63 protein-coding genes and 1 other annotated feature (1 of these 64 running past the window's edge) are annotated in these 57,671 nt (G+C 29.6%); of the genes, 56 read left to right on the top strand and 7 right to left on the bottom strand.

Going from position 1 to position 57,671, the window contains the following annotated elements; all coding sequences use genetic code 11:
* The 6 genes from NSA23_RS09010 to NSA23_RS08985 form a co-directional block, all read left to right on the top strand.
* On the top strand, positions 1–1,001 hold the end of the coding sequence (locus NSA23_RS09010; RefSeq protein ID WP_257490442.1) for a sigma-54-dependent transcriptional regulator. Its footprint begins 1,834 nt before the window's first position; only the last 1,001 of its 2,835 coding nucleotides appear in the window; the start codon falls outside the window, past its left edge; the stop codon is at positions 999–1,001.
* A gap of 282 nt (positions 1,002–1,283) precedes the next feature.
* Positions 1,284–2,339, top strand: coding sequence for a galactitol-1-phosphate 5-dehydrogenase (locus tag NSA23_RS09005; RefSeq protein WP_257490441.1), 1,056 nt, complete (start codon positions 1,284–1,286; stop codon positions 2,337–2,339).
* A gap of 30 nt (positions 2,340–2,369) precedes the next feature.
* Entirely contained in the window at positions 2,370–2,777 is a 408-nt protein-coding gene (locus NSA23_RS09000; RefSeq protein WP_042679014.1) for a PTS sugar transporter subunit IIA, read from the top strand.
* Between the two features lie 117 nt (positions 2,778–2,894).
* Positions 2,895–3,368, top strand: coding sequence for a PTS sugar transporter subunit IIB (locus NSA23_RS08995; protein WP_257490440.1), 474 nt, complete (start codon positions 2,895–2,897; stop codon positions 3,366–3,368).
* A 47-nt stretch (positions 3,369–3,415) separates the two neighbouring features.
* A complete protein-coding gene (locus NSA23_RS08990; protein WP_257490439.1) occupies positions 3,416–4,183 on the top strand; it encodes a PTS mannose/fructose/sorbose/N-acetylgalactosamine transporter subunit IIC in 768 nt (255 codons plus the stop codon).
* 32 nt (positions 4,184–4,215) lie between these two features.
* On the top strand, positions 4,216–5,055 hold the full coding sequence (locus tag NSA23_RS08985; RefSeq protein WP_257490438.1) for a PTS system mannose/fructose/sorbose family transporter subunit IID: 840 nt from the start codon (positions 4,216–4,218) through the stop codon (positions 5,053–5,055).
* A 249-nt stretch (positions 5,056–5,304) separates the two neighbouring features.
* Here NSA23_RS08985 and NSA23_RS08980 read toward each other — a convergent pair whose 3' ends face one another.
* Positions 5,305–6,540, bottom strand: coding sequence for a YjiH family protein (locus NSA23_RS08980; protein ID WP_257490437.1), 1,236 nt, complete (start codon positions 6,538–6,540; stop codon positions 5,305–5,307).
* A gap of 168 nt (positions 6,541–6,708) precedes the next feature.
* Here NSA23_RS08980 and NSA23_RS08975 point away from each other — a divergent pair, with 168 nt between their 5' ends.
* From NSA23_RS08975 to rsmI, 13 genes are all read left to right on the top strand, one after another.
* On the top strand, positions 6,709–7,203 hold the full coding sequence (locus NSA23_RS08975; protein WP_257490436.1) for a hypothetical protein: 495 nt from the start codon (positions 6,709–6,711) through the stop codon (positions 7,201–7,203).
* Positions 7,200–8,609, top strand: coding sequence for an AmmeMemoRadiSam system protein A (amrA, locus tag NSA23_RS08970; RefSeq protein ID WP_257490435.1), 1,410 nt, complete (start codon positions 7,200–7,202; stop codon positions 8,607–8,609). The genes NSA23_RS08975 and amrA overlap by 4 nt, the downstream gene beginning before the upstream one ends.
* 13 nt (positions 8,610–8,622) lie before the next feature.
* The gene (gene amrS, locus NSA23_RS08965; RefSeq protein WP_257490434.1) at positions 8,623–9,609 is read left to right on the top strand and encodes an AmmeMemoRadiSam system radical SAM enzyme; all 987 of its coding nucleotides are present in this window, start codon (positions 8,623–8,625) and stop codon (positions 9,607–9,609) included.
* A gap of 92 nt (positions 9,610–9,701) precedes the next feature.
* Positions 9,702–9,872: a sigma factor G inhibitor Gin gene (locus tag NSA23_RS08960; RefSeq protein ID WP_257490433.1), complete on the top strand. Its 171-nt coding sequence runs from the start codon at positions 9,702–9,704 to the stop codon at positions 9,870–9,872.
* Positions 9,873–9,939: 67 nt separating this feature from the next.
* Positions 9,940–11,352 (top strand): aminotransferase class I/II-fold pyridoxal phosphate-dependent enzyme, encoded by a 1,413-nt coding sequence (locus NSA23_RS08955; RefSeq protein WP_257490432.1) that lies wholly within the window; start codon positions 9,940–9,942, stop codon positions 11,350–11,352.
* Positions 11,353–11,370: 18 nt separating this feature from the next.
* Entirely contained in the window at positions 11,371–11,988 is a 618-nt protein-coding gene (gene tmk / locus NSA23_RS08950; RefSeq protein ID WP_042679006.1) for a dTMP kinase, read from the top strand.
* A gap of 16 nt (positions 11,989–12,004) precedes the next feature.
* The gene (locus NSA23_RS08945; RefSeq protein ID WP_042679005.1) at positions 12,005–12,331 is read left to right on the top strand and encodes a cyclic-di-AMP receptor; all 327 of its coding nucleotides are present in this window, start codon (positions 12,005–12,007) and stop codon (positions 12,329–12,331) included.
* A 16-nt stretch (positions 12,332–12,347) separates the two neighbouring features.
* The gene (locus NSA23_RS08940) at positions 12,348–12,632 is read left to right on the top strand and encodes a cyclic-di-AMP receptor (protein WP_042679004.1); all 285 of its coding nucleotides are present in this window, start codon (positions 12,348–12,350) and stop codon (positions 12,630–12,632) included.
* Positions 12,633–12,647: 15 nt separating this feature from the next.
* Positions 12,648–13,625: a DNA polymerase III subunit delta' gene (holB, locus tag NSA23_RS08935; RefSeq protein ID WP_257490431.1), complete on the top strand. Its 978-nt coding sequence runs from the start codon at positions 12,648–12,650 to the stop codon at positions 13,623–13,625.
* A 3-nt stretch (positions 13,626–13,628) separates the two neighbouring features.
* Positions 13,629–14,558 carry a PSP1 domain-containing protein gene (locus NSA23_RS08930; protein ID WP_257490430.1) on the top strand — a complete coding sequence of 310 codons (930 nt, stop codon included), beginning with the start codon at positions 13,629–13,631 and terminating at the stop codon, positions 14,556–14,558.
* Positions 14,559–14,710: 152 nt separating this feature from the next.
* A complete protein-coding gene (locus tag NSA23_RS08925; RefSeq protein ID WP_042679001.1) occupies positions 14,711–14,881 on the top strand; it encodes a DUF362 domain-containing protein in 171 nt (56 codons plus the stop codon).
* 126 nt (positions 14,882–15,007) lie between these two features.
* Positions 15,008–15,760 (top strand): tRNA1(Val) (adenine(37)-N6)-methyltransferase, encoded by a 753-nt coding sequence (locus NSA23_RS08920; RefSeq protein ID WP_257490429.1) that lies wholly within the window; start codon positions 15,008–15,010, stop codon positions 15,758–15,760.
* Positions 15,753–16,580: a 16S rRNA (cytidine(1402)-2'-O)-methyltransferase gene (gene rsmI / locus NSA23_RS08915; RefSeq protein WP_257490428.1), complete on the top strand. Its 828-nt coding sequence runs from the start codon at positions 15,753–15,755 to the stop codon at positions 16,578–16,580. Before NSA23_RS08920 ends, rsmI begins: the two co-directional genes overlap by 8 nt.
* 37 nt (positions 16,581–16,617) lie before the next feature.
* Here the strand turns inward: rsmI and NSA23_RS08910 are convergent, their stop codons facing one another.
* On the bottom strand, positions 16,618–16,857 hold the full coding sequence (locus NSA23_RS08910; protein WP_042678998.1) for an AbrB/MazE/SpoVT family DNA-binding domain-containing protein: 240 nt from the start codon (positions 16,855–16,857) through the stop codon (positions 16,618–16,620).
* A gap of 182 nt (positions 16,858–17,039) precedes the next feature.
* Between NSA23_RS08910 and NSA23_RS08905 the strand changes: the two genes are divergently transcribed.
* The 4 genes from NSA23_RS08905 to NSA23_RS08890 are packed head-to-tail and all read left to right on the top strand — an operon-like array spanning position 17,040 to position 21,038.
* Entirely contained in the window at positions 17,040–18,041 is a 1,002-nt protein-coding gene (locus tag NSA23_RS08905) for a DNA double-strand break repair nuclease NurA (protein WP_042678997.1), read from the top strand.
* A gap of 11 nt (positions 18,042–18,052) precedes the next feature.
* On the top strand, positions 18,053–19,888 hold the full coding sequence (locus NSA23_RS08900; protein WP_042678996.1) for an ATP-binding protein: 1,836 nt from the start codon (positions 18,053–18,055) through the stop codon (positions 19,886–19,888).
* Between the two features lie 54 nt (positions 19,889–19,942).
* Complete coding sequence (locus NSA23_RS08895) at positions 19,943–20,518, top strand: nucleoside recognition domain-containing protein (protein WP_042678995.1); 576 nt, start codon at positions 19,943–19,945, stop codon at positions 20,516–20,518.
* Between the two features lies 1 nt (position 20,519).
* A complete protein-coding gene (locus NSA23_RS08890) occupies positions 20,520–21,038 on the top strand; it encodes a spore maturation protein (RefSeq protein ID WP_042678994.1) in 519 nt (172 codons plus the stop codon).
* A gap of 45 nt (positions 21,039–21,083) precedes the next feature.
* On the opposite strand, the gene NSA23_RS08885 is transcribed toward NSA23_RS08890, so the two are convergent.
* Positions 21,084–22,184: a 3D domain-containing protein gene (locus tag NSA23_RS08885; RefSeq protein ID WP_042678992.1), complete on the bottom strand. Its 1,101-nt coding sequence runs from the start codon at positions 22,182–22,184 to the stop codon at positions 21,084–21,086.
* A gap of 281 nt (positions 22,185–22,465) precedes the next feature.
* Positions 22,466–22,762, bottom strand: a complete 297-nt coding sequence (locus tag NSA23_RS08880) for a hypothetical protein (protein ID WP_042678991.1) — start codon at positions 22,760–22,762, stop codon at positions 22,466–22,468.
* A gap of 178 nt (positions 22,763–22,940) precedes the next feature.
* Positions 22,941–23,183: a binding site (T-box leader), on the top strand.
* Between the two features lie 47 nt (positions 23,184–23,230).
* Between NSA23_RS08880 and metG the strand changes: the two genes are divergently transcribed.
* Genes metG through NSA23_RS08850 form a run of 6 tightly spaced genes read left to right on the top strand, consistent with a single transcriptional unit; the run spans position 23,231 to position 29,452 of the window.
* Positions 23,231–25,180, top strand: a complete 1,950-nt coding sequence (gene metG / locus NSA23_RS08875; protein WP_276505450.1) for a methionine--tRNA ligase — start codon at positions 23,231–23,233, stop codon at positions 25,178–25,180.
* 12 nt (positions 25,181–25,192) lie between these two features.
* Positions 25,193–25,963 (top strand): TatD family hydrolase, encoded by a 771-nt coding sequence (locus NSA23_RS08870; RefSeq protein WP_042678989.1) that lies wholly within the window; start codon positions 25,193–25,195, stop codon positions 25,961–25,963.
* 20 nt (positions 25,964–25,983) lie between these two features.
* Entirely contained in the window at positions 25,984–26,529 is a 546-nt protein-coding gene (rnmV, locus tag NSA23_RS08865) for a ribonuclease M5 (protein ID WP_042678988.1), read from the top strand.
* 37 nt (positions 26,530–26,566) lie between these two features.
* The gene (gene rsmA / locus NSA23_RS08860; protein ID WP_276537052.1) at positions 26,567–27,391 is read left to right on the top strand and encodes a 16S rRNA (adenine(1518)-N(6)/adenine(1519)-N(6))-dimethyltransferase RsmA; all 825 of its coding nucleotides are present in this window, start codon (positions 26,567–26,569) and stop codon (positions 27,389–27,391) included.
* A 28-nt stretch (positions 27,392–27,419) separates the two neighbouring features.
* Positions 27,420–29,009 (top strand): hypothetical protein, encoded by a 1,590-nt coding sequence (locus NSA23_RS08855; RefSeq protein WP_257490427.1) that lies wholly within the window; start codon positions 27,420–27,422, stop codon positions 29,007–29,009.
* Positions 29,010–29,068: 59 nt separating this feature from the next.
* On the top strand, positions 29,069–29,452 hold the full coding sequence (locus NSA23_RS08850; protein ID WP_306419564.1) for an ArsR/SmtB family transcription factor: 384 nt from the start codon (positions 29,069–29,071) through the stop codon (positions 29,450–29,452).
* A 16-nt stretch (positions 29,453–29,468) separates the two neighbouring features.
* On the opposite strand, the gene NSA23_RS08845 is transcribed toward NSA23_RS08850, so the two are convergent.
* Positions 29,469–29,756, bottom strand: coding sequence for a late competence development ComFB family protein (locus tag NSA23_RS08845; RefSeq protein WP_042678984.1), 288 nt, complete (start codon positions 29,754–29,756; stop codon positions 29,469–29,471).
* A 180-nt stretch (positions 29,757–29,936) separates the two neighbouring features.
* Here NSA23_RS08845 and NSA23_RS08840 point away from each other — a divergent pair, with 180 nt between their 5' ends.
* The 5 genes from NSA23_RS08840 to dhaM all read left to right on the top strand — a co-directional run bounded on the left by NSA23_RS08840 (position 29,937) and on the right by dhaM (position 32,663).
* Complete coding sequence (locus NSA23_RS08840) at positions 29,937–30,164, top strand: glutaredoxin family protein (RefSeq protein ID WP_042678983.1); 228 nt, start codon at positions 29,937–29,939, stop codon at positions 30,162–30,164.
* Positions 30,165–30,231: 67 nt separating this feature from the next.
* Positions 30,232–30,462: a glutaredoxin family protein gene (locus tag NSA23_RS08835; protein ID WP_042678982.1), complete on the top strand. Its 231-nt coding sequence runs from the start codon at positions 30,232–30,234 to the stop codon at positions 30,460–30,462.
* Positions 30,463–30,590: 128 nt separating this feature from the next.
* The gene (gene dhaK / locus NSA23_RS08830) at positions 30,591–31,589 is read left to right on the top strand and encodes a dihydroxyacetone kinase subunit DhaK (RefSeq protein WP_042678981.1); all 999 of its coding nucleotides are present in this window, start codon (positions 30,591–30,593) and stop codon (positions 31,587–31,589) included.
* Positions 31,590–31,618: 29 nt separating this feature from the next.
* A complete protein-coding gene (gene dhaL / locus NSA23_RS08825) occupies positions 31,619–32,251 on the top strand; it encodes a dihydroxyacetone kinase subunit DhaL (protein WP_246119163.1) in 633 nt (210 codons plus the stop codon).
* 22 nt (positions 32,252–32,273) lie between these two features.
* A complete protein-coding gene (gene dhaM / locus NSA23_RS08820) occupies positions 32,274–32,663 on the top strand; it encodes a dihydroxyacetone kinase phosphoryl donor subunit DhaM (protein WP_042678979.1) in 390 nt (129 codons plus the stop codon).
* A gap of 53 nt (positions 32,664–32,716) precedes the next feature.
* Here the strand turns inward: dhaM and NSA23_RS08815 are convergent, their stop codons facing one another.
* The gene (locus NSA23_RS08815; RefSeq protein ID WP_042678978.1) at positions 32,717–32,902 is read right to left on the bottom strand and encodes a DUF1858 domain-containing protein; all 186 of its coding nucleotides are present in this window, start codon (positions 32,900–32,902) and stop codon (positions 32,717–32,719) included.
* 154 nt (positions 32,903–33,056) lie between these two features.
* Between NSA23_RS08815 and NSA23_RS08810 the strand changes: the two genes are divergently transcribed.
* The 7 genes from NSA23_RS08810 (at position 33,057) to NSA23_RS08785 (ending at position 39,252) form a co-directional block, all read left to right on the top strand.
* Positions 33,057–33,452 (top strand): phage holin family protein, encoded by a 396-nt coding sequence (locus NSA23_RS08810; RefSeq protein WP_042678976.1) that lies wholly within the window; start codon positions 33,057–33,059, stop codon positions 33,450–33,452.
* 144 nt (positions 33,453–33,596) lie between these two features.
* Positions 33,597–33,896, top strand: coding sequence for a HesB-like protein (locus tag NSA23_RS16645; protein WP_338080904.1), 300 nt, complete (start codon positions 33,597–33,599; stop codon positions 33,894–33,896).
* 128 nt (positions 33,897–34,024) lie between these two features.
* A complete protein-coding gene (locus NSA23_RS08805) occupies positions 34,025–35,062 on the top strand; it encodes an Mrp/NBP35 family ATP-binding protein (protein WP_042678975.1) in 1,038 nt (345 codons plus the stop codon).
* 212 nt (positions 35,063–35,274) lie between these two features.
* Positions 35,275–36,612: a magnesium transporter gene (mgtE, locus tag NSA23_RS08800; RefSeq protein ID WP_042679021.1), complete on the top strand. Its 1,338-nt coding sequence runs from the start codon at positions 35,275–35,277 to the stop codon at positions 36,610–36,612.
* Positions 36,613–37,112: 500 nt separating this feature from the next.
* Positions 37,113–37,736 (top strand): nucleoside recognition domain-containing protein, encoded by a 624-nt coding sequence (locus tag NSA23_RS08795; RefSeq protein WP_042678974.1) that lies wholly within the window; start codon positions 37,113–37,115, stop codon positions 37,734–37,736.
* A 25-nt stretch (positions 37,737–37,761) separates the two neighbouring features.
* Complete coding sequence (locus NSA23_RS08790) at positions 37,762–38,301, top strand: spore maturation protein (protein ID WP_042678973.1); 540 nt, start codon at positions 37,762–37,764, stop codon at positions 38,299–38,301.
* A gap of 15 nt (positions 38,302–38,316) precedes the next feature.
* On the top strand, positions 38,317–39,252 hold the full coding sequence (locus NSA23_RS08785) for a S66 peptidase family protein (RefSeq protein ID WP_042678972.1): 936 nt from the start codon (positions 38,317–38,319) through the stop codon (positions 39,250–39,252).
* A 707-nt stretch (positions 39,253–39,959) separates the two neighbouring features.
* Here the strand turns inward: NSA23_RS08785 and NSA23_RS08780 are convergent.
* Positions 39,960–41,762, bottom strand: a complete 1,803-nt coding sequence (locus NSA23_RS08780) for a heme NO-binding domain-containing protein (RefSeq protein WP_042678971.1) — start codon at positions 41,760–41,762, stop codon at positions 39,960–39,962.
* 108 nt (positions 41,763–41,870) lie between these two features.
* Between NSA23_RS08780 and NSA23_RS08775 the strand changes: the two genes are divergently transcribed.
* The 15 genes from NSA23_RS08775 to kdd form a co-directional block, all read left to right on the top strand.
* Positions 41,871–43,292: an N-acetylmuramoyl-L-alanine amidase gene (locus NSA23_RS08775; protein ID WP_042678970.1), complete on the top strand. Its 1,422-nt coding sequence runs from the start codon at positions 41,871–41,873 to the stop codon at positions 43,290–43,292.
* 157 nt (positions 43,293–43,449) lie between these two features.
* Positions 43,450–43,716: a Veg family protein gene (locus NSA23_RS08770; protein WP_042678969.1), complete on the top strand. Its 267-nt coding sequence runs from the start codon at positions 43,450–43,452 to the stop codon at positions 43,714–43,716.
* Positions 43,717–43,811: 95 nt separating this feature from the next.
* Positions 43,812–44,621 carry a L,D-transpeptidase family protein gene (locus NSA23_RS08765; protein WP_050069702.1) on the top strand — a complete coding sequence of 270 codons (810 nt, stop codon included), beginning with the start codon at positions 43,812–43,814 and terminating at the stop codon, positions 44,619–44,621.
* A gap of 334 nt (positions 44,622–44,955) precedes the next feature.
* Positions 44,956–46,503: a DUF3794 and LysM peptidoglycan-binding domain-containing protein gene (locus tag NSA23_RS08760; RefSeq protein WP_042678968.1), complete on the top strand. Its 1,548-nt coding sequence runs from the start codon at positions 44,956–44,958 to the stop codon at positions 46,501–46,503.
* Positions 46,504–46,562: 59 nt separating this feature from the next.
* Positions 46,563–47,450 (top strand): 4-(cytidine 5'-diphospho)-2-C-methyl-D-erythritol kinase, encoded by an 888-nt coding sequence (ispE, locus tag NSA23_RS08755; protein WP_257490426.1) that lies wholly within the window; start codon positions 46,563–46,565, stop codon positions 47,448–47,450.
* 59 nt (positions 47,451–47,509) lie between these two features.
* The gene (locus tag NSA23_RS08750) at positions 47,510–47,719 is read left to right on the top strand and encodes a CLC_0170 family protein (protein WP_042678966.1); all 210 of its coding nucleotides are present in this window, start codon (positions 47,510–47,512) and stop codon (positions 47,717–47,719) included.
* Positions 47,720–47,728: 9 nt separating this feature from the next.
* Complete coding sequence (locus tag NSA23_RS08745; protein ID WP_042678965.1) at positions 47,729–49,225, top strand: spore germination protein; 1,497 nt, start codon at positions 47,729–47,731, stop codon at positions 49,223–49,225.
* 9 nt (positions 49,226–49,234) lie between these two features.
* Positions 49,235–50,326: a GerAB/ArcD/ProY family transporter gene (locus tag NSA23_RS08740; RefSeq protein WP_257490425.1), complete on the top strand. Its 1,092-nt coding sequence runs from the start codon at positions 49,235–49,237 to the stop codon at positions 50,324–50,326.
* Complete coding sequence (locus NSA23_RS08735; protein ID WP_257490424.1) at positions 50,323–51,450, top strand: Ger(x)C family spore germination protein; 1,128 nt, start codon at positions 50,323–50,325, stop codon at positions 51,448–51,450. Before NSA23_RS08740 ends, NSA23_RS08735 begins: the two co-directional genes overlap by 4 nt.
* A 95-nt stretch (positions 51,451–51,545) precedes the next feature.
* Positions 51,546–52,325 carry a stage II sporulation protein R gene (gene spoIIR / locus NSA23_RS08730; RefSeq protein WP_257490423.1) on the top strand — a complete coding sequence of 260 codons (780 nt, stop codon included), beginning with the start codon at positions 51,546–51,548 and terminating at the stop codon, positions 52,323–52,325.
* A gap of 158 nt (positions 52,326–52,483) precedes the next feature.
* Entirely contained in the window at positions 52,484–53,218 is a 735-nt protein-coding gene (gene sleB / locus NSA23_RS08725; protein WP_042678961.1) for a spore cortex-lytic enzyme, read from the top strand.
* An 11-nt stretch (positions 53,219–53,229) separates the two neighbouring features.
* On the top strand, positions 53,230–54,594 hold the full coding sequence (gene ypeB, locus NSA23_RS08720) for a germination protein YpeB (protein WP_257490422.1): 1,365 nt from the start codon (positions 53,230–53,232) through the stop codon (positions 54,592–54,594).
* Between the two features lie 60 nt (positions 54,595–54,654).
* Complete coding sequence (gene murI / locus NSA23_RS08715; RefSeq protein WP_042678959.1) at positions 54,655–55,461, top strand: glutamate racemase; 807 nt, start codon at positions 54,655–54,657, stop codon at positions 55,459–55,461.
* 81 nt (positions 55,462–55,542) lie between these two features.
* The gene (locus NSA23_RS08710) at positions 55,543–56,943 is read left to right on the top strand and encodes a sigma-54 interaction domain-containing protein (RefSeq protein WP_042678958.1); all 1,401 of its coding nucleotides are present in this window, start codon (positions 55,543–55,545) and stop codon (positions 56,941–56,943) included.
* 256 nt (positions 56,944–57,199) lie between these two features.
* Positions 57,200–57,671 (top strand): L-erythro-3,5-diaminohexanoate dehydrogenase (gene kdd / locus NSA23_RS08705; protein ID WP_476726959.1); only part of this gene is annotated, 472 nt, incomplete at its 3' end.

The following is a 57,671-nucleotide window of genomic DNA, read 5'->3' as shown; positions in this document are numbered from 1 at the left end:
ATTGTCAATCTATAGACATGCCTCTTCATATGAAGGTGGAAAATATACTTGAAGAAGCAATTGAGAAAGTAAAGAATGTTGATGAGGGAAAGGGAGTATTATTATTAGTAGATATGGGTTCATTAACTGCTTTTTCAGAGATTATTTTTAAGAAAACAAATATTATGACTAACTCTATTGAAAATGTTTCAACACCTCTTGTAATAGAAGCTGTAAGAAAAAGTTTCTTGCCAGAGATGACCTTAAGTAAACTAGTAGAGGAGTTAGAAACAATAAATCCATATATAGGGCGAAGTATTACTGATGATATTAAAAACAAAGCAAATATATCTAAGCCAAAGGTTATTTTTACAACTTGTATTACTGGTAAAGGGGCTGCCATAAAAATTGCAGAATTACTAGAAAATGCATTACCTTTTGTTAGAGAATATAATTTAAAAATAAAACCTTTAGATATAACTAGTAAAACTAATATTAAAGAAATCCTAAGAGAAAATAAGGATGAAGAAATAGTAGCTGTTGTTGGAACAGTAAATTTACATATACCAGGAGTCCCTTTTATTTCTATGGATGAGTTAATAATAGGTGATGGAATAAAAAATATAGAGAGGATAATAGGTGGAGTAGATTCTCACTATATTAAGAAAAGAGTTTCTGAACAAAATATATTTGTTCAAATGTTAGAAAAAATTTTGGTTTTTTTAAATCCAATTAAAGCTTATAATTACGTCAATAAATCATATATTGAAACAATTGGTATATTAAATATTGACAATTCAGAACAATTAAAGATAAGGTATATTTTTCATGTTTCTTGCATGATAGAAAGATTATTGCAAAAAGAATCTTTACCTTATAAAGATATAGATAACTTAATAAAATCTAAGAAACTTATGTATGAAGGAATTAAAAATTCTTTGGTAAATATTGAAGAGGCCTTTGGTATAAAAGTTCCTGATACAGAAATTGCATATATAATTGAACTATTAGACAATGATTAAACAGATATATTTATTTTTTGAAATCACTTGTAAAAATTGTTTAAATAATTTTTACAAGTGATTTCTATTATATTTTAAAACACAAAAGATACAGAACTTAACACAGTTTAATACAGATAATATTTTATAGAATAAAAATAACTTTATTTATGTAAAAAAACATAGTAAATATAAGATGTATCAAGGAATAAATGCTATTGGTAATATTTGGTATATATACTTGGCATGATTATTGCTCTATATTATGTCGAAGAATTCAATGACATAAGGAGGAAGTTTATAATGAAAGCTGCTAGATTTTATGACGTTAGAGACTTAAAAATTGAAGATATACCAATTCCAGAAATTGATTTAGATGATGATGTTATAGTAAAAGTTAAGGTTGCAGGTATCTGTGGTTCAGATATATCAAAATATAGTAAAACAGGACCTCATATACCAGGAGAAGTATTTGGGCATGAATTTTCAGGGGATGTAATAAAGGTTGGAACTAATGTGGAGAATATAAAGTCTGGAGATGCTGTAGCAGTATGTCCATCATTACCATGTTTTAAATGTGATCAATGTAAACAAGGACTTTTTTCCAGATGTGAGAATTTGGGGATTATAGGAAATAAAAATGCAGGAGGTTGTTTTGCTGAGTATGTAAAGATAAGCAGTAAAAATTTAATAAAATTGCCTAAAGGTATAGATTATGAAACTGCTGCAGGTATTGAGCCATCATGTATAGCAGGCCATGGAATGTATAGAGCAAATATTAAAGTTGGTGATACAGTAGCTATTTTAGGTACAGGTCCTATAGGATTACTATTAATACAGTGGGCAAAAATATTTGGGGCAACTAAGGTTATAGCAATAGACGTATTTGATGAAAAATTAAAAATTGCTAAGGAACTTGGTGCAGATATATGTATAAATGGGAAAGAAGTTGATATTATAGAAAAGGTTAGACAAATGACAGATTTAAAAGGAGTAGATGTAGCAATAGAATCTGCTGGTACTCCATTAACTTCTGCTCAAGTATTATCTTTGCCAAGAAAAGGGGGAACTGTTTTATATGCAGGTGTACCTTATAGCGATGTAAATATTTCAAGAGTACATTTTGAGAAGATTCTTAGAAATGAGTTAACTGTAAAAGGAACTTGGTTTGGAAATTCTTATCCTTTTCCAGGAAGAGAGTGGACAAGTGCTATCTATTATATGAAAAAAGGAGAACTTAAAATTTCACCATTTGTAACTCATCGTATAACACTCGATGAACTTCCAGAAATCTTTGAAAAGATACATAAAAGAGATATATTCTTTGGAAAAATCATGGTGAATATAAATAATAATTAAACTAAAATTTTTGATAGAGAGGGATGTACTATGATTGGCATATTAGTAGTGACTCATGGGGACTTTTCTAAAGAAATAGTTAAAAGTGCTGAGCTCATTGTTGGACCTCAAGATAATTATAAAGTACTAGGACTTAAACATGGGGATAATATTGAGAAATTTGAATCTAATGTATTGGATCAAATAGAAAGTCTTAGTAGTAAGGAAGGCGTCTTAGTCTTTGTTGACTTATATGGGGGAAGTCCTTTCAATACTATTGCAAAGAATTTAAATAAGTTAAATGATTCAATCAATCTAGAATGTATAAGTGGAGTTAATTTGCCTATTGTTTTAGAAGCTTTTTTAAATAGAGACGAACTCAATTTATCTGATTTAAAGAATCATTGTTTAAAAATAGGTAAGGAAAGTATAAGGGATATAAAACAGGATTTGTACTAAAGATTTAGATAAAATAATTATTTTAGATATTCCTAGGCCAATTATTTTGCGGCCTAGGAATATCACGAAAAATTTAATTATATTTTATATTTAAAATATTTACTAGGAGGAGTAAAAATGAAGAATATTGTTCTTACAAGAGTAGATGATAGGTTAATACATGGTCAAGTTATTACTGCATGGTCAAAGATAACATCAGCAAATAGGATTTTAGTAGTAGATGATGAAGTAGCTAGTGATCCATTTATGGCCAAAGTTTTAAAAATAGCAGCTCCATCTACAGTTAAAGTAGATGTACATGGTATTGAAGAAGCAGTAAACCTGTTAAAGAAAGAAGATGAAGGAGATAAAGTAATGGTACTTGTCAAATATCCAGACACTGTTCTCAGTCTTGTAGATAATGGGGTACCAATAAAGGAATTAAATGTTGGAGGCATGGGAGCTAAGCCTGGGAGAAAATCTTTGTATAAAAATATTTCGATTTCTGAAGATGAAAAACTAGTATTTAAAAAATTGATTGAGCATAATGTTAACGTTTCTATACAGATAGTTCCAGATGCAAAGAAGATAGAAATACAAAAATATTTATAATATGAAATAGGATGATTGTAAATAAAATGATATAAGGAGGATTTGCTATGAAGATTGCTGTATGGCAAGCTGTATTGATTGGATTATTTTATTATATTTCATGGAGTCCATGGCTTAGCTATGTTGGCTTTTTCACATGGAATAGACCGCTAGTAGCTGGTCTTGTTACAGGTACAATTTTAGGACAACCTTTAGAAGGGGCTTTAATCGGAGCTGGCATTAATGTTATTTATTTAGGTTTTATGTCAGCAGGAGGAGCACAAATGGGAGATCCAGCTTTTGCTGGATATGTCGGAACGGCTCTTGCAATTGCCTCAAATCTAGATGCAAAAACTGCAATGACCATATCAGTACCTTTGGGTACTATAGCTTCAGTATTATGGATAGGAAAGATGACTATTAACTCATTTTTTGTACATTGGGCTGACAGAGAAGTAGAAAAAGGTAATATAAATGCTGTAGCTTTTATAAATATAGTGCCACCTCAAATAGTCCTCTTTGTACTTAGCTTTATTCCAGCAGCTTTGGTAGTGTACTATGGTCCAGATGCTGTATCAGGGTTGTTATCTATTATGAGTCCTAAGGTTTTACATGTATTTGATGTAATAGGTGGAATGTTACCTGCTCTTGGAATTGCAATGAATTTGAAATTAATAGGAAATAAATTTACAATGCCTTTCTTTGTATTAGGGATTTTATTATCAGTATATTTTGAAATAGATATAGTTGTAATATCGATAATTGGAATTATACTTGCTCTAACTATAACTAATTTAAAACATGATGGGAATGCAGGAGCTAATGTTAGTAATTAAACAAAATTTAAAATAGAAAGGAAGGAATAATAATGACATCAGAAATGAAAAGTGATAGAGAAAAGAATGTTAGTCTATCTAAAAAAGATATTGTAAAGTCTTATATTAGATGGTTCATATTTGCACAATCTAATTATAATTATGAAAGACTACAGGCTACAGCTTTTGCTCATTCAATGTTACCTGTATTGAAGAAACTTTATACTACTAAAGATTCATTGAAAGATGCTGTACAAAGGCATTTATCTTTTTTCAATACAGAACCTATTTGTGGATCTGTCATTCACGGTATTACTATAGCTATGGAAGAGGAAAAAGCTAATGGTGCAGATATTAACGATACGGGTATAAATGCAATTAAAACAGGACTTATGGGACCTTTAGCTGGAATTGGAGATACTTTAACTCAAGGAATTATAACTCCTATTCTTCTCGCAATATGTATAGGAATTACAAATAATAAAAATATAGCAGGCCCAATATTATTTTTAGTTGCTCAATATGCTATAATGTTTGGAATTTCCTATACTCTATGGACAAATGGTTATAAGTATGGCAAGAAGGCAGTAGAGGAAATATTAGAAGGTGGAGCTGTCAATAAGGTAATAGAAGGTGCTTCTATACTTGGAACTTTAGTTATGGGCGGATTAGTTGGTAGATTTGTCAATATAGAAACTCCAATAAAATTTACATCAGGAGATTTTGTATTTAGCTTACAAACAGATTTACTTGATAAACTAATGCCAGGATTAATACCTTTATTATTAACTTTATTAGTGCTAAAGGCATTAAAGAAAGGAGTTACTCCAGTAAAATTAATGGGAATTCTTATTGTAGTAGCTGCTATAACAGGAATATTAGGCGTATTTTAAATAAATAACATATATTAAGATGCTCTAAGTACTAAAAATAAACATTATATATTAATAATAGCCTTTAAGAATTATTTACCTTAAAAGGCTATTATTGGTTAATAAGCATTTTTTAATGAACATGTTGTATTTAAAATATAATATGTCCTGCAATTGCTATTATAGGCAATGTAATTAAGGTTCTTTGTATGAATATGATGAATAATTCACCTAAGGATACTGGAATTTTTGATCCTAATATTACAGCACCTACTTCAGATAGATAAGTTGAGTCACCGAAACACCAGCTATAACAAATCTAGTTAATTCACTAGGAATACTTGCACCAATAACAGAAGGTAGGAACATATCAGCAAATCCAATAATCATTGTTTGGGATGCTTCCACTGCATGTGGAATTTTAAAAAGTTTCAGTATAGGAATAAAAGGTACGCCTAACCATTGAAATACAGGGGTTGCCTCAGCTACTATTAAAGCTATTGTACCAAAGGTCATTATTACTGGTATAACACCTAGCCACATATCTAATACAGTCTGTATACCATTTACTATAAAGTTTTTAAAATTGCCGCTATCTTTTGCTTTCCTAATAGCTAAAGTAGCACCCCATTCAGCTGAGTTATATCCTGTAGGGATATTCTCTGTTGAATCCTTTTTAGTTCCGCCATAATAAGTATCAGATTTTCTAGATAAGGGTGGAATACGAGGAACAATTATAGCAGCAATTATTCCTGATATAATTACAGTTAAATAATAATGTGCAAACAAATGGGCAAGGCCTACTTGAGAAATTATTACCAAGCAAAATGTAATAGATACAGCAGAGAAAGTAGTAGCTATAACTGAAGCTTCCCTTTCAGTGTAGTATCCTTCTTCATATTGTTTATTTGTAAGGGCAACTCCTATAGTTCCATCCCCTACCCATGAAGCAATACAGTCAATAGATGAGCGTCCTGGCAATAAAAATATAGGTCTCATAACATTTGTTAAAAGAGCACCAATAAATTCTAACAGACCAAAATCCGTCAAGAATGGAAGTAAAAAGCCAGCAAAAAGGAAAATTGTAAAAAGTGTAACTAAAAGATCATATAATATCAGTCCACCAGTATCTGGAGATGTTACCCACTCAGGACCTATATCCAAAAATATTATTATAGATAATATCATGCCTATTATTCTAGTAATAAGCCAAAAATTATTTACATTAAAAGTATTTTTAAGAAAGTTATTATTTTCTATAAAAGATGGTCTAAAAATTTTATGAATTATAGTCGTTATTGCTGTAAAGGATATTAAAGATGTTATAATTAAGGGTATTTGATTTTTAATTAGATTAGAAAGAGAATTAGCAAGGAAAGCTACAAAAATTGTAGTTTTACCATTATGTTTAAAAGGAAACATAAACAATAGTATACCTATGATTGACGGTACTATAAACTTTAGATAATCCCCAATTGAAAATTTAAATTTTAACTTTTTATCCATTTTTTCTATCCTCCTTATATATTTTTAAAAATACAGAATAATCACAATTATTATACCATTTCTAATATTAATAATCACCTAATAATCATATTAAATAAAAACAATTATAATATTTATTTGATAATTACTGACTATTTGTTTAAAATAGTAGGTGAAAGGGGGGATAATATGGAAGATAAAGTTGAAATTATAGAAAGAGATAAAAAACCTTTCTTTCCAGCTTTTCTATCAATAGTAGGTTCTGTTGTAATTATAAACTTTATAATTTTCTTATTAAATAAAATTATCATAAAACTTCCTTATTTAACAAACATAATTGTTTTATTCCTAGTAGTATCTACTTGTAGTTTAATTATAATAAAATATTTTTCAAAATATGTTTATATATTGCAAGAAGATGAACTAATTTTTTCAAGAGCTATAGGAAAGAAGACCTTTAATATTTTGAAAATAGATTTAGAAGACATTCTCTATATAAAAAACTATACTAAAGATTTTCATAAGAGATTAAACTATAGGTTTGTATTTGATAAAGATTGTAAAAATCATTTCGTTGGAGAATTTAAAAAAGAAGGAAAACGTTATTCCTTTTCTTTTAATCCCAGTGCATCAATGTTAAGTGAAATAAATAAAAAATTAAAGAAATTGGAGGTGAAAAAATGACAAAATTATTAGGAGCTTATCTTTTTCCTCATCCACCAATAATAGTAGAGGAAATTGGAAAGGGGCAGGAAAAGGAAGCTGAAAAAACTATTATAGGGGTGAAAAGTTTAGCTAAAGATATAGGTATAAAAAAGCCTACAACTATAATTTTAATTACTCCTCATGGACCAGTATTTAGTGATGCTATAGCTGTATCCTGTGAAAAAAAACTTGAGGGAAGTTTTAAGGATTTTGGAAGAGGAGACTTGAAATTTAAATTTACAAATAATATAGAATTAGTAAATAAAATTATTAGAAATGCTGGGAAAGCAGGAATAGCCGTTGCAGCTGTAAATAAAGAATTTGCTTCAAATTATAGAATAAAAACAGAAGTAGATCATGGTGCATTAGTTCCCTTAAGTTTTGTAAATAAAAAGCATGAAAATTATAAATTAGTCCATATAACTTATGGACTTATACCACAATCAGATTTATATAAATTTGGAACTATTATACAAGATGCTGTTCTAGACTCAGAGGAAGAAATAGTTTTTATTGCAAGTGGAGATTTATCCCATAGACTTTCTAATGAAGGACCTTATAGTTATTCTCCTGATGGAAAAGTATTTGACCAAAAAATAGTTAAATATCTAAAAAACAAAGATTTTGAATCCATAGCATCTTTTGATACGAGTTTAGGAGAGAGGGCAGGAGAATGTGGTCTTAGATCTTTAATAATTATGACAGGATTTTTAGATGGATTAAATGTAGATACAAAGGTTTATTCTTATGAAGGTCCCTTTGGAGTAGGATATTGTACAGCAAAAATAGATATAAAGGGTAGGGATAGTAGTAAAGAAATATACAATGATTTAATAGAAAAGAAGGAGAATAAACTAAAAGACATAAGAAAAAGAGAAGATGAATATGTATCTCTTGCTAGGAAGAGTTTAGAATATTATATAAAAAATAAAAAGGAAATGAAAATACCAGACAACATCGGTAAAGAATTAATAAGTGAAAAGGCAGGTGTATTTGTATCTATAAAAAAAGATGGAAAACTAAGGGGGTGTATAGGTACAATAGAAGCTGTCCACAGCTCTATAGCAGAAGAGATAATTAAGAACACCATAAGTGCAGGTACAAGAGATCCAAGGTTTCCAATGGTGTCTAAAAATGAATTGGGAAGTTTAGTTTATTCTGTAGATGTGTTAAAGGAGGCAGAAAAAATAGATTCCATAGATGAATTAGATGTTGAAAGGTACGGCATTATAGTTTCAAAAGGATTTAAAAAGGGTTTGCTTTTACCAAATTTAGAAGGTATAAATACTCCTAAGGAGCAGATTCAAATAGCTCTTGAAAAAGCTAATATAAGGGAAGATGAAGATTATATTATAGAAAGATTTGAAGTGGAAAGGCATATATAATAGGAGGAACTTTATGTCTAGATTTAGAGAAGGATTATATTATGAAAAACTTAAGAATAAGAAGGTAAGATGCAATCTTTGTCCTCACAAGTGTATTTTGAAAGATGGTCAGCTAGGGATTTGTAACGGAAGACAGAATAAACATGGAATATTATATACTTTAAACTATGGAAAAATTTCTTCTTATACCTATGATCCTATAGAAAAAAAGCCATTGTACCATTTTTATCCAAGTAGTAATATATTTTCAATAGGTACTTTTGGGTGCAATTTAAGATGTAGCTTTTGTCAAAATTGGGAAATTGCCCACTCTCAGCCTAGTATAGTAGAAATATCTGATGAGGATATTATAAAGTTAGCTAAGTCAAATTCTTCTATAGGAATAGCCTATACTTATAATGAACCTACTATATGGTATGAGTATATTTTAAATATGGCAGAAAAAATTAAAAAGGAAGGATTAAAAAATATATATATTACGAATGGTTATATAGAAAAAGAACCTCTAGAAGAATTACTTCCTTATATAGATGCTATGAATATAGATTTGAAGGCTATAGATGACGAGTTTTATAAAGAAATATGTAAAGGGCATATAAATCCAGTATTAGAAACTGTAGAATTAGCCCAAAAGAAAACAGCAGTTGAAATAACAACTCTCCTTATAGAAGGAATGAATGATTCTATGGAAAAGATTAGAGAAATTTCAAAATGGATATCTAGTATAGATAAGGATATTCCTCTCCATTTAACTAGGTATTATCCAGCCTTTAAAATGAATATTCCTCCAACTAGTTATGATTCCCTTTTAAAAGCAAAAGAAGAGGCTGAAAAATATTTAAACTATGTATATATAGGAAATGTGTGGGGAATAGATGTAAATACCTACTGTCCCAAATGCAATAAAAAGTTAATAGAAAGAAGTAATAAAGTAAAACTTACAGGGATTGAAAATGGAAGATGTATAAATTGCAATTATAGTATAAATCTAAAACATTAAGCTTATCTAATAAGCACAATTTCACTAAATATAGAATATTATATATTATGTAGGCAATAATTTAAATAAATGCTTTTTAAGGAGTTGGTTTTTTGTTCTGTACAATTTGTAAACAAAACAGTAATAAGGTCGTAAAATTTTTGGAAGTCTATCTTTGTGAAAAGTGCTTAGATAATATAACAAAAACTAGGGTAGAAGATGAAGAATATGAAAAATATATGGATGTATTTAAAGATATATTTAAAGAGTGTCAGACCTATTGAACTGATACTCTTTTTGTTTCTCTTTGTTATAATAGATATATAATATTTAAATTGAAAGGAGCAAAAAATGGATACTCCTATATTTAAAGGTCTTAAAAAGTATATAGAAGAGGAAAATATATCGTTTCACACTCCAGGACATAAGGGAAAAAATGATATTATAAATTGGAAAAAGTGTATTCCGTCCATAGATTTGACAGAAGTGGAAGGCTTGGATAATTTACAAGATCCTAAGGGAATTATATTAGAGAGCCAAAAATTAGCTGCAAAAACTTTTAAGGCAAAAGAGACATTTTATTCTGTCAATGGAAGTACAGGAGGAATATATATAGCACTATCAGCTATAACAAATCCTGGTGACAAAGTGCTAATTCAAAGAAACTGTCATAAATCTGTTTATAATGGAATTATTTTAAACAATCTTATTCCCAAATATATTTATCCAAAATATAATGAAAAATATAATATTTTAACAGGAATTAATCCATTGGATATAGAAAATAGTTTGAAGGAAAATCCAGATATAGTAGCAGTAGTTATAACTTATCCTAATTATTATGGAATTTGTAGTGACATAGAAAAGATAGTAGATATAGTTCATAAATATAATAAAATACTTTTAGTAGATGAAGCTCATGGAAGTCATCTAATATTTTCTAAAAATCTTCCTATGTCTGCACTAGAATCAGGGGCGGATATAGTAGTTCAAAGTACTCATAAAACATTGCCTAGTTTTACGCAAACCTCTATGATTCATGTAGGAACTAGCAGGGTGGATATAGATAAACTAAAAGATATGTATAATTTGTACCAAACTACTAGCCCTTCTTATATATTTATGGCTTCATTAGATATAACAAGAGCTTATATGGAAGATGTAGGAAGAAATCAATTAGAATTACATTTAAAAAACATAGAAAAATTTAGATCTCAAGTAATGGAAATAGATAGAATATCCATATTTGAAGGTGATATGGAGGATTCTACTATTAAAACAATTGATAAAACTAAAATACTTATAAATATAAAGGGAATAAAAGGGACACAATTAGAAAGCCTATTGAGGAAAAAATATAATATACAATTAGAAATGTCAGATTATTATTATGCATTGGCCTTGACTACCCTTATGAATACAGAAGAGGATTTTAATAATTTTAAAAATGTATTAGAAGATATAAGTATAAAGACAGACTACGAAGAGAAAGAAGATTTTTGCTTTAAAGAATTCAAGCCAATTGTATCAAAACCTATAAGAGAAGGTTTTTTTAGTAAAAAAGCATCCTGTAGTTTAAAAGAAAGTGTAGGAAAGGTTTCAGCAAGTTTCATAATTCCATATCCTCCAGGAGTTCCAATAATAGCACCTGGGGAGATAATAACTAAGGATATATACGAATATATACTATTTTTAAAACAAAATGATATAGAAATAGTTGGATTACTAGATTATAATAGAGAAAAGATAAATGTAGTTATATAGGAAAGGAATGACCAGTAGATGAGTGGAATATTCATAACATTAGAAGGACCAGATGGTTCAGGAAAGAGTACTATTAGTAGATTTCTTTTAGATTATTTAAAAAAAAGAAAAATAGATTTTATATTTACAAGAGAACCAGGGGGAACTCCTATTGGAGAAAATATAAGAAAAATAATACTTGATAAGAAAAATATAAATATGTCTTCTAGAACAGAGGCACTATTATATGCAGCTTCTAGAAGCCAACATATTTCAGAAAAAATAAAACCTGCATTAGATGATGGAAAGGTAGTTGTATGTGAAAGATTTGTGCTATCTAGTCTTGCATATCAAGGATATGCAAGGGGATTAGGAATAGAAGAGGTAAAAGATATAAATGATTTTGCCATAGAAGGAGTTATTCCAGATCTTACTTTATTTTTCAATGTAGACCCAGTATATGCGTTAAATAGGAAAACAAATAGAAAAGGAGGAGATAGATTAGAAAAAGAAGGGGTTAATTTTCATAGTAAAGTATATGATGGATATAAGAAGCTTATTTCTTTATATCCAGAGAAAATAAAATTAATAGATGCTTCCAAGTCAATAGAGGAGACTTTTGACCAAGTTAGAAAGGAAATAGAAAAAATACTTTAGAAGGAGGTAATAAATTATGAAACTTATAATTGCTATTGTTCAGGATGAAGATGCACCTGGTTTAGTAGAAGATTTAACTGAAAAAGAATATAGAGTTACAAAATTAGCATCTACGGGAGGATTCTTGAAATCAGGCAATACCACTCTTTTGATAGGAGTTGAAGATGATAAGGTAAAAGAAGTATTGAAGATAATAGAAGACACTTGTAAAACTAGAGAAATAACTACTTCTTTAATGACTGTGACTATGCCAGGGGATACTTATATACCTTATCCTCTAGAAGTTAAGATAGGTGGAGCTACTATATTTATATTAGATGTAGAGAAATATATTAGAGTTTAATTGGAGGGTGGTATATATGAAACTTATAATATCTATAGTTCAAGATCAGGATGTATCTAAGGTTATTAAAACACTAATGGAAAACAACCATAGAGTTACAAAATTAGCATCTACAGGAGGGTTCTTAAAATCAGGCAACACCACTCTTTTGATAGGAGTTGAAGATGAAAAGATAGATGAGGTTGTAGAAACTATAGAAGAATTATGTAGAGGAAGAAAAGTTGAAAATGGAAACGAAGATGTGGAAGTGGGAGGAGCCACAATTTTTGTTATAGACATAGATGAGTTTAAAAGGATTTAATAATGGGGGAATTTCATGGAATTTAATCATATAATAGGACATGAAAAAGTTATTCAAAACCTTAAAAATTCTATAGAAAAGGGTAGTATAAGCCATAGCTATCTATTTCAAGGACCAGAAGCAGTTGGAAAAAGGAAGGTAGCTATGGCATTTTCTAAAACCCTCCTCTGTGAAAGAGGAGGGTTAGAGCCGTGTAACAAATGTAATTCTTGTATTAAGTTTGATTCAGGAAATCATCCGGATTTTTATTTAATTAAAGAAGATGGAAATATTATAAAAAATGATCAAATAGAAGATATGATGAAAAGCATGATTACTAAACCTCTTGAAAGTAAAAGAAAGATATATATTGTAGACAATAGTTTTAAAATAGATATTAGATTGCAGAATAAACTTCTTAAGACATTAGAAGAGCCTCCTAGCTATGTAAATATAATTCTAATAAGTGATAGCATTACAAAACTTCTACCAACAATTATTTCAAGATGTGAGATTATAAAGTTTACTCCTTTGAAAGAAAAAGAAATAGCTGAATTTTTACAACAAAAACACTGTAAAAATGAAGAAGAAGCCAAATTTATTTCTTCTTTCTCTAAAGGCAGTATAGGTAAGGCTATAGACTTATCCAATAATGAAGAGTTTTTTAAAAGAAGGAACGAATTAATAAATATAATTAATACTATTCTTCAAGGGGACAAACTAAGAGCTTTTGCTTCTATAGACTTTTTTAATGAAAACAAAGATTTTATTGATGAGCTTTTAGATATCATTGTCTATTGGTTTAGAGATATTTATATATATAAGGAACTAGGAAACAATAACCTGATTATAAATAAGGACAAATTAGATTTATTATCCAATCAAGTTTTTTTATCTAAGGATAAAATAAATGATATAATAAAATATGTAGACAGAACAAGACAAAATGTAGAGAGAAGAGTAAATTATCAACTCTCAATTGAAGGAATGCTTCTTAAAATTCAGGAGGTATAATATATGGTTACAGTTGTAGGAGTGAGGTTTAAGAAAGCGGGAAAGATTTATTATTTTAATCCCGATGAATGGGATATAGAAAAAGGGAATTGCGTTATAGTAGAAACTGCAAGAGGAGTAGAGTTTGGTCATGTAGTAGTAGGTCCTAAGGAAGTAACAGAAGATGAAATAGTTCCACCTTTAAAGGATGTTCTTAGGATTGCTACAGATGAAGATTTTCAAATTCATAGAGAAAACGAAAAGAAAGCAGAAGAGGCTTTCTCTATATGTATAGATAAAATAGAAGAGCATAATCTTGAAATGAAGTTAGTAGATGTAGAGTATACATTTGATAACAATAAAGTTATATTTTATTTTACTGCTGATGGAAGAGTTGATTTTAGAGAACTTGTCAAAGATTTGGCAGCTATTTTTAGAACTAGAATAGAGCTTAGACAAATTGGGGTTCGAGATGAAGCCAAGATGATAGGAGGTCTTGGACCTTGTGGGAATCCAACCTGTTGTACTACTTTTCTAGGAGATTTTGATCCAGTTTCAATTAAGATGGCTAAAGAACAAGGATTGTCTTTAAATCCAACCAAGATTTCAGGTCTTTGTGGTAGACTCATGTGTTGTTTAAAATACGAACATGAAGTATATGAAGAGGTTCTTGAAAGATTACCAGAAGTAGGTGCATTAGTGTCAACCCCTTTAGGTGAAGGAACAATAGTAGAAGTATATACACTTTTAGAAAAAGTTAAAGTCAAAGTAAAATTAGAAGACGATACAGAAGATATATTCACCTATAGGATAGATGACATTCAAATAATAGAAGAGGATTTAGAAAGTTTAAAGGAACAAAATATAGAAAATAGTTGTAATGGTAGCTGTCAAAATAATTGCCCTATGAAAGAAATAATAAAAGAGAATAAATTAGAGGAATCAGATGAATAGCTCTTATTTGTAATAAAAAAGATAGTATTGTAGGGAATCTTGGAGAAAAATATAAAAAAGATAGTTAAATATAATTAATAAGTCTTTAATTATTCATAAATTAATGATAGAATATTATCAGTTAGGAGAGATATCTTAAGGGGGTGAACTAGATGGCTTATAAAATAAATGATTCTTGTATTAGCTGTGGTGCTTGTGCAGCAGAATGCCCTGTTGAAGCTATCAGTGCAGGAGATGATAAATACGTTATAGATCCAGAAAGATGTATTGACTGTGGATCATGTGCTAATGTATGTCCAGTAGACGCTCCACAACAAGCTTAATTTACTTAGTATAAAAAAAGACCCTAGAATAGGGTCTTTTTTAATATAGATGTCGACATATACTATATTAGATAATAAAGATGAGACAAAAAGAACCGTTCCTAATATCTTATTGGAGGTGGGAATATGGAAATAGAAAAAGATGAAAGAATAGATATTATACCTGGAAGTAATTTGAAGATAATTCAAAATAAGAAAAAATTTTCTTATGGTATGGATGCTGTACTTTTAGCTGGTTTTTCTTATGTGAAAAGAAAAGATAAGGTAGTGGATTTAGGAACAGGTACTGGGATTATACCTTTACTTTTGTACTCGAGATATAGGCCGAGTAAAATATATGGCTTAGAAATACAAAGTGAAATGGCAGATATGGCTAATAGAACTGTCCATTTAAACAAGTTAGAAGATAAGATAGAAATATTAAATACGGATTTAAAAGAAATATCTAAAGTATTTGATAAAAACAAATTTGATATAGTTACTTCTAATCCACCTTATATGAATATAGGTGGGGGAGTTATAAATAAAGAAAATAATTTTGCTATTTCTAGACATGAAATTGCCTGTACATTAGAGGATATAATAAAAACTTCTAGCTTTTTACTTAAGAATAAAGGAGATTTTTTCTTAGTCCATAGACCTTATAGGATGGTGGATATTATTTGTTTGTTGAGAAAATATAATTTAGAACCAAAGGAAATTCAATTCGTGCATCCTAAGGTTGGAGAAAAGCCAAATTTGCTTCTTTTAAGAAGTAGCAAAGGCGGAAAACCAGAACTTAAGTTTAAAAAGCCTCTATATGTATATAATGAAGATTGCAGTTATACTGATGAAATTTATAAAATTTATGGAATAGATAAGGAGAATATAAATGTTTAAGGGTACTCTTTTTATTTGTCCAACACCTATTGGCAATTTGGAAGATATAACCTTGAGAACTTTAAGAGTATTAGAAGAAGTGGATTTAATAGCGGCAGAAGATACAAGACGGACTATAAAATTACTAAATCATTATAATATAAAAAAACCTCTTACAAGTTATCACGAACACAATAGCATAAAAAAGGGTAGAGTGTTGTTAGAAAAACTTAAAAAAGGAGAAGATATAGCATTAGTTTCAGATGCAGGAATGCCAGGTATATCAGATCCAGGGGAAGACCTTATTAAAGAATCTATTGAAGAGGATATAGAAGTTGTAGTGCTTCCAGGTGCTACAGCATCTATTACTGCTTTAGTTATTTCAGGACTTTCAACGGAGAAATTCGCATTTGAAGGTTTTTTACCATCTGATAGAAAAAATAGAATTAAAGAATTAGAAAGATTGAAAAATGAAGAAAGGACTATTATATTGTATGAATCTCCCTATAGACTAATAGATTTGTTAACAGATATGAAAAAGGTTTTAGGAAATAGAAAAATTTCTATATCTAGGGAACTTACAAAGGTATATGAAGAAACATTTAGAGGTACAGTAGAAGATGGAATAGAAGAATTTAAAAAACAAAAGAAGGGAGAATTTGTTGTAATAGTTGAAGGTGGAGAGAAAAATGAAGAAAATCCCTTTGAAAAAATTTCTATAAAAAATCACTTGAAAATGTACATAGAAAAAGGTTTTTCTAAAAAGGATGCAGTGAAAAAGGTGGCTAAAGAAAGAGGACTACCCAAGAACCAAGTGTATAAAGAAAGTATTAATATATAAAAATGAATTATCCCGCCTAATAGAGGCGGGATATATTTTACTTATTAAGTTCTTCAAGGCAAGCAGGACAAATATTCTTGTTTTTAAATACTGTTACATCTTTAGCTTGTCCACAAAATATACAAGCTGGTGCATATTTTTTAAGTATAATTTGTTCCCCGTCAACATAAATTTCTAGTGCGTCTTTTTCAGCAATTTCCAATGTTCTTCTCAATTCAATTGGAATAACCACCCTGCCTAATTCATCTACTTTTCTAACAATACCAGTTGATTTCATAGCTCATTCCTCCCATTGTAAATCGACTTTTTTCTACAATTAAAATAGTACCATATATGCCAAATAAAGTCAACCTTTTTTCCGAAATAATTGATATTTTTCAAAAAAAATCACACAATGTTTATATTTATTTCATATACTTTGGTATACTTAAATATATAGCTTTGAAATGAGGTGATACTATGTATGAAATTAGTAAGGAATTGAAAGAAAAAGTAGTACAACTAAATTCCACACTATTAGAGAAATATAAGGATTTTTTTAACATGGATGAATATGAATTGAGAGATTTTATAGATGAAAATATAGGAAAGATAATAAAAATAGAAAAACTTAGTAAAGATGAACTAAATAAATGTTATAAAAATGGAGGTATTGTAGGGGTAGATGGTTCTAGAAATAGAGTTGGGGGAGCTTATCCCCATTATGTAGAAATTTATCAAGGGTTAGCTAAAAGTACCATATATGAAGAAAGTCCTATTTTTAAAGCAGATTATTATACTCCACTTTATTTAGAAGGAGAAAGAGATTTACTTAAAAAATTTGAAGAAGAAGAAAATAAGGAGGAAGCTATTAGAGATTATAAACTTTCCAGTATAGAGGTAGAAGTAGCATTAGAAGCAGTTAAAGAATTTAATCCCTATGCTATAATGATGGATGGTTCACTAATAAGATATGATATAGAATGTTTTGATAAATGGATAGAGCTTAGACAAGAATGTGAAAGGAGAAATATTGTTCTTATAGGAGTTATAAAAGACATAAAAACTTCTATTATAGGCCAGAATCTAATAGAAGAAAAACAATTGGATGTTAAAGAATTTTTATATGATAGAGAAATACTTTATGGTTTGCTTAAATATGGTGAAATAATTAAAATAGAAGACAAGGTAGCTAAAAAATCTAAGGAAGGATTTACTTCTATATTCATGAGGAGTTCAGAAGCACCTAATATTATTGGAATGGATATATTGGACAATCAAAGAGAATATTTAGATGAAATGGCAAGACTAGTCCTTTCCTTAACACCTTCTAGTAGTAGAGGAGTACCTCTATGGTTGGATATAGTAGATAGCCAGGTGAAAATATCTGATAAAATGGTGGAAGGACTTTTAGGAAACTATTTAGATAGACAAGTATTTGAAAAGTTTTTCATATCTGAAAGAGATAAGAGAACACTTTAGGGGGAGATTGTATGAAAGTTGTAGGAGTTACAACTCAGCAAGAGGTATATATTGGTTCAAAAGATAGAAACTTTAGAATAAATGAATTTTTAATCATAATGGATGAATATCAAGGCGATTTAATGGGAGAGGTAGTAGAAGCCAAAACTTATAATAGATACATACCTTTGAATATAAATGGAGATTTAGTAGATGCATCTGTATTAGAATCCTTAAAAGCTATAGGTTATAATGTAGATGAAGATACTATATATATTGCTAAGGTAAGACTTTTAAATGAAGCCCAATATCCAATAGAAACAGGTTCAGATATAAGAATACCTAAATTTAGTGAAGTTAAAGATTTAATGGTGAAATCTACAAGTGAAGAAGGATTAGTTCTTGGTGCTATTAAAAACACAGATCAGATGGAAAAAGATATGGATGAAGAATTTAAAAATCTACTTTATTTATTTGAAGATGGAAAGCTCAAAGCTCAAAAAGGTATTCCTTTTATATTTAATTTAAGATCTATGCATCAATATCCCCATATTGGTGTTTTTGGTGGGTCTGGTTCTGGTAAATCTTTTGGTCTCAGGGTAGTACTTGAAGAGCTTATGAAGCTAAATATACCTACTATAATCCTAGATCCACATTTTGAAATGGATTTCTCTGAAAGCCAAGATTATATGCCTAAAGATGAAGTGGAGGATTTTAGTGAGAGATTTAAATGCCTTCAAGTGGGATATCATGTTGGAGTTAGATTTGAGGAGTTAAATCCTAAGGATTTAAAAAATCTTTTAGATGCTTCAAGTCCTTTAACAGATGCTATGAACAATGTAGTGGATATATTATTTAAAAAGAATGATTCTTTTCAAAGTTTTCATGATAGATTAAAGATGCTTTCAGAAGCTCAGGAAGAAGGTTCTCCAGATAAAATAAGAAGAAGGATTGAAGAAAGTACAACTGATGCAGAAAAAGATGGATGGAAAATGAGAAAAGAGTTATACGAAACATATGATAAGACCTGTCCTTATAGTTCAGTAAGGGGAATTTTCTGGAGATTAAAGAGGTTAGAAAATGAGGGGATATTTTCTAATGATATACATGAAATAGAAGAAGGACTAAAGATGGGAAAGCTCATAGTCATACAAGGTAGCACTAGAATGTTGCAAGTATTTAGTACTTATCTTTTAAATAATTTATACCATAGGAGAAGGGATTTTAAAGATGCTGAATATAAGCATACTACAGCAGAGTATTTTCCACCATTTGTAATAGTTACAGATGAAGCCCATAACTTTGCACCAAAAGGCTATGATTCTCCCTCAAAGTCTATACTTAAAGAAATATCTCAAGAAGGTAGAAAATATGGGGTATTTTTAATACTAGCAACTCAAAGACCTACTTTATTAGAAGAGACTATTACTGCCCAATTAAATACTAAATTTATATTTAGAACTGTAAGGGCATCTGATATTCAGACTATAAAAGAAGAAACGGATATTACAGAGGAAGAAGCAAGGAGGTTACCTTATTTACAATCTGGAGATGTATTTATATCTTCAGCAACTATGGGAAGAACCATATATGTAAGAATTAGAGCTTCAAAAACTTCTAGTCCTCATACCGAAAATCCTTTTGATGAACTTTTAAATTATAGCAAAGAACGAGAAGATAAATTTTACAGATTAATAAAAGATAAGCTTCCTATAAATGATTCACAAATTCTTTCTACATTAGCGGAGATAGAAAAAGAAACTGGTGAAGTATTAGACATGAATCGATTTAAAGAAAGATTAGAAGGTTTAGCAGCACAGGGTAGAATTGAAAAAGTATCAACTCCATTTGGAGATATGTATAAATAAAAGTTATTATAAAGACTCTTCTTTCATATATTTTATTGGAAGGAGAGTTTTTCTATGTTAAATACTATATGGTTTTTATTAATTTCCATAGGAATAATATATTCTATATTTAATGGTACTTTAGTAGAAATAAATAATGTTATATTACAAGAAGCACAGGAAGGGGTTATGTTTTGCATAAGCATTATAGGAATTATGTCTTTTTGGCTTGGAATAATGAATATAGCAGAAGAATCAGGTCTTTTAAAAAAGCTTTCTCTTGGTTTAAGACCTATTATAAGATTCCTGTTTCCTGAAATTCCCAAGGATCATCCAGCAGAAAGATGGATTATTATGAATCTTATTGCCAATATGTTTGGGGTAGGAAATGGTGCTACAGCTTTTGGACTGAAAGCAATGAAGGAAATGAATAGTTTAAATAGGAATAAAAAAAGAGCTACCAATGCTATGTGTATGTTTTTAGTAATAAATATGTCATCTGTTCAATTAGTACCTTTAACTGTACTTAAAATTAGATATGATTATGGTTCTGTAAATCCTTCTGAGATTGTAGGTCCAGGTATCATTGCTACATCTATTTCTACCATAGTAGGAATATTAGCTGTAAAATTTCTTGAAGAGAGGTATTGATATGGATATATTTTCGTCAGCATTAATTCCATTTTTAGTGTTAATTATTCTTATTTATGGGTATATAAAAAATATTGATATATATAATTCTTTTATAGAAGGAGCTAAGGAAGGATTAAAGACTTCTTTAAAGATAATGCCTTATTTAATAGCAATTCTCGTATCCATAGGTATATTTAAAAGTTCTCAAGCTATGGACATGATTATATATATATTTAACCCTGTTATGAAGTTAATAGGGTTTCCAGAGGAAGTTTTTCCTCTTCTACTTCTTCGTCCTATATCAGGGAGTGGAGCATTAGCTGCAGTTAAATCCATAATAGAGGATTATGGACCAGATTCTTATCAGGGTAGAGTGGCTTCAATTATGGTAGGTTCTTCTGAGACAATTTTTTATACTATGGCTATATATTTTGGCTCCATAGGTATAAAAGACCATAGACATACCTTAAAGGCAGCTCTCATATCCTATATAGCATCAATTTTTGCAACTATATTCATATGCAATATATTTTTTTAAAAAAATAGACTTGGCAAGAGCCAAATCTATTTTAACAAACCTTTTTTATTCAAGAATATAGACTTTTACTGGTCTTCTTCCAAAGTTTCTAACTTGTGTACTACTAGGGAAGAATAGGTCAATTCTATTTCCTTTAATTGCACCACCTGTATCTTCAGCTACAGCAAAGCCATAATCGCTAGTACTATCAAGAGATTCAATATAAAGTTTGGTTCCTAGTGGAATAACATTAGGGTCTACTGATACTACTCCGGGTCTTACTTGAGTACCTGATGCAGTAAGCCCATAGCCTGGATCTCCTGGATTTTTTCCACAGCTTGCAAAAGATAAGTCATAAGCTGTTGCTACTACAGTAAAGGCTTTTTTATATCTCATATTGCCTTTTTTATTTACGTTTTGTGCTTTAACAGCATTTCTTCTAGTAGGAGTTCCCCCTCCTCTAGAAGCGACTTGTATAGTCTTTGGTTTTTGAATTTCTTTTGTACCTTTTTCAACTATCTTTGCTACAGGAGCTGATACTACTTCTTCAGAAATTATATCTTCTGATACTAAGTCTCCATTTTTGAAGATTTTTTTAATCTTAGTTTCCTTAACTCCATTTTTTCCTTCTTGAACAATATTTGATTTACCTTTTTCTAACTTAATATTATCTTCAACAATATTTTCAAAAGGTATGTCATCTTTTACTGTATCAATTGTTTCACTAATCTGAACTATTTCAATTTGAGTTTTAGGCTCAACCTTTTTATCTAAATCAGGATAAGTATAATCTTTGTTGCCTAATTTGATATCTAGATCTTTTAATATGTCTTTTACTATATTTTCTGTAGATTGCATTTCAGTAATCTTTTTCCCCAATTTAATTTTATAAGTTTTTGGGTTTTTGATTATAATTTCATCTCCATCTTTTAACTTAGTATCAGATTTAGGATGTAAGTATCCTCCTTCTTCTACTTTAATATCTTCTTTTTCAAGCAGCTCCCCTACTGTACCCTTTAATGTTTTCACTATAATTTTGTTTTCATCTATGCTAATAGTAATTTCTTTTGTCTCTTTCTTATAAATGCCAAAAACAAGCATGGCTGCAATAGCGAGGATAGTTAAAGTTTTCAGATGGCGATTATGAAACCCTGAATTATCTTCCATTATTTTCCCTCCTCTGGTTTGCTGTATAGTATTCTAGTTTAAATAAAATAATTTGTCAAATTTTTTGATGAGTTTTCTAAATCTTTTTTAAATTTGCAAAAAGACCCTATGAACTGCTATTATAACCAGTTTTATAAAAAGATATTCTTAAATAGTTAGAGAGTAGAAATGATTTTTCAAAAAAACTTATTGCTCTCGAATCCCATGATTTCAATGAAAACTCGAGAGCCTTATTCACAAAAGTTAAAAAGAATTTAGTTTTTTTAAGAAATATGGACCAATTACTCTATATCATCAGTATTAGACGGATTTGTAGGAATACTATCTAATTCTTCTGGCAAAACATTTTTCATCTGATTTGATTCCATAGGATAATCCATTGGGTACATATACCTTCCACATTGCCTCATACATACAGCTATACATTGCCTAACCATTGGATCCATCATAGGACAATCCATTGATGGGTCCATATAGTATGGAGGCTCATATATAGGATAGTCTGGCATATAAGGATCCATTGGATACATTGGTGGTACTACAGGCATACAAGGATCTGGGTTAATATCTGGATACATAAAAAACAACTCCTTTATTTTTTATAGTTAATAATATTATATGTATGTGGTCAAAAATGTGATAGCTAAAACCTTGACAAATTCTTTATATTGCTATATATTTACTAGATAAATAGGGTATAATTAATATATATAAGTTTTAAAAAAATATATGATTTTAATTTTATATAGATTTAATTTAAAGGTAATGATAAGAAGAGTAGGTTTAAACTTAAATTAAAGAGAGCTGGAGCAGGTGAAAGCCAGTATTTAAGAATAAACTGAAGATGGTCTTTGAACCTTGTAGCTGAATTTTAAGTAGGCTATAACGGGTTTGCAGCCGTTAAAATTGCAAGGTTATATTTATGTAACCTATTAAGGCTCTAACTGTAAAGTTTGAGCAAACTAGAGTGGTACCACGAACAAAACCTTCGTCTCTATTTTTAGAGAAGAAGGTTTTTTTATATATAAATTTAAGGAGGGAGTATATTGAAGAAGAATTATTATATAACCACACCTATTTATTATCCAAGTGACAATCTTCATATAGGTCATACTTATACAACTGTAGCAGCAGATTCTTTAAAAAGATTTAAAGAATTAATGGGCTACAATGCATTGTTTGTAACTGGAACAGATGAGCATGGACAAAAAATACAACAAAAAGCTTTAGAAAGTGGTAAGACTCCAAAAGAATATGTTGATGGAATAGTTAAGGATATTAAAAAACTTTGGGAAATCCTAGATATATCCTATGATGAGTTTGTAAGAACTACTGATATGGAACATGAAAAAGTAGTTAAAAAGGTATTTAACCAATTATATGAACAAGGAGATATATATAAATCTAATTATAATGGATGGTATTGTACACCATGTGAAGCTTTTTGGACAGAAACCCAGTTAGAAGATGGAAAATGTCCAGACTGTGGAAGGAAGGTAGAATGGACAGAGGAAGAAGCTTATTTTTTCAGATTGTCTAAGTATAGGGACGATTTAATAAAATTATTTGAAGAGAATCCAGAGTTTTTACAACCCGAATCTAGAAAGAATGAAATGTTAAATAACTTTTTAAAAGAAGGCTTAGAAGATCTTTGTGTATCTAGAACTACTTTTGATTGGGGTATTAAAGTGCCTTTCAATTCAGAACATGTAGTATATGTATGGTTAGATGCACTTCTTTGCTATATAAGTGCTTTGGGATATGGAACTAATAATGATAAGAAATTCAAAGAGTATTGGCCTTGTGATGTTCATTTGGTAGGAAAAGAAATAGTTAGATTCCATACTATCATATGGCCAGCTGTATTAATGGCATTGGATATAGAACTTCCTAAAAAAGTATTTGGCCATGGTTGGATATTGTTTGAAGATGATAAGATGTCAAAGTCCAAAGGGAATATAATATATCCAGAACCAATTATTGAACTGTATGGAGTAGATGTATTCAAATATTTTCTTTTGAGAGAATTTTCTTTTGGTCAAGACGGTTCTTTTTCTAGAGAGAAATTTTTAGTGAGAGTAAATTCAGATCTAGCTAATGATTTAGGAAATTTAGTAAGTAGAACAATAACTATGGTAGAAAAATACAATGATGGAAGTATTCCAGAGCCAATAATGCTTGGTGAATTTGATGTAGATTTAAGAGAAGTGGCTATAAATGTAGCAGATATTGTAGAAGGAAAAATGGATAAATTAAATTTCAGTGGTGCACTAGAAGAAATATGGAAGCTTATAAGAAGGACTAATAAATATATAGATGAGACGACTCCATGGATATTGGCAAAAGAAGGGCATAAAGAAAGATTAGATACTGTTCTTTATAATCTATGTGAAAGTTTAAGAATCATATCTATATTAATTAGGCCTTTCATGGAAAGGACTTCCGATGAAATAAGGAGACAATTGGGAATTTCAAATGAAGATATTTTATGGGAAGACTCTAAAAAATGGGGTATAATTGTATTTAGAGATAAGGTTAAAAAAGGTAAACCAATATTTCCAAGATTAGATATTAAAAAAGAGTTAGAAAGATTGAATAAAGCTAATGACAAGCTTATAAAAGAAAGAGCTAAAAAAAATAAGAAAGAAGAAGTGGAAAAAACAGAAGAAACAGACTATATAACTATTGATGATTTTGCTAAAGTAGATTTAAAAGTAGCAGAGGTATTGGAAGTTAAAGATCATCCAAATGCAGATAAACTATTGATACTAAAATTGAAGGTAGGAGAAGAAACAAGGCAGGTAGTATCGGGTATTAAAAAATACTATGGTTCAGAAGATTTAATAGGTAAAAAAGTAGTACTTGTAGCCAATTTAAAACCTGTTAAGTTGAGAGGAGAAGAATCTCATGGTATGATATTAGCTGCAGAGGAAGAAGGTAAACTTACATTGGTAAGTACTTTAGAAGATATACCTTCTGGTGCAAAAATTGAGTAGAGAGGTGTAAATATGCTTATAGATAGTCATGCACATTTAGATGATAAAAGATTTAACAAGGACAGGGATAGGTTAATTAAATCTTTAGAAGAAAATGATATATCCCTAGTAATTAATATAGGTGCTGATATCTCTACTAGCATAAAGTCCGTTAAACTAGCTGAAGAATATGAAAATATATATGCTGCAGTGGGGGTTCATCCCCACTCGGCAAAAGAAATGGATGATAGTACTATAGAAGTTTTAAGGGCTTTTGCAAATAGAGATAAGGTAGTAGCCATAGGAGAAATAGGACTAGATTTTCACTATGACAACTCTCCTAGAGATATTCAAAGAAAAAGATTTATTGAACAAATAAAATTAGCAAAGGAACTAGATATGCCTATTGTAGTCCATTCAAGAGATGCAGACCAGGAAACTTTTGATATTATAAAAGAGGAAGCAGCAGATGGGAAATTAAGAGGAGTTTTACATTGTTATTCTGGAAGTGCAGAGATGGCTAAAGATTATGTAGATTTAGGATTTTATATATCTCTTGCAGGTCCTGTTACATTTAAAAATGCAAGAAAACCAAGAGAAGTAGCTAAAACAGTACCAATTGATAGACTTCTTGTTGAAACGGATTCTCCATATCTTACTCCAGAGCCTCATAGGGGGAAGCGAAATGAACCACTATATGTAAGACATGTAGCAAGTATGATAGCTGAAATTAGAGGTATGAGTTTTGAAGATGTAGGAAGGATAACTAGTGAGAATACAAAGAAATTATTCAATATAGATTAAATCTATGAGGAGATGTTGTTTTGATTAAGGAAATAATAGTAGTGGAAGGTAGAGATGATATTCAAGCAGTTAAAAAAGCAGTAGAAGCAGAAATTATAGCTACTGGTGGCTATGGATTTAATGAAGAGTTTTTAGATAGATTAAAAAGAATATCTGAAAAGCGGGGAGTGATCATCCTTACAGATCCGGATTTTGCAGGAGATAAAATAAGAAGAGAAATATCAAATAATCTTAAAAATTGTAAACATGCTTTTTTACCTAGAGGAAAAGCTTTGAAAAAAGGTGATATAGGTGTTGAAAATGCTAACCCTGATGATATTCTTGAAGCGTTAAAAAATGCTAGACCTGTAGTTACAAAGAAAAGAGAAGAATTTTCTAAAGAAGATTTAATTAAATATGGTTTAGTTGGAATGGAAAGTTCAAGAAAGAGAAGAGAATACCTTGGCAAAATACTAGGTATAGGATATGCAAATTCTAAGCAGTTTTTAAATAGGTTGAATAATTATGGAGTTAGTAGAAGAGAGTTTTTAGATGGTGTAGAGAGGATGAATAGGGAAGATGGATAAAAAGAAACTTTATTCCCCTAGCTATATAAGGGAGATCATGAGTAAATATAATTTTAAATTTTCTAAAAGCCTAGGACAGAATTTTCTCATAGATGGAAATATTTTAAGGAAAATATGTGAAGAAGGACAGGTGTCTAAGAAAGATGATATATTAGAAATAGGCCCTGGAATAGGTACTCTTACAGAAGAACTTAGTTCTAGAGCTAATAAAGTAGTGGCAGTAGAGCTGGATAAAGCTTTAATACCTATATTAGATGAGACGTTGAAAGATTGCTATAACGTTGAAATAGTATCAGGAGATATTTTGAAAATAGATTTACCTAAATTATTTAAGGAGAAATTTAAAAATGAAAATATAAAAGTTGTAGCCAATCTTCCCTATTATATTACTACTCCTATAATTGGAAAGCTTTTAGAAGATGAATTGGATATAGATAGTATATTAGTCATGGTACAATATGAAGTAGCAGAAAGAATGAAGGCTAGTCCAGGAACTAAAGATTATGGTTCCTTGTCAGTATTTGTTCAATACTATACAGAACCCGAAATAATCTTTTCTGTTCCTAAAACTGCTTTCATGCCTAGTCCCAATGTAGATTCTGCTGTTATAGAGCTTAAAATTAGAAAAGAGAAACTAGAATTAGAAAACAGAGAAAGATTTTTTAAAGTAGTGAAAGCTGCCTTTTCCCAAAGGCGAAAAACCATATTAAATTCTCTTTCATCAGGATTGAAAATAGAAAAAGATATTATAAGAGATACACTTGATAAATCAGGTATAGATTCTAAATTAAGAGCAGAAAATTTAACAATTGAAGAATTTTCAAAGATTAGTGCAATATTACCTCCCTTTAACATATATTAATAATAGGATTTAAAAAGGGGGGTTTCTCTTGTCTGAAAGTTTCGTATACACTAGAAAGTTTTTTATTTTAAAAGAAGAGTTTACTAATATACAAAGAATAAGGCCTAAAGGACATGGATTATTGGAAGCAAGAGAAAATATTGGGAAAATAAGCATAAATGTAGATAAAGGAGAAAAAGAAAGTAGCTATACCATCTATTTAGTTGGGTTAGAAAAAGGAGATATTATAGAAGTAAACTTAGGTAGAATTATTACTAATAGTAGAGGAAAAGGAAGATTTGAGAAAAAATTTAATCCAAGAAATATAGAAAGGTCTAATTATTCTATTGACAAATTCAATGCATTGGTTATAAGGAAGGGTATAAATGTATTGTTGACAGGTTATATTAATAAGGACAATGGAGTAGTAGATCAGTATATTTCTGACTTAACAGATGAAAGAGAAATGCTAGATGAAGGTAAAGAGGAAATATCAGAAAAGTTAGATGAGAAGGAAGAATTAGAAGAAAATTTGAAAGAAGTAGAAGAAGAACCTGAAATATTTATGGAAAATTCTCCTCTAGATTATGAAGAAAAGTTTGAGGAAATCAATGTGGAAGATACTGATGATGATTATAAAGAAGATAATGTAGAAGAAAATGAGAAAGTAGAAAAAATAGAAGAAGAGCTTAAAGAAGATAATGTAGAAGAATTTATAGAAGATATTGATAACGACTATAAAATGAATAATGTAGAAGAAAATGAGAAAGTAGAAGAAATAGAAGAAGAGCTTGAAGAAGATAATGTAGAAGAATTTATAGAAGATATTGACAACGACTATAAAATGAATAATGTAGAAGAAAATGAGAAAGTAGAAGAAATAGAAGAGGAGTTTGAAGAAGATAATGTAGAAGAATTTACAGAAGATATTGATAAGGACTATGAAATGAATAATGTAGAAGAAAGAGAGAAAGTAGAAGAAACAGAAGAGAAGTTTGAAGAAGATAATATAGAAGCATTTACAGAAGGTGCTAATGATGACTATAAAGTTGATAATGTAAAAATAGACAAGGAAGTAGAAGAGATAGAAGAAGAACCAATAAAAGAATTGGAATTTGAAAAAGCTGAAGAAGATATAAAAATTGAACCTAACTATGATCAAAATCACATAGAATATATGAAAAGACTAGATTATAAAGAACAAATGTCTGAATATATATTAAGTATTTTAAGATTTTTTCCATATGTAAATCCTTTTAGAATAGAATTAAAAGGTTATGACTGGTGGGAGATAAATTATGATGGAGGAAACATACACAGAGGATTTTTACCTTTTTATAATTATTTATTTAATACTTATGATAATTATCCTTTTATGCAAGAAGTTGCTACTTGCCATGCACTAATAAAAAAATATAGTCATTATTTATTTGGAATATATAGAGATGAAAAAGAAATAAAATACTATCTTTATGGTGTGCCTGGAAGGTTTGATTCATTAGAACATCCTTTTAGAGGAGTAACAGGATTTAATACTTGGTATGAGTCTGAAAATGGCTTTGGCTATTGGATTATGTATATAGATCCACTGATGAGAAAAGTTATTTATCCATTAAACCCTATGACACCACCATATTAGCAAAGTATGGTATAATAATATACATATAACCTTTTTTGAAAGGGGGATAGACTGCAGTTTTGCAGTATAAAAAATTGAAAAAAACTAAAGAACCTAAGAAAATATGTGAAGTGAGTGCAACAAATGATGACAAATTAGAAAAAATAAAAAATAGTATGATAGAAGAACAGAAAATAAAGCTTCTTTCTGAAATTTTTAAAGCATTGTCAGATCCTACTAGACTTAAAATAATATATGTTCTTTCAAAGAGTCCTCTATGTGTATGTGATATAGCTCAACTTTTGGACATGACTCAATCAGCCATATCTCATCATTTAAGGATGCTTAGAAATTTAAATTTAGTTAAGTTTAGAAAAGAAGGTAAAATGGTTATATATTCATTAGATGATCATCATGTATTAGAACTATTTAGCCAAGGACTTGATCATGTTAATCATCAGTAATAGCAAAAAAATGAGGCTAAATACTTTTCCTCATTTTTTTGCTATATTCAATATGAGATTTCTTTGAGACAATTTGTATAGCTTCAGCAACTTTTGCAAGTACAGATATTTTTCTTTGTCTATCTAAAAGAAAGGCTTTTTTTTGACTTTCATCTGTAGAAGATAAAAAGTACACTGGAGGCAGATTGTTAAGTGCAATAGATTTAATATCATTTAAACAATCATCACAGGTACAAATATCATAATCCTTGATAACATCATCAATGGTTTCTGATACTAGTATTTCCATATAATTTTTTACCATTAGATCCCAACCTTTCTACAATGGTACTTTAATATTATAACATATAATGCTTAAGAACTACAAACAATAGGAAGAAAGACCTATATTATTTTATTTTTAGTTGATTAAATATACATTTATCGGGTACTATAAAAATAACCGATATAATATTAGGGTAAAATTGTGAGAGGAGATTTGGAAATGAAAAATATAACTATTTATACCGCTAATGCATGTCCTTATTGCATTAAAACAAAAGAATATTTTTTGAAAAAAGGTATAAAATATGATGAAAAGAATGTTCAAGAAAACTCTCAAGCAAAACAAGAATTATTGTCTATGGGATATCGCACAGTTCCAGTAATATTAATTGATGACGAAGAAATAGTAGGATTTGATAAGTCTAGAATAGATAGGGCTATAGGTTAAAAATAGCCTTGACAAAGATACCCATAGGGGGTATAATGTATATAGAAAATAAAAGGAGGAATTTTAAATGGCAAATGTAACAGTTTATTCAACAGACACATGTCCACATTGTGTAGCAGCGAAAGACTATCTTTCCCAAAACGGGGTATCATATACAGAAAAAAATGTTCAAAGAGATGTAAATGCTAGAAAAGAATTAATGTCTATGGGACATATGGGAGTTCCAGTAATATTAGTTGATGGAGAAGAAATTGTAGGATTTGACAGAGCAAGATTAGATGAGCTACTTAATCTATAATGAATAATAAAAGGTGAGAGATAGAGAAAAAGGAGGGGTTGATGAACCTTTCCTTTTTTTCTTTTAATGTAGATTTGTTAATGAAAAAGGGTAAAATAATAATAATATAAAGCATAGGGGGTATTATTGTGAAAAAAATTATTAATAATCCTAAGAATGTTGTAGATGAGATGCTCAATGGAATTGCTAAAGCCCATCCAGAACATTTAAGGAGGCTAGAAGGGTTTGATGTGTTAGTAAGGAAGAACTCACCAGCAAAAAGAAAAGTAGCTCTTGTAAGTGGTGGAGGAAGCGGACACGAACCATCTCATGGAGGATTTGTAGGAGAAGGTATGCTAGATGCAGCAGTAGCAGGAGAAGTATTTACATCACCTACTCCAGATCAAGTATTTGAAGCTATAAAAGCAGTAGGTGGTGAAGAGGGAGTACTTTTAATAATAAAGAATTATTCTGGAGATGTAATGAATTTTGAAATGGCTAAAGATATGGCAGAAATGGAAGGAATAAAGGTAGAAACCGTAGTTGTAAATGATGATGTAGCAGTAGAAGATAGTACTTATACTACAGGAAGAAGAGGAATAGCTGGTACAGTCTTAGTTCATAAATTGGCTGGCGCAGCAGCAGAAAAGGGAATGGATTTAGAAGATGTAAAAAGAGTTGCAGAAAAAGTCATTGCAAACACTAGATCTATGGGAATGTCCCTCACTCCATGTATAGTACCACAAGCAGGAAAGCCTAGTTTTGAGTTGGAAGAAGATGAAATGGAAGTGGGGTTGGGTATTCATGGAGAGCCAGGAATTTATAAAAGAAAGATAATGAATGCAAATGAGATTACAAAACTACTTTTAGATAAAATATTAGAAGATATAGAAATTGGAGAAAAAGAAGAGGTAGCAGTATTAGTTAATGGTTTAGGTGGAACTCCCCTCATGGAGTTGTATATTGTAAATAGAGAAGTACATGAGTTGTTAGAGGGAAAGAACATTAATATATATAAAACATTGGTTGGAAACGTAATGACCTCATTGGAAATGGCAGGTTTTTCAATTACTGTATTGAAGCTAGACGAAGAATTAAAAGAACTTTTAGATTTTAAAGCAAATACACCAGCCCTTAAAATAGTTTAAAATTTAAATAACAGTAAAGAGGTGATATTTTGATAACATCAGATATATTATTAAGAATAATAGAAAATATGGTCAATACTATAAAAGAAAACAAAGATTATCTTACAGAATTAGATGCAAAAATAGGAGACTCAGATCATGGTATCAATATGGATAAAGGCTTTAGTGCAGTATTGGAAAAATTACCAAGTTTAAAAGAAAAAGATTGTGGAACTATTTTAAAAACTGTAGCTATGGTTTTAATTTCTAAAGTAGGTGGTGCTTCAGGACCACTGTATGGAACAGTCTTTCTGAAGGGAGCAGCAGTAGTACAAGATAAGATGGAAATAAATGAAGAGGATGCAGTAGCTATATTTGATGAGGCTATAAAGGGTGTTAAAATGAGAGGAAAAGCAGAAAAAGGGGATAAAACTATGTTAGATGCTTTGATTCCTGCTTATGAAGATTTTAAAGATTCTATTGAAAATGGAGAAGATATAGTGAAGGCATCTTATAATGCTCAAAAAGCAGCCTATGAAGGTGTAGAGTACACAAAAGAAATAATTGCTAAAAAAGGAAGGGCTAGTTATTTAGGAGAAAGAAGTATAGGACACCAGGATCCAGGAGCTACCTCTAGTTACTTATTGTTAAAAACTATATGGAAAACATTAGATGAAATTTAGTTATATTTAGAGGAGGTTAGAAATGGTAGGAATTGTTATAGTTTCTCATAGTAGTAAGATATCAGAAGGTGTAGTTGAATTAAGTAGCCAAATGGCTGGAGATGTGAAAGTTTTATCGGCAGGTGGAACAGATGATGGAAGAATAGGTACTGATGCCATTAAAATAAAAGAATCAATAGAAAAGGCAAATGATGGAGATGGAGTTTTAGTATTTGCAGATTTGGGAAGTGCAGTGATGAATGCTCAGCTTGCAATAGATATGTTAGATGAAGATTTACAAAAAAAAGTACTAATAGCTAATGGACCTATAGTAGAGGGTGCTGTAGTAGCTGCAGTTCAAGCATCTATAGGAAATAATTTAGAAGAAGTAAAGCAGTCAGCAGAAGAAAGTAAAAATATGAATAAAATATAAAATTTTTAAGAAACTAAGGAGGAGCATATGCTCCTCCTTTTGACATTTCTTTTTTATTGATTCAAAGCTTCTAGAAGATGGTTTAAGTCTAAACCATGAACCATAGCAGCTTCTTCTAAAGATTCCATTTGACTTGATGGACATCCAACACATCCCATGCCAAATCTCATAAGAATTTCTACAGCTTCAGGTTTTTGACGGATTAACTCACCAATTAGCATATCTTTTGTTATTTCCACTTTTAAAACCCTCCTTTTTAAAATCCTCTTAAGAGTATCTTAACATATATTTTATACCCATTGTAACATTATTATATCATTATCTAATTTAAAAAAATTAACCAATTGTATAAAAAAATTAATAATGGAGAACATTATAAAAGGAGGTGATTTAATGGATAATAATGATAATAATAAAGATAGAAATAGAGATACCAAAACTAGAGACGACAACACTAGTGCTGTAGGTGAAGTATTGTTAAGGATTCTTATTACAGCTATAGTAATAGGAATAGCAGCTTTATTAACTCCTGGATTTAGAATAAATGGATTATGGAGTCTTATTTTAGCGTCAGTTGTTATTGCATTATTGGATTATTTAGTTCAGAAGATTGCAGGTGTAGATGCTTCGCCATTTGGGAGGGGACTTACAGGTTTTATTGTTGCTGCAATCATTTTATACGTTACCAAGTTCATTGTTCCAGGATTTAATATATCAGTTTGGGGAGCTATAATAGGAGCTCTAGTTATTGGTATACTAGATGCTATAATTCCAGGAAGAGCTATGTAATAAAATCCTCTAGCCAATATTGGCTAGAGGATTTTCTATTGGTAGAATAAAAAATCTTGACTTATTTAAAATAGTATTATATCATATGCTTAAAGATACCACTACAGGGTATATGTAAAACAATATGGAAAAGGAGGAATTGTTATGTCTATAGAGATAACTCAAGAAGCTTCAAAGGAACTTAGAAAATTTTTAGAGAAAAAACATGATATAAATAAATACCTTAGAATTTATGTTGCAGGTTTTGGTTGAGGTGGACCAAGTTTTGGTATAGCTCTGGATGAGCAAAAAGATGAAGATGAAGTAATTAAAGTAGATGATTTTACTTTCTTATTAGATGCGGATATGGTTAATAATTTTAGTGATTTTACAATAGATTATTCTAATAGCTGGTTGAGAAAGGGCTTCCAAGTAAATGCTGGCAGAGGAGGACCTTCTTGTTAAAAAATAAAAAAAGGTAGGCAATGCCTACCTTTTTTGTTTTTTGGGCAAAAACCCATTTAATTATATAATTAGTAGTATATAATTAAAGAAAGGAAGAAAAATATAATTTACAGAAGGAGGAATTCTAATTGGATAAAAAAGATATAATTGAAGCATTAAAAAAAGTTTATGATCCAGAACTGAATAAAAATTTAATTGAGCTAAATATGGTAAAGAATATTTCGGAAAAAAATGGAAAGGTTAAAGTAGAAGTTGCTTTAACTACTATGGCATGTCCTATGAAGAATACAATGAAAGATGATATAGTAAATGAGCTTTCTTCTCTAGACGGAGTGAAGGAAGTAGAAGTCGAATTTGGTGAAATGACAGATATAGAAAAACAAAGTATTTTTGGGAAACCAGAAAGTCTTAATAATTTTCAAAATACAACTGTATTAGCTATTGGAAGCGGAAAAGGTGGAGTAGGAAAGTCTACAGTAACTGCTAACTTAGCTGTTACTTTAAGTAATATGGGGTATAACGTAGGTTTAATAGATGCAGATATATTAGGATATAGTATTCCACAAATAATGGGCATAAAGGAAGAAAAAATTACAGTAGTAGATGAAAGTATTATTATTCCAATTTCAGTAGAAGGTGTAAAGGTTATGTCCATGGGAAATTTAGTAGGAGAAGATGAGGCCTTGGTTTGGAGAGGTCCTGTGCTTTCTGGAGTTTTAAATCAGTTTTTAACGGAAGTATATTGGGGAGATTTAGATTATTTATTATTGGATTTGCCACCAGGAACTGGAGATATACCTCTAAGTATTATGCAAGAAGTTAAAGAAGCTAAATTTTTAATAGTTACTACACCACAAGTTACAGCAAAGGGAGTAGCAAAGAGATTAGGAATTATGGCCAAGAAAACAAATACAGAGATATTAGGGGTTATAGAAAATATGTCTTATTTTATCTGTGATAATTGTGATGAAAAGCATTATATATTTGGTAGTGGTGAAGGAGAAGCTTTAAGCAAGGAATTAGAAGTAGATTTTTTAGGAGAAATACCTCTTCTTAAAGAAATAAGGATAGGAAGTGATAAGGGAGTCCTAATTACTAAAGACTTAAATTCAGAAATAGGGCAAGTTTATAAACAAATTAGTGAAAAAATTATAAAAAAAAGTTAAAAAATCCTTGAAAAAACATATAAATTATCATAATCTATGTATATAGCATATTATATTCATTCCTGAGGAAGACTTTTATTAAGAGAGGTGATGGTTATGGATTCAGGACCCTTATCGGAGAAGATAGAATTAGGACAAAAACTGTATATTAAGGGAAGAACCATAATCATTATCTCTGATTGTGGCTCTTCTGAGGGGGGATAAAATTGAAAATTAACGAAAAAAGATTTGTACAATTATTGAACAATAAAGAATATATTCAGCTTAGAAAAGAGCTTCTACAATTAAATGCTATAGATATAGCGGAAGTATTGGAAGAAATAGACATTACGGTAGCCTTAATGTTATTTAGAATGCTTCCCAAAGATATAGCAGTTGATGTTTTTTCTTATTTTCCTAGAGATAAACAAAAAGAAATAATAGATAGTATTACAGATAAGGAATTACAATATATTATAGATGAGTTAAATTTTGATGATATGATAGACTTACTAGAAGAAATGCCTGCTAATGTAGTGAAGAAGATTTTGTTAAAATCCAATTATGATGAACGTAAATTAATAAATCAATTTTTAAATTATCCACCAGATTCGGCTGGAAGTTTAATGACTATAGAGTATGTAGATCTTAAAAAAGAAATGACTGTTAAAGAATCTTTAGATCATATAAAAGAAATAGGACTTACAAAGGAAACAGTTTATACATGTTATGTAACAGATTCCAATAGAAAATTAGAAGGATTGGTATCTTTAAGAAACCTTGTAGTAAGTGAAGGGGATAAAAAAATAAAGGATATAATGAATGAGGATGTAATATTTGTAAATACTCATGATGATCAAGAAGTAGTAGCAGATGTATTTAAAAGATATGGTTTTTTAGCTCTTCCAGTAGTGGATAAAGAAAATAGACTTACAGGAATTATAACTGTTGATGACATAATGGAAGTAATAGATCAGGAAAATACAGAGGACTTTCAAAAAATGGCTGCTATGGCTCCATCAGAAGAAAAATATCTTGAAACTAATATTTTTACTTTGGCAAAACATAGGATAGTTTGGCTTTTGGTGCTTATGATTTCAGCGACATTTACAGGAAATATTATAAGAAGGTATGAAAATGTACTTCAATCTACTGTGTTATTGGCTTCTTTTATACCTATGCTTATGGACACTGGTGGAAATTCTGGAAGTCAATCTTCTACATTAGTAATAAGAGGTTTGGCTTTAGGAGAAATAAAGTTAAGGGATGTAGGTAAGGTTATATGGAAGGAATTTAGAATAAGTATTATTGTAGGTTTAGTGCTAGGTTTTACTAATTTTTTAAGAATATATTATTTAGAAAAAGTGAATTTTCATATAGCATTAACAGTTTCAATAACTTTAGTTGTAACTGTAATAATTTCGAAAGTTATTGGAGGTATATTACCTATACTAGCTAAAAAAATGAAGATTGACCCTGCTATAATGGCAGGTCCACTTATTACAACAATTGTAGATGCTTTAAGTTTGTTTGTTTATTTCTATATAGCTAGTTCTATATTAAGCATATAAAATGTTTGAAATTATTTTATTATGTAGTAAATCAGGATAGTCGATGATTGGTTAAATGCCAGGCAATGCAGCCTGGCATTTTTGATATTTTAATTGATATCAATGTACTATTGAAATTGCTCAAAAAAATAGATAAAATGTATTCATATATTCATTTCGAGTATTAGGAATTAGTTGTAAAATAAATACTGGGGAAAAACATCTATAATATAGATGTTAAGTAGATGGTAAATATTAAAAATAAACTTCTTTCCTGAAAAAAGGAAAAATACTCAATATTTTAAAATGCTTATAGTTAAACCTGCACTTTTACTATCCCTAAATCAGCATTTACTTGGCATATTAATTGCGTAACTACTTATTAGAAACTTATTATAATTTCTAAATCCACTTAAAGGAAAATTTAATACTTGGTTTTTAGCATAAGGAAGAATTTGTACAAGTTATATTATTAAATAATTTTATTTTATTATAAAAATTAAATTAGAGGGGGAAAACACATGATTAACTTTATTTGGGCAGGACTTTTAATATCTGGATTTATTGTAGGTATTATTAATGGAAATGTGGATGCAGTAACAAATGCAGCTATTGAATCAGCAAATACGGCAGTAGAACTTGCAATAGGATTAGTTGGTGTTATGGCGTTATGGTTAGGAATTATGAAGATTGCAGAAGAATCAGGACTTGTAGAAAAATTAGCTAAGGGTTTAAAACCTATTACTTTAAAACTATTTCCTGATGTACCTGCAGATCATCCTGCTATGGGAGCTATGGTTATGAATATGGCAGCTAATATACTTGGATTGGGAAATGCAGCTACTCCTTTAGGACTTAAAGCTATGCAAGAGCTTCAAGAATTAAATCCTAAAAAGGATACAGCTACAGATGCTATGGTTACTTTTTTAGCAATTAATACATCGTCTATTACTTTAGTACCAGCTACTTCAATAGCTATATTGGCTTCAGCTGGAGCTAAGACTCCAACAGAAATAATAGGGCCTACAATAATAGCTACTACAGTCTCAACAGTAGTTGCCCTTGTTGCAACAAAGTATTTAGGCAAGCTTCCTAAATATCAAGTTGATTATAGCGAAGACTTAGAAAGTGAAGATGCTAAATAAATTAAAATATAAGGAGGAATTTACAATGTTTGTAAAGGTAGTAGAGGCTATTTCTAAGTATGCTATTCCTTTTATATTCTTAGGGATTACTATATATGGATTGTTTAAAAAAGTTTCTGTTTATGAAGCTTTTACAGATGGAGCTAAGGAAGGTTTCACTACAGGAGTAAGGATCATTCCTTATCTTGTAGCAATGTTAGTGGCTATAGGAGTTTTTAGAGCTTCAGGAGCTCTGGAATTATTAACTAAGGTTTTAAGTCCTATAACTAATGCTATTGGAATGCCAGGAGAGTTATTACCTATGGCACTTATGAGACCTCTTTCTGGTGGGGGAGCACAAGGAGTAATGAGTGAACTTATTACAACCCATGGACCAGAGTCTTTAATTGGTAGAATATCTGCAGTTATGATGGGATCTACTGAAACAACCTTTTATGTATTGGCGGTTTATTTTGGAGCAGTATCAATAAAGAAATCAAGACATGCATTATCAGCAGGATTACTTGCAGATTTAGCAGGTCTTTTAACTGCAGTTTATGTTTCTAGATTGTTCTTTGGTGCATAATTGGAGGGATATTTCATGATTAGACCGAAAGTTTTAAAATTAGGAGATACAATAGGTATTATATCTCCATCTAGTCCTACATCTAAGGAAAACGTTAATAAAGCAGAAGCAAAATTAAAGGAAATGGGTTTTGAAGTAAAGATGGGAAAGAATTTGTATAAGACTTATGGCTATCTTGCAGGTTCAGATAAGGAGAGAGCTGAAGATTTAAATAATATGTTTATGGATGAAGAAGTTGATGGAATTATATGTATTAGAGGTGGATATGGAGCGCCTAGAATATTAGAATTATTAGATTATGAAGGAATTAAAAATAATCCTAAAGTATTTGTAGGCTATAGTGATATTACAGCTTTACATATAGCTATAAATCAAATATGTAATTTAGTTACCTTTCATGGACCTATGGTTTCATCTAATATGATAGATGATTTTAGTGAGTTTTCAAAGGACAGTTTATATAGAAATATTTTAAATAATGAAGCTATAGGACTTGTGGAAAATCCTAAAGGAGAGGAAATTGAAATTATTAATAGAGGAATTTCAGAGGGAGAAATTGTAGGAGGAAATTTATCTTTAATTGCTGATACATTAGGTACTCCTTATGAAATAGATACAAAGGATAAGATTCTTTTGATTGAGGAAGTAGGAGAAGAACCTTACAATATAGATAGGATGCTTACTCAACTTAGATTGGCAGGTAAGTTAGAAGAAGCAAGTGGTATAATACTTGCTGATTGGAATGACTGTGAAGCTGAGTCTGATGAATATGATGATAGTTTAACTTTGATGGAAGTATTTAAGGATATAATTAAGCCAATAGGAAAGCCGACTATATACAATTTAAAGTCAGGCCATTGTAAGCCAATGATTACTATTCCATTAGGAGTCAAAGCTAAACTTAATGCAAATAAAGGGGAGTTATATATATTAGAAAGTGGAGTAAAATAAGTATATTTTTAAAAACTAGTGCTAATATGTGGATTTTAAGATAATAGGCTTCTTTTCCAAAAGCTTTGAATCAAAAATTTTTTAAGTCAGTCCTACTATCTTAAAATTTTACAATTATACAATTCTTTTAGCATAGTGCCAGTCCACGGATTTTAAGGTATTAGTTCTTTCTTCCGAAAAAGCTTTGGAGAAAATAGGACTCAGTTTTTGACAAAACTCTATCGCAAATGATGGTTATTTGCTAAATTGATTAAAAATCAATTTCACGGGTTTTGTGAAAAACTTCGTCTCTATTTTCTACCCAAAGACTTTTTAAGTCAGCAGACCTAATAACCTTAAAATCCTAGAGATATATCTTTATTTTCAACTGTATTTATTCTAAGAGTACAATATTAGAGCAAATAGAGATAAAAGATGAGTGACTTAAAAAAGTTTTGCTATGAAATAATCTGAATAAAATAGAAAATGCGTTAAGAATTTTTCATTGTTTGAGCGAAGCGAGTTTGAAAATATTTAGCATTTTCTATTTTATGAAGATACTATTTTATCAAAACTTTTTTGGAGCGAATTTTTTTCTCTATTTGCTAGTATGGCACTATGTGAAAAGAAAGTGTACATTCTATTATCTCAAAATATACGCTAGTACTAATTTTAAATAATAAATAACTGCCTTGAAATAAATTAATTTATTTCAAGGCAGTTATTTATTAAATTTTATATTTTTCAAGTTCTTTTCCAAATTGTTTAGAAACCTTTTTAAATTCACTAATATTCTTAGTCATTTTTTCAATTTCTTCTGTGTAAGTAATTATGTTTGCACTTACTTCTTCTGATGAGGCAGAATTTTCTTCAGCAATGGCAGCTAAAGATTCAATATTTGATGAAATTTTATTTAAGGATTTGCTTTCATTATTCAACTCACTAATTAACTCAATAATTAAATCAGATACACTTTTTATAGATAAAACTGTTACATAATCTTCACTAGCAATATTGGAAAGGGTTTCATTTTCTTTTTCTAGTATAGAATACTGATCTTCAATTTCCTCTACTAATTCATGAATTTCTTCAATGAAAGTTTCTAAGTTATTATTAATACTTTTGACTGCTGCTTTAGAATTTTTAGCTAATTCTCTTATTTCCATAGCTACAACTGTAAAACCTTGTCCATATTCTCCGGCTCTGCTAGCTTCAATACTAGCATTTAAGGCTAATAGGTTAGTTTTATCAGAAATTTCTTCTACAGTTTCTACAATATTATTTACATCTCTAGCCCTAGATTGAAGTTTTAAACCACTTTTTTTAAGCAAAGAAAATTGATTAAGAATATTGCTCAATTTATTTGAAGTATTTTTTAAATCTTCATATCCATCATTTATTCTTTCTACAGTTGTCTCTAAATCTTCTTTTCCTTTATTTTCTTTATCAACTACATTATTTAAAGAGTCAATACTTTTATTTAACAAGTAAGCAGAGTTTTCCGTTTCATCAGCTTGATTTACTGCACCTTCTGCAACTTGTTCTACTACATGGGATATTTCTTGAGATGTATAATTCATATTTTGGGATATCTCATTAAACTTATTTGCAAATACATTTAGTTCATCAGTAGTTCCTTTATATCCCACAAAATCTGATTTTAATGTTTTTTTAACATCATTAATTTTTAAATTAATTTCTTCAAAGAAATCTTTTGTAGAAATATTAGAGTATATAGAAAAATTTCTATTTGCCATACCTTCCAAAGACTTAAGTATTTTATCTTTAGGTAGAAAAAGGGCTTTGCTAATAGTATAAGGTACAAGGAATGTTAAGAGTAAAGTAATAGGTATAATAATACTTGTTTTTAAGAAGTTTGTACCTATAATATAAGGAATACCTATAAATATTAAAGAACCTAATCCTATTTTTAGTTCTAAATTTTTAGCAAATCCAAAAGAAAAAAAATTATTAATTCTATAATCCCTATTTTCATAAATTTTTTCAGGAAAAGTTATATGTAATTTAATAAATTCTTCTCTTTTTTCTACTGTTTTTATCTCTATTTCTTCTCCAAAATAATTACTAGCTCCTTCTAACATTCCTTGAAAATATCCAAACATTCCTCTAGGAGATGAATAAGTCATAGCTGCCTTATAACTTCCTATAGGTTCAATATTTAAAATAGGAGGTTTTGCTCCCGGAATTTTCTTGGTAACTACAATATGAATATCATACATAGCTTCCAAAAAAGAGTAAAGATTATCATATCTAAAAAAAGTTGGATAATCTTGTGAGAAAGTTTTAATATTATTTTTTCCCATTTCCCTCCAAATTTCAATAGAAGGCTTGTCCAATTTTTTAGTCATATATTCTATAATACCTATAGCCTTTTCATCTTTGATATCTTCTGTAGGGGTAAATACTTTTTTAGGATTTATACCTACATACTCCATTGCCTCATTGGTTAATTCATTTCCATAAAGTTTTCTACAAGTTTTTATCCAAGAAGAGACTATTGTTCCCTTCAAGTGATCACCTCCCCGTAATAGTAATAATTATATCATAATATTCACTTATAACTATGTATTTTCATAAGATATAGTAGTAATTATTTTAAAAAAAAGGGGGAATGGAATATGGATGAAGATTTTTTAATTAGTTTTTTTGATCCAGAAAAAAAGTTAACTATTAAAAAACCCCTTGAAGAAATGGTTAAGATATTACTTCCTTCTCAAATAGACATAAATTTTAATTTAGAATCTTTAAAAGCACAGGCAGTGATAATAAGGACTAATTTAATTAGAAATTCCTTAAAAATAGATGGCAAAGGATGTAATAAATATAAGGGTGTAGACTTATGTAAAAGTAATCATTGTTATGAGTTTAACTACCTAGAAGAATTCAAAGATATTTGGGAAAATAATTTTAATAAAAATATTAAAAAAATAGAAAAAGTAGTTAAAGAGACGGAAGGAAATATTCTCATTTTAAAGGGCAAACCTATTATAGCTGCATATCATAATACCTGTGGAGGTAGCACTGAAAATTCAGAAAATGTTATAAAAAATAAAGTAGTTTATTTAAGAAAAGTCTTATGTGATTATTGTATAGATTCGCCTAATTGGCATGGTAGTAAAAAATATTTTATAGAAGAAATTGAAAAGGCTTTAAATATAAATTTTCCCAAAGACTATTCTCTTAAAAAAGGTGAGATTGATGGATATATAGACAATATAATAAGAGATGAAGAAGGTAGAGTTAAAAAAGTTACTATAGGAGGGGAAGAATTTACAGGAAAAGAAATAATGGAATTATTAAATTTAAATTCCACTAGGTTTTATATATCTCCTATCTCAATAGAAATTGTATCAAGAGGCAAAGGGAGTGGATTAGGTTATTGTCAATACGGAGGAAATGAGATGGCTAAAAGAGGCTATTCCTATAGAGAAATATTGGATTATTACTATACAGGAGTCAAAATTGAAAATTATGTTCTTCCAAGTATAAAAAAACCATTAATGGGAAAAATAATACTAATAGATCCAGGACATGGAGGAGAAGACTTTGGACATATAGGGAGCAATGGTTTAAAAGAAAAAGACATTGTTTTATTAGTTTCAAAAAAGCTAAAAATCAAATTAGAAGAATTAGGTGCAAAAGTTTATTTAACAAGAAGTAAAGATGAAGATATACTATTAAATAAAAGAGCAGAAATGGCTAATCATATTAGGCCAGATTTTTTTATATCTTTCCATATGGATTTCTTTGCTAATTCCAATAATAAAGGCTGTAAAGCATATGTTTTTAAAAGAGATGAAAAAGAAAGGGAACTAGGAGATACAATATTAGAGGAAATAAATAAAAATATGAAAATAGTAAACAAAGGAGTTAAAGAAGGAAGATTTTTCTTATTGAAAAATGTAAATGTTAATGCTCTTCTAATAGAATTAGGATATTTATCTAATAGGGAAGAAGAACTAAACTTTTCAGATGAAATTTTTATAGAAGAATTAGTAGAGTCTATAAAAAAAGGTTTTTTGAAATATTTTGAATACTAATTCTTTGCTAAAATAGATTGACAATAATGTATATTCATAGTATAATAAAATTTTATTTGACAAAATTAAACTCCTATGGTATAATATCTTCTATGAGTGTCTAATCGCACTTCTTCTACCTCTTATGGAGGGGAAAATATTAGGGAAGGTGATAACTTTGTTAGAAAAAAGCTCTTTAGCCAAAATTAAAAAAAACGTAGAAGATTCGGTAGGCAAAAAAGTAATATTAAAAGCTAACAAAGGGAGGAAAAAGACGACTGTAAGAGAAGGGATATTAGAAAGTGCATATCCAAGTATATTTGTTGTTAAAATATCTAATGAATATAATAGCATTAGAAGAGTATCTTATACCTATTCAGATATATTGACAGAAACTGTAGAAGTAACTATATGTGGAGAAACAGAGAAAACTAAAATTAGTTAATATAAAAGAAGAACAAAGATTTTCTTTGTTCTTCTTTTTATATTAATTAGTTTTTATGATATAATAAGAAAAAACCAAAGATAAGGTGGTATATTATGAAGAAAAAAGTTTTCATATCATTAACTGTTGCTGTTGTTGTTATTTCTAGCGTGGCTCTAAATAGCATTAATAAAAATGGGGAAAATAAAATTACAAAATACAAAAAGGAAAATACAGAGAAAGAAAAAGTTGTTGTTGCTAATAGGTCTACAAAGGAATTTGAAAGTGTTTCTAAAAAAGTGGAGAAAAAATATGAAGGGGAAGCTTTAAATGTAGTTGAACATAATGGTAAAACAAAAATATATGAAAAAAATGATGAGGGAAGCCAGGTAATTTCTATAATTAATGATTATGATAAGGTAGAGCTTTTAGAAACTTTACCTAAAGGATGGTTTAAGGTAAAATTAGGAGATGGACAAATTGGATATGCAGATGCTAGATACATAAGATCTGAAAAAGTTCCGCCACATAATTATAATGAAAATTCTTCAGAATGGGTTCTCAAATTCAATGAAGAAAATCAGAAGTTAAGAATATATAAAGGTGGAAAACTTGTATCGGAAAGTTTAGGTTCTAGTGGACTGAAAGATGCCTTCACTCCCAAGGGAGTATTTGAGATAGAAAGTGGGAGAAGAGGATATTGGGCATATATACCTCGTTTTGAGCAAGGAATGAAATACTGGGTTGGATTTAAAGGCACTTATTTATTCCACTCAATTCCTTTTACAGAGGATCAAAAAATTATAGAAGAAGAAGCAAAAAAACTTGGGAAACCTTCAAGTCATGGTTGTATTAGATTGCCAATAGATATATCTAAGTATATATATGACAAAGTACCAGATGGAGCATTAGTAATAATAGAATAAAAAATCTACCTTAAGGTAGATTTTTTATTCTGAGCAAAAAAATACCGACTTATTATAGTCGGTATTTCATATAAAATAGGGAAATGAGCCTGGCTATATAGCTAGCTCTTTACGGGGAAGAAAGACCACTTGGAAGTCTTCCATGATTCATTATATATGAGGTTATACGTTTAAGTAAATAGGTCTTTGGGATTAATTCACTTTTGTGTTAAAGACTTATGGCTAGGGTCCACTGAATAATATATTTTTCAAAAAATATTTTATTCATCTTTTTAAACATTAAAGCATACATATCTTCATATAATATACAAATGGTATTGTAGGAGGAGATATAATGGCTGTGGAATTAATGAAAGACAATTTAAGAATTAATGAAATAAAAAGAAAAGAAGAATTACAGACATTAGTAGAAACAGAAATATATCTAGAACAATCGAAACCAGATATAGATAAAATACTTTGGGTTCAGGGGAAGCCAGAAATAACCAATGTTAAAATAGTAAAAGATAAACTATTAATTAGTGGATTAGTAAAATCTAAAGTAGTTTATAAATCTTCTGAAGAGAATTCATCTATACAAACTTTAGAAGGAACTAGTGATTTCCGAGAAGAAATAAATATGGATGGAATAAATAAAGATATGATAGTTAAAGCAAATGCTAATATAGAACATATAGAATACGAACAAGTAGATGGAAGGAAGGTATCATTAAATGCTCTAGTAAATATTGAAAGTAGAATAGAAAAGAGTAATTTAATAGAAATGGTGAAAGAAATTAAGGAAGTAGAGAATTTAGAGGTGCTGAAAGAAAAGGTAAGATATAATCATTTTCTAGGTGAAGGTAATACTCATAGTTTAATACATGAAGCCTTTGAAGTTGATGATGATATGCCAGATATTGATGAAGTACTTAAGCTGGATCTAAGAGTTCATGAGGATGAGTCTAAAGTAGTAGAAGATAAAATAATAGTTTCAGGAGTTATAGAATGTTCCATGGTATACCAAGGAAAAAATGAAATTAATTCTATAAACAAAGAAATAGCATTCAATCATTTTGTAGATGTAGAAGGTGCTATAAAAGATTCTAAAAAACAATTAGAAATGAATATAGATTCGGTAAATTATGAGGTTAAAGAAAATTTAGAGGGAAATTTAAGAATATTAGATTTAGAAATAAGGATCGGAATAGATGGAAAAGCATATGAACAGAGAGAGAAGAATATTGTTCTAGATGCCTATTCTACTAAAAAGGAAATAGATATTGAAAGGAAAGAAATAGAAATTGTAGAGAATGTAAAAGAATTGGAAAGTAAAGAATCCATTAAGGGTAGAATTGATCATTCAAATTTTGAAAAAGTTTATAGTATAGAAGGAAGTTCTACGATATTAGATAGTAGGATATTAGAAAATAAAATAATATTAGAAGGACTTTTAATATTAAATATACTGTATCTTGATTCTGATTCTGATGAAATAAATACATTAAAAGAAGAGATACCTTTTAAATCCTATATAGAGTCAGAAGGAATAGACGAAACTATGACTACAGAAGAGGAAAGTATAGTAGAGAAAATAAATTATAAAATTAATGATGAAAAATTAGAATTAGAAGTCTCTATTAAAAATTTAATAGAGCTAAACAGAAGAAAGAAAATAAATACTATATTGGATTTAAAAGAAAGTGAAGATTACATAGATAAAACTAAAAGACCAAGTATCATTATATATGTAATTCAGAAAGGGGACTCCCTTTGGAATATAGCCAAAAGATATAATACTACAGTAGATGAGTTAATTTCTTCAAATGATATATCATCACCAGACATATTGATGCCAGGAGAAAAGATAATAATAGAAAAAAATGTAGATATGAATTTTTAGCCTTTAGGAGTATTGCCTAAAGGTTTCTATTATTTCTAAGAAAAGTTATATATGTTATAATGAATTTATTAAATAAAAAAGAAAGGGAAAGGTATATGGATGAGTTTAAAATAGAAGCCTATGGGAAGATTAATCTAGCACTAGATGTTGTAGGAAGAAGAAATGATGGTTATCATGATTTGAATACAATTATGCAGCAAATTGATTTAAAAGATATTATCACCATTAAATCTAGGGAAAAAGGAATTAAAATTGAATGCAATATTCCAGAGGTTCCATTAAACTCCTCTAATTTAGTTTATAATGCTTGGGATAAGATGAAAGAAAAAAGTGGTTTAGATAGAGGAGCCCATATAATAATTGAAAAAAACATTCCAGTAGCTTCAGGACTTGCAGGAGGAAGTACAAATGCAGCTGCAGTTCTTAAGGGGCTAAATAAACTTTGGAGATTAAATCTATCAAATGAAGAGTTAATGGACATAGGAGTTAGTATTGGAGCAGACGTACCTTTTTGTATTGTAGGAGGAACAGCATTGGCGAAGGGAATTGGAGAAAAATTGGAAACATTAAGTAGTTTTTCTAATAAATTTATTCTTTTAGCTAATCCAGGAATGCCTGTATCTACTACTCATGTATATGAGAAATTAAATATTGATGGTATAAAGAAAAAGCCTAATATGGACATGCTAGTTCAAGCAGTTGAAAATGATGATTTATATTTTTTAGCTAAAAACATGGAAAATGTTTTAGAAGAAGTAACTATTAAAGAATTTAAAGAAATAAAAACCATAAAGGAAGATATGATCAAATATGGTGCTATAGGCAGTTTAATGAGTGGTAGTGGACCTACGGTATTTGGAATATTTGACAATGAAAAGGACTTAATTAGATGTAAAAATAAATTAGAGAAAAAAGTGGATAAAGTTATAATAACTAAAACTATTTGAATAATATTCCCACTTCTTGTAGAAAATATAGTTAGTAAAGACTACAAGAGGTGGGAATATTGTCTTTTAAATTTAAAATTAGTCTTAAAGAATATTTTGATATTTATTTATTAATAGCTTTTTTACTTCCATCTTTATTTATTTTTTTTATAGATTTACCAAGATTGAGAAAGGATAAATTGGAAAAAGAAGCTAAAATATCAAAATTTATTGCTATTGTATATATAATATTAGGCCCTATAGCCTACTTGTTTTCTAAAATAATATAGGAGGTTTACATGGAAAATAATATTCCTATACAAAAAAAACTAGATGAAAATATGAAAACTATAAAAGAAATATTTATAGATTGTGATGACGTAGTATATAGAGAATTTAAAGTAGGAGTAAAACAAAATTTTTCCCTAGCCATAATATTTATAGACGGCCTTATTGACCAAGATATGGTTAGCGATTTTGCTCTTAGACCTCTATTGGAGGCATCTAGATATTTAGAGCCAAACCCTATAACAATAAAGGATAATCTTTACAACCTAATAAAAGATGGAAATATTTCTGCAAGTGAAATAAAGGAAGTAGAAACAATTGATGAGGCTTTAGAAGCTATATTAGTAGGAGAAACAGCTCTTTTAATAGACGGATATAAGAAAATTATTATATTATCCTCTAGAGGTTGGGAAAAAAGAAGTATTGAAGAACCTCAAACTGAAACTTTAATAAGAGGACCAAGAGATGGTTTTACAGAAAATTTAAAAACAAATACTGTCCTTATTAGGAGAAGAATAAAGGATCCAAGTTTGAAGATAAAAATGATACAAGTAGGGAAAAGAACTAGGACAGATGTAGCAGTCTTATATGTAGATGATATAGTGAATGAGGATTTACTGAATGAGGTAAAAAAAAGACTTGAAGATATAGAAGTGGATTCAGTGTTAGATAGTGCAATATTAGAAGAGCTTATAGAAGATAATTACATATCGCCTTTTCCTCAGACAGAAAATACAGAAAGGCCAGATTCAGTATCAGCTTCTTTATTAGAAGGAAGAATTGCACTAATAGTAGATAATACTCCTTTTGTTTTAATTTTGCCAGCTACTTTAGGAACTTTAATGCAATCATCAGAAGATTATTATACTAGATGGACTATAGCTAGTATAGCTAGAATTATAAGATATATTGCTGGATTTGTAGCTGTACTGGCCCCAGGCCTATATATAGCTATAACTGCTTTTCATCCAGGGTTACTTCCTACCAGACTGGCTTTCTACTTAGCTTCAACTAGGATAAATGTACCTTTTCCTGCAGTGGTAGAAGCTTTTTCTATGGAATTGACCATAGAGTTTTTAAGGGAAGCAGGAACTAGACTATCTGGACCTATTGGTACAACTATTGGAATAGTAGGAGGACTTATAATAGGTCAAGCAGCAGTGGAAGCAGGTATAGTAAGCCCTCTAATGATTATAATAGTAGCTGTAACTACAGTGGCTTCTTTTACTTTGCCAAGTTATGAATTTGCAGCAGGTCTTAGGTTTTATAGGTTTGTCATTATGATATGTGCATCATTATTAGGACTTTATGGAATAATGCTAGGTCTTATTTTTATGGGAACTCATTTAGTTAAACTAAATAGTTATGGAATACCATTTACAACTCCATTCTCAGGAATTGGAATGGCAACAGGTGATTTAAAAGATATAATAGTTAGACTTCCAATTATAAGGTTAAAGTATAGACCAGATTTTACATTTCCAAAGGATAAAAAGAGGAATAAATAGGGTGATATTATGGAAAAGAACAACAGGGTATCTAATAGACAACTGCAAGCTCTTATAATAACTACAAGTATAGGTGTAGGAATACTATCCTTACCTAGTTCTGTAGCAGATATTATGGGGAATACTGGATGGCTAGCTATTCTTCTTGGAGGATTAGCAATATTACCTTTTATATATATAATGAATAAATTAGGAGAAATGTATAGGGGAAAGATATTTTATGATTATGGCAAAGAAGTAGTTGGGAATATTATATTTAAAATATTTTCTTCCATATATTTAATTTATTTCTTAGTTCTATTAGCTTTTATAGTCAGGGTTTTTGGAGAAGTTATTAAAGCATTTCTGTTAGATAATACGCCATTAGAAGTTATAATTTTTACCATGCTCTTAGCTACTTCCTATATTGGAAGAAGTAATATTGAAGCTATATCTAGAATGGCTCTTATAATACTTCCAATAATAATTATAATAACTATAGTTTTTATTTTATTTTCCATACCTACTTTAGATTTCACTAATTTACTTCCTGTTTTTCAAATAAATATTAAGGATATTCCAAGAGGTATGTCAACAGTTTTTTTTAGTTATGTAGGATTTGAAATAATACTCATAGCTTTAGCTTATATTGAAGATAGTGAAAATGCTTTAAAATGTAGTTTTAATGGTATATTTTATACAACAATTATATATTTAGTTACTTTCCTTATAACAATTGGCCAACTAGGGATACATGAACTTAAAAAACAGATTTGGCCATCTCTTTCTATTATGAGTGAAGTAGAGTTACCGGGATTTTTTATAGAGAATATAGATGGAATGTTAATGGCAGCCTGGGTTTTAATAGTATTTGCTACTATGGGGCCTGCAATTTATACAGGGGGAGTTATATTATCGAGTCTATTTGATACTAAAAAGCATGATTTTTTTGTTCTACCTATGATTCCCATAATCATGGGTCTATCTTTAATTCCTGAAAGCTTAAGTCAAGTATATTCAACTATGGGAAATATAGTAAAATACCTAGCTATTTTTAGTATAGTTATAGCACCTACAACAATTTTTATAGTAGCTCTCTTTAAGGAAAGGAAGAGTTTATGAAAAAGTATTTAATGATAGTATTTATAATATTAATAACTACTTTACTTACAGGTTGTTGGGATGTAGCAGAAATAAATGAAAGAATATTTGTTACAGCTATTGGAATAGATTTAAACGAAGATCCAAATGTAGAAGGAGAATATTTAATGACATATGTTTATCCAAATATTGCCTCTATAAAAGAGAATTCTAGCCAAAAAGAAGCAAAATTTGTTAAAATGACTGTAGCTAAAAGTCCTTTTTATGGTAGTAGACAACTTACAACTAGATTAGATAAACCACTATATTTTAAGCATACGAAAGTAATAGTGATAGGGGAGGATTTGTTAAAAGAACCAGATAAAATAAAAGAAATTTTTGATGGTTTAGGAAGAGATCCAAGAATAAATAGGAAGGTAAAGATAGTTGTAGCTCAAGGCAAAGCTAAGGATATTTTAAGTGTAAAAACTGAGCAAGAATTAGTAATAGGCGGTTATTTAAACAGTATGCTCCAAAATAAGAAAGTATCTGCAAGATTTACGGAACAAAATTTTTCAGATTTAATAAAAGATTTGCAGATTTCAAAGGTTTCTACAGCTCCAAGGGCAGTACCTAAAAAAGATGAGTTTAAATTATCTGGTGCCGCTATTTTAAAAGATTATAAATTAATAGGATGGCTAGGGGAAATGGAAAACAGTTTTTTAGCTTTATCTAAAGGAGAGGTAGTTTCTGATATAATAAATACTTATTATGAAGACACAATAATTTCTTATATAATATCTAATAACATAGCTAATAAGAATGTTTATTTAGACAAAGACAATATAAATGTAGATATAAATATATATACTGAAGGATATCTTCAAGAATATAAATATGAGGAAGATACTAATGCATTTGATGAAGAATTTTTGCAGACTGTGGAAAATAGATTGGAAAATGAGATAGAGGAAAATTTAGGCAAGATAATAGACATGTTTCAAAATAAATATAGGTCAGATGCATTGGGCATAGGAGAACATATAAGTAAGTTTCATCATAGAGTTTGGAAGGATATAGGAGGTAATTGGGAGGAAATATTTCCTACTATAAATATAAATGTAAATGCAGATGTCAAAGTGAGAAGAACTGGACTTACAAAATAATTTTGAAAAATATGAATAAAAAAATTAAAAAAGCCAAGACTTAGTAATAGATGAGAAAAAAGAAATGGACAAGGTTGGAAAAAGGAGGCAATAAAATGAAACAAAAGAAAACAGTTCTTATATTTTCCTTAATTTTAATCTCCATAGTATACATAGTATTCCCATATATATATTCAAAAAAGGATGAAACTGCTTTTAACGTCAATAAAGATATGATTAGATTTCATGTAATAGCTAATAGCGATTCTAAGAATGATCAAAAATTAAAATTACAGATTAGAGATAAGATATTAGAAGAAATGGGTTCAGAATTTAATGAGTCCAAAAGTATAGAAAATTCTAGAGAAATAATAAACAAGAATCTAAATAAAATAAAAGATATTGCAGAAAATGAAATCATAGCAGAAGGCAAGGATTACAATGTAGAAGTAGTATTAGGCAATGATAAATTTCCAACAAAAACCTATGGGGATTTAACATTACCTGCAGGAGAGTATGAAGCATTAAAGGTAGTTATAGGAGAGGGAAAAGGACAGAATTGGTGGTGTGTTATGTTTCCTCCTCTTTGTTTTGTAGATATAACTCATAGTGTATCTCCAATGGATGAAGAAGAATTTAAAGAAGAAATTAATAAAAAAGAAAAAGATGATGAAAAAGAAGATGAGACAAATGTGACAAATGAGATGGAAGAAGATGAAAAAGAAATAATTGAAGAAAGATATGTAAAAGAGGAAATAAAAGAAGATATACATGATGACAATGAAAATGAAGAAACAGAAATTTTAGAAGAAGAGAAAATAGTTTTAAAGTCAAAGGTAGTAGAAGTATTTGAAAAAACAAAAACTCAAATGGCAAGAATGTTTATAATAGAATAAAACTGTGAGTCAGAAGGGGGACCTCTGCTCACAGTTTTTTATTAATTAAGACTTTAATTTCTTAATATATGCTTTTTATCTATATTCTTGAATAAAAATTATAATTCTACAAAAAATAAGGGCGAAACTAAATTGTGAACTGAAAGGAGGATATTCTTTTGAGGAAAAGATCTTTTAATAAAAGACTATTTAATGTATGTATATTGACAATAATTTTTATTTTAGTAATAACTCTTTATAAATCTGAAAGTTTTCCTATGGAAGCTTCAGCATACCAGTCTTCTAAAGTTTTATATTGGGGCACAAGAGGTCAAGATGTTAAAGATGTTCAATGGAAATTAAGAAATTGGAAATATTATAATGGAAAAGTAGATGGTATATATGGTGCAGATACTTATAGAGCTGTGAGAAGATTTCAAAAGAAAAATGGCCTTAAAGTAGATGGAGTAGTAGGAGTGTCTACTGCAAGAGCTATGGGATTGAATTTTGCAACAACTTCTAGAGGTGCAGCTCCTGCTTCATCTACAGCAGGAATTAATAGAAAAGATGATGTATACCTTTTAGCAAGGGCTATTCATGGGGAGGCAAGAGGAGAACCTTATGTAGGGAAAGTAGCTGTAGGAGCTGTAATACTTAATAGGGTTAGACATCCCTCTTTTCCTAATACAGTAGCAGGGGTTATATATCAGCCACTAGCTTTTACAGCAGTAGCAGATGGGCAGATGAATTTAGCACCAAATAAAGATTCTATTAATGCAGCAAGGGATGCTTTAAATGGATGGGACCCAACTTATGGTTGCATATATTATTGGAATCCAGCTACAGCCACTAGCAAATGGATTTGGTCTAGAAAGGTAACACTTAAAATAGGTAAACACTGGTTTGGAGTATAAGGAGGGATTTAATGGATAAGAAAAGATGGATAATTCCTACTGTGTTGGCTGCAGTACTGATAATATCTTTAGTATGGGGTTATAACCAATTTAATCTAAGAAATGACTATGAAACAGCTCTAATTAATCATTATCAAAGGCTTTTCTATGACACTAAAAAACATGTAGAAAATTTACAAGTATCCCTTTCAAAAGCTTTAGTTTCAGATTCAAAGGAGCAAAATGTTTTGTTATTATCCCAAATTGTAAATGAAGCTTATTTTGCTCAAGATAAATTATCTCAAATGCCAGTAGCTCATGCTGAAATAGCAAAAACAGAGAAGTTTTTAACTCAGGTGGCAGATTATAGCTATTCACTTATACAGAATCATTTAGATGGGAAAGAACTGACTAGTAAGCAAAGGGAGACATTATTTAATTTACAAGGAAATTCATCTAATTTCAACAAGGAACTGTCTTTATTACACGATAAATTAATACAGGGGAATTTTAGAGAAACAACAATTAGTTCAAGACAAAGAAATAAATTGCAAGAGGCAAATAAGGAAATGGTTCAAACTAGACTTGTAAATTTAGAAAAGGAAATAGGAAAGTCTCCAGAGTTAATATATGATGGACCTTATTCAGATCAAATATTGAATAAAAAGCCTGTAGGATTAGGCAACAAAAAGGTGACAAAAAATGAAGCGGAAAGAATTGCAAGACAATTTGTAGGAGATAAAAAAGTTAGCAAAATAACTACTTTTGAAGAAGGGAAAGATATGCCTAAAGCTGCAATACCTTCCTATACTTTCAGTATAGTGCCTAAAAATAAATCAGAAGATATGGCAACTCATATAGGTATAAGCAAACAAGGTGGAAAAGTAGTGTGGATGGCAAATCCTAGAGGAATTTCTAAAAACAATTTATCTATGAAGCAGGCAGAAGAAAGGGCATTAAAATTTCTTGAGGAAAAAGGATATACTAATATGGAATCTAATTATTCCTTAAGATATGATGGAGTAGGAGTATTTAATTTTGCATATAAAGAAGGAGATGTAACTATATATCCAGATCTTATAAAGATAAAAGTAGCATTAGATAATGGTGAGGTAGTAGGATTTGATTCATCTGCTTATTTAATGAATCACAAAAAAAGAGATATACAAACGCCAACTATTACACCGGAGAAGGCAAGAGAAGCAGTAAAAATAGACTTTGATATAAATAGTACTAGGTTAGCTATAATTCCAAAAGGGAATAGAGAAGTACTTTGCTATGAATTTAAAGGAAAATATAAAGGTTCAGATTTTATCATATATATAAATGCGTTAAATGGAAAAGAAGAAGATATACTTCAAATAATAAAAAGTGAAAATGGTACATTAACTTTTTAAAAATATTAGTTGTAAAACTCCCCCTTTATCTGTACAATATAAATAAAAGGGGGAGTTTTAATGGACAATAGACCCATAGGTGTATTTGACTCAGGAATTGGCGGACTTACAGTCCTGCAAGAAATTACGGAACAACTTCCAGGAGAAGATATAATATACTTTGGAGATACAGCTAGAATTCCTTATGGGACCAGATCAAGGGAAACGGTTATAAAGTATTCCTTCCAATGTATTAGATTCCTCTTAAGTAAAGACATAAAAGCAATAGTAATAGCATGCAATACAGCTAGTGCTATGGCTCTAAAAGAAGCAAGGAAAGTATTTGATGTTCCTATAATAGGAGTTATAGATCCAGGTTCTAATGCAGCTGTATCCTCGACTAAAAACAATAAAATCGGAGTCATAGGTACTACTGGAACAATAAATAGTGAAGCCTACCAAAAAAGAATAAGAAGAGCCCATCCTAATTCAGAAGTAATTGGAGTTTCCTGTCCCTTATTTGTTCCAATAGTAGAAGAAGGTTGGGAAGATACAGATGTAGCTTTTTTAACAGCAGAAAAATACCTTTTAGAATTAAAAGAACATAATATTGATACTTTAGTTTTAGGCTGTACACATTATCCAATACTTAGGTATACTGTGGATAAGGTTATAGGTGATAAAGTAAAGCTTATAAACCCAGCTTATGAAACAGCTAAATGTACTAAAAAGCTTCTTAAAGATAAGAAACTCTTATCTGATAAAATAGATGGATCTAAGTGTGAATTCTATGTTAGTGATGATCCAGAAAAGTTTAGAAGAATAGGGGGCAATATATTAAGAAAGGAAATAGCTACAATCCAAAAGGTTAATATAGAAGTACTTTAATATTGAAAATATAGGCACTGTTTCAGTGCCTACTATTAAATAGTTAATGCCTAAAATTAAGCGGGCATAGGAGGTTTTAGAATGAATGATAGTTTTGTGAAGGAAAATGTTTTTGAAATATTAGACTATATTAGTGAAGGCATATATATTATTGATAAAAATGGCAGAATAATCTACTACAATAAATTTGCTCAAATAATTGATGATATAGATGGAGATGAGGGCATAGGAAGACATATATTAGAAGTTTATCCTTCCCTTTCATATGATACTAGTACCCTTCTTACCGTTACAAAAACTGGAGAACCTATTCTAAATGTAGAACAGACTTTTCTAAATTATAGAGGGAAAAAAATAACTACTATAAATTCTTCTTTACCTATAAAATCCAATGGGAAAGTTGTAGGGGCACTAGAAATATCTAGAGATATAACTCAAGTAAAACAAATGTCAGAAACTATAGTAGAGTTACAAGATGAGCTATACAATGGAAAGAAAAAAGGTAAGAAGAAAAAAAAGAAGGATAAGAATAAATGGGCTAAATATACATTTATGGATATAGTAGGAGAAAACAAAAAGATGTTAGACCTTAAGTCTATAGCCTTAAGAGCTGCAGATACTGATGTTCCTGTGCTAGTATATGGAGATACTGGAACTGGCAAAGAGCTGTTTGTTCATTCAATTCACAATGCAAGTCCTAGGAAAGAAAAACCTTTTGTTGTACAAAATTGTGCAGCATTACCTGCCAATTTATTAGAAGGTATATTATTTGGCACTGTAAAAGGAGGTTTTACAGGTGCAGAAGACAGGCCTGGTTTATTTGAATTAGCTCATGGGGGTACATTATTTTTGGATGAAATAAATTCTATGCCTTTAGAATTGCAAGCAAAGCTCTTGAGAGTCCTGCAGGATAATGTAATAAGGAGAGTAGGAGATATAAAGACTAGAAATGTAGATGTAAGAATTATTACAGCTACTAATGTACCTCCAGAAGAAGCAGTGGCTAAAAAACAATTGAGAAAAGATTTATATTATAGATTAAATGTAGTAAGTTTTGAAATACCACCACTTAAAGAAAGAAAAGATGATATTCCTTTATTAACTAATTTTTTCATAGATAAGATTAATAAGAAAACAGGAAGAAAAGTAGAAAATGTATCTAATGAAGTGATGGAAATATTTTTAAAATACAATTGGGAAGGAAACGTAAGAGAATTAGAGCATTTACTTGAAGGAATAATAAGTATATATGATATAAAAACCATAGAGGTAGAACATCTTCCTACTAAACTCAAGAATTATGAAAGGAAAAAAAGAAATAATAATGTAAAATCTTTAAAGGATACCTTAGAAGATGTGGAAAGAAATATGATATTAGATGCTTTAAAAATAAATGATGAGAATATAACTCATACAGCAGACATGCTTAAGATTCCAAGACAAACCCTTCAGTATAAAATAAATAAATATAATTTAAAATAAAAGTATTTAGTGCCAAAACTTTAGCCAAATAACGCCGAAATTTAGGCTAAAAAAACGTTTTTGGCACATTTTATTTTGAACAATAAACTATATATACCCATATTTGAGGGGATTAACAAAAATATTTTACTTGGCACGCAAGTTGCATTAATTGTTAATATATTAGCAAATCCATATTTTGATTTATTAATTAGCTTTTTAAATTAGAAAATACTCTATGTAATTAAGTTTTATATTATGATAGGAGGAGTGTGAAATGAAGAAAGGATGTCCTTATGGAACTCATCGTGTATTAGAACCAAAGGGAGTATTGCCTCAACCAGCTCACAAGATTAGCAATGGTATGGAAATTTATGACAATGAAATACTTATTGATGTACAAACATTAAATATTGACTCAGCAAGTTTTACTCAAATAAGTGAAGAGGCAAAAGGCGATGTTGAAGGAATTAAGAAAATAATGAAAAGCATTGTAGAAGAAAGAGGGAAACATCAAAACCCAGTTACAGGCTCAGGTGGAATGCTTATAGGTACAGTTGAAAAAATAGGACCAGCATTAGAAGGCAAAACTGACCTTAAAGTAGGAGATAAAATAGCTACCTTAGTATCTTTATCTTTGACTCCACTTAGAATTGATGAAATAGTAGAAATAAGACCAGAAATAGACCAAGTAGATATTAAAGGAAAAGCTATACTATTTGAATCTGGACTTTATGCAAAGATTCCAG

The sequence above is a fragment of the Anaerosalibacter massiliensis genome (assembly GCF_024623155.1).
Taxonomy (GTDB): Bacteria; Bacillota; Clostridia; order Tissierellales; family Sporanaerobacteraceae; genus Anaerosalibacter; species Anaerosalibacter massiliensis.
The sequence above is the reverse complement of the archived record's forward strand: the minus strand, read 5'-3'. Positions and strand labels throughout refer to the sequence as shown.

Coding starts and splice junctions, on each gene's coding strand:
- NSA23_RS08955 (WP_257490432.1), top strand. CDS start 9,940: ATGGATACTCCTATATTTAAAGGTCTTAAAAAGTATATAGAAGAGGAA.
- NSA23_RS08895 (WP_042678995.1), top strand. CDS start 19,943: ATGTTAAATACTATATGGTTTTTATTAATTTCCATAGGAATAATATAT.
- NSA23_RS08940 (WP_042679004.1), top strand. CDS start 12,348: ATGAAACTTATAATATCTATAGTTCAAGATCAGGATGTATCTAAGGTT.
- NSA23_RS08885 (WP_042678992.1), bottom strand. CDS start 22,184: ATGGAAGATAATTCAGGGTTTCATAATCGCCATCTGAAAACTTTAACT.
- NSA23_RS08745 (WP_042678965.1), top strand. CDS start 47,729: ATGGAAAATAATATTCCTATACAAAAAAAACTAGATGAAAATATGAAA.
- ypeB (WP_257490422.1), top strand. CDS start 53,230: ATGGATAAGAAAAGATGGATAATTCCTACTGTGTTGGCTGCAGTACTG.
- NSA23_RS08930 (WP_257490430.1), top strand. CDS start 13,629: ATGGTTACAGTTGTAGGAGTGAGGTTTAAGAAAGCGGGAAAGATTTAT.
- NSA23_RS08890 (WP_042678994.1), top strand. CDS start 20,520: ATGGATATATTTTCGTCAGCATTAATTCCATTTTTAGTGTTAATTATT.
- NSA23_RS08990 (WP_257490439.1), top strand. CDS start 3,416: ATGAAGATTGCTGTATGGCAAGCTGTATTGATTGGATTATTTTATTAT.
- NSA23_RS08790 (WP_042678973.1), top strand. CDS start 37,762: ATGTTTGTAAAGGTAGTAGAGGCTATTTCTAAGTATGCTATTCCTTTT.
- NSA23_RS08765 (WP_050069702.1), top strand. CDS start 43,812: ATGAAGAAAAAAGTTTTCATATCATTAACTGTTGCTGTTGTTGTTATT.
- NSA23_RS08905 (WP_042678997.1), top strand. CDS start 17,040: ATGTATGAAATTAGTAAGGAATTGAAAGAAAAAGTAGTACAACTAAAT.
- NSA23_RS08870 (WP_042678989.1), top strand. CDS start 25,193: ATGCTTATAGATAGTCATGCACATTTAGATGATAAAAGATTTAACAAG.
- dhaM (WP_042678979.1), top strand. CDS start 32,274: ATGGTAGGAATTGTTATAGTTTCTCATAGTAGTAAGATATCAGAAGGT.
- NSA23_RS08840 (WP_042678983.1), top strand. CDS start 29,937: ATGAAAAATATAACTATTTATACCGCTAATGCATGTCCTTATTGCATT.
- rsmA (WP_276537052.1), top strand. CDS start 26,567: ATGAGTAAATATAATTTTAAATTTTCTAAAAGCCTAGGACAGAATTTT.
- NSA23_RS08845 (WP_042678984.1), bottom strand. CDS start 29,756: ATGGTAAAAAATTATATGGAAATACTAGTATCAGAAACCATTGATGAT.
- NSA23_RS08975 (WP_257490436.1), top strand. CDS start 6,709: ATGGAAGATAAAGTTGAAATTATAGAAAGAGATAAAAAACCTTTCTTT.
- NSA23_RS09000 (WP_042679014.1), top strand. CDS start 2,370: ATGATTGGCATATTAGTAGTGACTCATGGGGACTTTTCTAAAGAAATA.
- NSA23_RS08735 (WP_257490424.1), top strand. CDS start 50,323: ATGAAAAAGTATTTAATGATAGTATTTATAATATTAATAACTACTTTA.
- NSA23_RS08920 (WP_257490429.1), top strand. CDS start 15,008: ATGGAAATAGAAAAAGATGAAAGAATAGATATTATACCTGGAAGTAAT.
- NSA23_RS08795 (WP_042678974.1), top strand. CDS start 37,113: ATGATTAACTTTATTTGGGCAGGACTTTTAATATCTGGATTTATTGTA.
- tmk (WP_042679006.1), top strand. CDS start 11,371: ATGAGTGGAATATTCATAACATTAGAAGGACCAGATGGTTCAGGAAAG.
- holB (WP_257490431.1), top strand. CDS start 12,648: ATGGAATTTAATCATATAATAGGACATGAAAAAGTTATTCAAAACCTT.
- NSA23_RS08925 (WP_042679001.1), top strand. CDS start 14,711: ATGGCTTATAAAATAAATGATTCTTGTATTAGCTGTGGTGCTTGTGCA.
- NSA23_RS08900 (WP_042678996.1), top strand. CDS start 18,053: ATGAAAGTTGTAGGAGTTACAACTCAGCAAGAGGTATATATTGGTTCA.
- rsmI (WP_257490428.1), top strand. CDS start 15,753: ATGTTTAAGGGTACTCTTTTTATTTGTCCAACACCTATTGGCAATTTG.
- amrA (WP_257490435.1), top strand. CDS start 7,200: ATGACAAAATTATTAGGAGCTTATCTTTTTCCTCATCCACCAATAATA.
- NSA23_RS08985 (WP_257490438.1), top strand. CDS start 4,216: ATGACATCAGAAATGAAAAGTGATAGAGAAAAGAATGTTAGTCTATCT.
- NSA23_RS08810 (WP_042678976.1), top strand. CDS start 33,057: ATGGATAATAATGATAATAATAAAGATAGAAATAGAGATACCAAAACT.
- NSA23_RS08760 (WP_042678968.1), top strand. CDS start 44,956: ATGGCTGTGGAATTAATGAAAGACAATTTAAGAATTAATGAAATAAAA.
- NSA23_RS08995 (WP_257490440.1), top strand. CDS start 2,895: ATGAAGAATATTGTTCTTACAAGAGTAGATGATAGGTTAATACATGGT.
- NSA23_RS08880 (WP_042678991.1), bottom strand. CDS start 22,762: ATGTATCCAGATATTAACCCAGATCCTTGTATGCCTGTAGTACCACCA.
- amrS (WP_257490434.1), top strand. CDS start 8,623: ATGTCTAGATTTAGAGAAGGATTATATTATGAAAAACTTAAGAATAAG.
- NSA23_RS08835 (WP_042678982.1), top strand. CDS start 30,232: ATGGCAAATGTAACAGTTTATTCAACAGACACATGTCCACATTGTGTA.
- NSA23_RS08945 (WP_042679005.1), top strand. CDS start 12,005: ATGAAACTTATAATTGCTATTGTTCAGGATGAAGATGCACCTGGTTTA.
- NSA23_RS08740 (WP_257490425.1), top strand. CDS start 49,235: ATGGAAAAGAACAACAGGGTATCTAATAGACAACTGCAAGCTCTTATA.
- NSA23_RS09005 (WP_257490441.1), top strand. CDS start 1,284: ATGAAAGCTGCTAGATTTTATGACGTTAGAGACTTAAAAATTGAAGAT.
- spoIIR (WP_257490423.1), top strand. CDS start 51,546: ATGAAACAAAAGAAAACAGTTCTTATATTTTCCTTAATTTTAATCTCC.
- NSA23_RS08910 (WP_042678998.1), bottom strand. CDS start 16,857: ATGAAATCAACTGGTATTGTTAGAAAAGTAGATGAATTAGGCAGGGTG.
- NSA23_RS08775 (WP_042678970.1), top strand. CDS start 41,871: ATGGATGAAGATTTTTTAATTAGTTTTTTTGATCCAGAAAAAAAGTTA.
- murI (WP_042678959.1), top strand. CDS start 54,655: ATGGACAATAGACCCATAGGTGTATTTGACTCAGGAATTGGCGGACTT.
- NSA23_RS08980 (WP_257490437.1), bottom strand. CDS start 6,540: ATGGATAAAAAGTTAAAATTTAAATTTTCAATTGGGGATTATCTAAAG.
- NSA23_RS08785 (WP_042678972.1), top strand. CDS start 38,317: ATGATTAGACCGAAAGTTTTAAAATTAGGAGATACAATAGGTATTATA.
- ispE (WP_257490426.1), top strand. CDS start 46,563: ATGAATTTATTAAATAAAAAAGAAAGGGAAAGGTATATGGATGAGTTT.
- NSA23_RS08710 (WP_042678958.1), top strand. CDS start 55,543: ATGAATGATAGTTTTGTGAAGGAAAATGTTTTTGAAATATTAGACTAT.